54 protein-coding genes (2 of these 54 cut by a window edge) are annotated in these 56,867 nt (G+C 60.7%); 20 read left to right on the plus strand and 34 right to left on the minus strand.

Annotation, left to right across the window (positions count from 1 at the left end; translation table 11 throughout):
• The 5 genes from BHQ40_RS03470 to BHQ40_RS03490 form a co-directional block, all read right to left on the minus strand.
• Positions 1-159: the beginning of an oxidoreductase gene (locus BHQ40_RS03470; protein WP_139139166.1), read on the minus strand. 963 nt of this gene lie to the left of the window's left edge; 159 of the gene's 1,122 nt are visible here — the first part of the coding sequence; its start codon is at positions 157-159; its stop codon lies beyond the left edge, outside the window.
• Complete coding sequence (locus BHQ40_RS03475; RefSeq protein WP_070152385.1) at positions 159-1,004, minus strand: ThuA domain-containing protein; 846 nt, start codon at positions 1,002-1,004, stop codon at positions 159-161. The genes BHQ40_RS03470 and BHQ40_RS03475 overlap by 1 nt, the downstream gene beginning before the upstream one ends.
• Positions 1,005-1,015: 11 nt before the next feature.
• Positions 1,016-1,834, minus strand: a complete 819-nt coding sequence (locus BHQ40_RS03480) for an SDR family oxidoreductase (RefSeq protein WP_070152388.1) — start codon at positions 1,832-1,834, stop codon at positions 1,016-1,018.
• A complete protein-coding gene (locus BHQ40_RS03485; protein ID WP_253183243.1) occupies positions 1,834-2,646 on the minus strand; it encodes an SDR family oxidoreductase in 813 nt (270 codons plus the stop codon). Before BHQ40_RS03485 ends, BHQ40_RS03480 begins: the two co-directional genes overlap by 1 nt.
• A 105-nt stretch (positions 2,647-2,751) precedes the next feature.
• Complete coding sequence (locus tag BHQ40_RS03490) at positions 2,752-4,398, minus strand: class I adenylate-forming enzyme family protein (protein WP_070152391.1); 1,647 nt, start codon at positions 4,396-4,398, stop codon at positions 2,752-2,754.
• Between the two features lie 206 nt (positions 4,399-4,604).
• Between BHQ40_RS03490 and BHQ40_RS03495 the strand changes: the two genes are divergently transcribed.
• Entirely contained in the window at positions 4,605-5,402 is a 798-nt protein-coding gene (locus BHQ40_RS03495) for an SDR family oxidoreductase (protein WP_070152394.1), read from the plus strand.
• A 587-nt stretch (positions 5,403-5,989) separates the two neighbouring features.
• On the opposite strand, the gene BHQ40_RS03500 is transcribed toward BHQ40_RS03495, so the two are convergent.
• Positions 5,990-6,802, minus strand: coding sequence for a sugar phosphate isomerase/epimerase family protein (locus tag BHQ40_RS03500; RefSeq protein ID WP_070152397.1), 813 nt, complete (start codon positions 6,800-6,802; stop codon positions 5,990-5,992).
• 80 nt (positions 6,803-6,882) lie between these two features.
• Here BHQ40_RS03500 and BHQ40_RS03505 point away from each other — a divergent pair, with 80 nt between their 5' ends.
• The 3 genes from BHQ40_RS03505 (at position 6,883) to BHQ40_RS03515 (ending at position 9,603) form a co-directional block, all read left to right on the plus strand.
• Positions 6,883-8,103: an aromatic ring-hydroxylating oxygenase subunit alpha gene (locus tag BHQ40_RS03505; RefSeq protein WP_070152400.1), complete on the plus strand. Its 1,221-nt coding sequence runs from the start codon at positions 6,883-6,885 to the stop codon at positions 8,101-8,103.
• Positions 8,104-8,165: 62 nt separating this feature from the next.
• Positions 8,166-9,068, plus strand: a complete 903-nt coding sequence (locus BHQ40_RS03510; RefSeq protein WP_083276674.1) for an acyl-CoA thioesterase — start codon at positions 8,166-8,168, stop codon at positions 9,066-9,068.
• A 22-nt stretch (positions 9,069-9,090) separates the two neighbouring features.
• Positions 9,091-9,603, plus strand: a complete 513-nt coding sequence (locus BHQ40_RS03515) for a MaoC/PaaZ C-terminal domain-containing protein (protein ID WP_070152404.1) — start codon at positions 9,091-9,093, stop codon at positions 9,601-9,603.
• Here BHQ40_RS03515 and BHQ40_RS03520 read toward each other — a convergent pair.
• The 8 genes from BHQ40_RS03520 to BHQ40_RS03555 are packed head-to-tail and all read right to left on the minus strand — an operon-like array spanning position 9,549 to position 17,767.
• Entirely contained in the window at positions 9,549-10,190 is a 642-nt protein-coding gene (locus BHQ40_RS03520; RefSeq protein ID WP_070152407.1) for an FMN-dependent NADH-azoreductase, read from the minus strand. The two genes, BHQ40_RS03515 and BHQ40_RS03520, sit on opposite strands and share 55 nt — an antisense overlap.
• Before the next feature lies 1 nt (position 10,191).
• Complete coding sequence (locus BHQ40_RS03525; protein WP_070152410.1) at positions 10,192-11,352, minus strand: acyl-CoA dehydrogenase family protein; 1,161 nt, start codon at positions 11,350-11,352, stop codon at positions 10,192-10,194.
• Positions 11,353-11,403: 51 nt separating this feature from the next.
• Positions 11,404-12,825, minus strand: a complete 1,422-nt coding sequence (locus tag BHQ40_RS03530) for a dihydrolipoamide acetyltransferase family protein (protein WP_070152413.1) — start codon at positions 12,823-12,825, stop codon at positions 11,404-11,406.
• Between the two features lie 11 nt (positions 12,826-12,836).
• The gene (locus BHQ40_RS03535) at positions 12,837-13,847 is read right to left on the minus strand and encodes an alpha-ketoacid dehydrogenase subunit beta (RefSeq protein ID WP_070152416.1); all 1,011 of its coding nucleotides are present in this window, start codon (positions 13,845-13,847) and stop codon (positions 12,837-12,839) included.
• Between the two features lie 14 nt (positions 13,848-13,861).
• Entirely contained in the window at positions 13,862-14,833 is a 972-nt protein-coding gene (locus BHQ40_RS03540) for a thiamine pyrophosphate-dependent dehydrogenase E1 component subunit alpha (protein WP_070152419.1), read from the minus strand.
• A 41-nt stretch (positions 14,834-14,874) separates the two neighbouring features.
• Positions 14,875-16,206: an aromatic ring-hydroxylating oxygenase subunit alpha gene (locus BHQ40_RS03545; protein WP_070152422.1), complete on the minus strand. Its 1,332-nt coding sequence runs from the start codon at positions 16,204-16,206 to the stop codon at positions 14,875-14,877.
• Positions 16,207-16,243: 37 nt separating this feature from the next.
• The gene (locus tag BHQ40_RS03550) at positions 16,244-17,005 is read right to left on the minus strand and encodes an SDR family NAD(P)-dependent oxidoreductase (protein WP_070152425.1); all 762 of its coding nucleotides are present in this window, start codon (positions 17,003-17,005) and stop codon (positions 16,244-16,246) included.
• Between the two features lie 18 nt (positions 17,006-17,023).
• Positions 17,024-17,767 (minus strand): SDR family NAD(P)-dependent oxidoreductase, encoded by a 744-nt coding sequence (locus BHQ40_RS03555; RefSeq protein ID WP_070152709.1) that lies wholly within the window; start codon positions 17,765-17,767, stop codon positions 17,024-17,026.
• Between the two features lie 289 nt (positions 17,768-18,056).
• Here BHQ40_RS03555 and BHQ40_RS03560 point away from each other — a divergent pair, with 289 nt between their 5' ends.
• The gene (locus BHQ40_RS03560; RefSeq protein WP_290438416.1) at positions 18,057-18,614 is read left to right on the plus strand and encodes a TetR/AcrR family transcriptional regulator; all 558 of its coding nucleotides are present in this window, start codon (positions 18,057-18,059) and stop codon (positions 18,612-18,614) included.
• On the opposite strand, the gene BHQ40_RS03565 is transcribed toward BHQ40_RS03560, so the two are convergent.
• Positions 18,602-19,333 (minus strand): ThuA domain-containing protein, encoded by a 732-nt coding sequence (locus BHQ40_RS03565; protein ID WP_070152431.1) that lies wholly within the window; start codon positions 19,331-19,333, stop codon positions 18,602-18,604. The two genes, BHQ40_RS03560 and BHQ40_RS03565, sit on opposite strands and share 13 nt — an antisense overlap.
• A 74-nt stretch (positions 19,334-19,407) precedes the next feature.
• Here BHQ40_RS03565 and BHQ40_RS03570 point away from each other — a divergent pair, with 74 nt between their 5' ends.
• The 3 genes from BHQ40_RS03570 to BHQ40_RS03580 are packed head-to-tail and all read left to right on the plus strand — an operon-like array spanning position 19,408 to position 22,167.
• Positions 19,408-20,622, plus strand: coding sequence for a CaiB/BaiF CoA transferase family protein (locus BHQ40_RS03570; protein ID WP_070152434.1), 1,215 nt, complete (start codon positions 19,408-19,410; stop codon positions 20,620-20,622).
• A gap of 8 nt (positions 20,623-20,630) precedes the next feature.
• A complete protein-coding gene (locus BHQ40_RS03575) occupies positions 20,631-21,014 on the plus strand; it encodes a Zn-ribbon domain-containing OB-fold protein (RefSeq protein ID WP_253183244.1) in 384 nt (127 codons plus the stop codon).
• A gap of 1 nt (position 21,015) precedes the next feature.
• Positions 21,016-22,167 (plus strand): thiolase family protein, encoded by a 1,152-nt coding sequence (locus BHQ40_RS03580; protein ID WP_070152437.1) that lies wholly within the window; start codon positions 21,016-21,018, stop codon positions 22,165-22,167.
• Positions 22,168-22,170: 3 nt separating this feature from the next.
• Here the strand turns inward: BHQ40_RS03580 and BHQ40_RS03585 are convergent, their stop codons facing one another.
• A complete protein-coding gene (locus tag BHQ40_RS03585; RefSeq protein ID WP_171905745.1) occupies positions 22,171-22,923 on the minus strand; it encodes an SDR family NAD(P)-dependent oxidoreductase in 753 nt (250 codons plus the stop codon).
• 217 nt (positions 22,924-23,140) lie between these two features.
• On the opposite strand from BHQ40_RS03585, the gene BHQ40_RS03590 reads away from it, so the two are divergent.
• A complete protein-coding gene (locus BHQ40_RS03590; RefSeq protein WP_070152443.1) occupies positions 23,141-24,046 on the plus strand; it encodes an SDR family oxidoreductase in 906 nt (301 codons plus the stop codon).
• A 48-nt stretch (positions 24,047-24,094) separates the two neighbouring features.
• On the opposite strand, the gene BHQ40_RS03595 is transcribed toward BHQ40_RS03590, so the two are convergent.
• Positions 24,095-24,565, minus strand: a complete 471-nt coding sequence (locus BHQ40_RS03595; RefSeq protein WP_070152445.1) for a VOC family protein — start codon at positions 24,563-24,565, stop codon at positions 24,095-24,097.
• A 193-nt stretch (positions 24,566-24,758) separates the two neighbouring features.
• Between BHQ40_RS03595 and BHQ40_RS03600 the strand changes: the two genes are divergently transcribed.
• Genes BHQ40_RS03600 through BHQ40_RS03610 form a run of 3 tightly spaced genes read left to right on the plus strand, consistent with a single transcriptional unit; the run spans position 24,759 to position 27,524 of the window.
• Positions 24,759-26,159 (plus strand): FAD-dependent oxidoreductase, encoded by a 1,401-nt coding sequence (locus BHQ40_RS03600; RefSeq protein ID WP_070152448.1) that lies wholly within the window; start codon positions 24,759-24,761, stop codon positions 26,157-26,159.
• A 34-nt stretch (positions 26,160-26,193) separates the two neighbouring features.
• A complete protein-coding gene (locus BHQ40_RS03605) occupies positions 26,194-26,751 on the plus strand; it encodes a nuclear transport factor 2 family protein (RefSeq protein WP_070152451.1) in 558 nt (185 codons plus the stop codon).
• Positions 26,748-27,524: an enoyl-CoA hydratase/isomerase family protein gene (locus BHQ40_RS03610; protein ID WP_070152454.1), complete on the plus strand. Its 777-nt coding sequence runs from the start codon at positions 26,748-26,750 to the stop codon at positions 27,522-27,524. The genes BHQ40_RS03605 and BHQ40_RS03610 overlap by 4 nt, the downstream gene beginning before the upstream one ends.
• 33 nt (positions 27,525-27,557) lie before the next feature.
• Here the strand turns inward: BHQ40_RS03610 and BHQ40_RS03615 are convergent, their stop codons facing one another.
• The 5 genes from BHQ40_RS03615 to BHQ40_RS03635 form a co-directional block, all read right to left on the minus strand.
• Positions 27,558-28,511 carry an alpha/beta hydrolase gene (locus tag BHQ40_RS03615; RefSeq protein WP_070152456.1) on the minus strand — a complete coding sequence of 318 codons (954 nt, stop codon included), beginning with the start codon at positions 28,509-28,511 and terminating at the stop codon, positions 27,558-27,560.
• A 16-nt stretch (positions 28,512-28,527) separates the two neighbouring features.
• Entirely contained in the window at positions 28,528-29,274 is a 747-nt protein-coding gene (locus BHQ40_RS03620; protein ID WP_070152459.1) for an SDR family NAD(P)-dependent oxidoreductase, read from the minus strand.
• 37 nt (positions 29,275-29,311) lie between these two features.
• A complete protein-coding gene (locus BHQ40_RS03625) occupies positions 29,312-31,243 on the minus strand; it encodes a flavin-containing monooxygenase (protein ID WP_139139167.1) in 1,932 nt (643 codons plus the stop codon).
• Positions 31,244-31,504: 261 nt separating this feature from the next.
• Complete coding sequence (locus tag BHQ40_RS03630; RefSeq protein ID WP_070152466.1) at positions 31,505-33,439, minus strand: outer membrane protein assembly factor BamB family protein; 1,935 nt, start codon at positions 33,437-33,439, stop codon at positions 31,505-31,507.
• Between the two features lie 82 nt (positions 33,440-33,521).
• Positions 33,522-34,805 (minus strand): M24 family metallopeptidase, encoded by a 1,284-nt coding sequence (locus tag BHQ40_RS03635; protein WP_070152469.1) that lies wholly within the window; start codon positions 34,803-34,805, stop codon positions 33,522-33,524.
• A gap of 276 nt (positions 34,806-35,081) precedes the next feature.
• On the opposite strand from BHQ40_RS03635, the gene BHQ40_RS03640 reads away from it, so the two are divergent.
• Positions 35,082-35,789, plus strand: coding sequence for a TetR/AcrR family transcriptional regulator (locus tag BHQ40_RS03640; protein ID WP_070152472.1), 708 nt, complete (start codon positions 35,082-35,084; stop codon positions 35,787-35,789).
• 5 nt (positions 35,790-35,794) lie between these two features.
• Here the strand turns inward: BHQ40_RS03640 and BHQ40_RS03645 are convergent, their stop codons facing one another.
• The gene (locus BHQ40_RS03645) at positions 35,795-36,283 is read right to left on the minus strand and encodes a nuclear transport factor 2 family protein (RefSeq protein WP_070152475.1); all 489 of its coding nucleotides are present in this window, start codon (positions 36,281-36,283) and stop codon (positions 35,795-35,797) included.
• Positions 36,284-36,363: 80 nt separating this feature from the next.
• Here BHQ40_RS03645 and BHQ40_RS03650 point away from each other — a divergent pair, with 80 nt between their 5' ends.
• Both BHQ40_RS03650 and BHQ40_RS03655 read left to right on the plus strand, forming a co-directional pair.
• Positions 36,364-36,909 carry a nuclear transport factor 2 family protein gene (locus BHQ40_RS03650; RefSeq protein ID WP_070152478.1) on the plus strand — a complete coding sequence of 182 codons (546 nt, stop codon included), beginning with the start codon at positions 36,364-36,366 and terminating at the stop codon, positions 36,907-36,909.
• Positions 36,910-37,089: 180 nt separating this feature from the next.
• Positions 37,090-38,628, plus strand: a complete 1,539-nt coding sequence (locus BHQ40_RS03655) for a tetratricopeptide repeat protein (protein WP_070152481.1) — start codon at positions 37,090-37,092, stop codon at positions 38,626-38,628.
• On the opposite strand, the gene BHQ40_RS03660 is transcribed toward BHQ40_RS03655, so the two are convergent.
• The 9 genes from BHQ40_RS03660 to BHQ40_RS03700 form a co-directional block, all read right to left on the minus strand.
• Positions 38,601-40,634 carry a pyrroloquinoline quinone-dependent dehydrogenase gene (locus tag BHQ40_RS03660; RefSeq protein WP_253183245.1) on the minus strand — a complete coding sequence of 678 codons (2,034 nt, stop codon included), beginning with the start codon at positions 40,632-40,634 and terminating at the stop codon, positions 38,601-38,603. The two genes, BHQ40_RS03655 and BHQ40_RS03660, sit on opposite strands and share 28 nt — an antisense overlap.
• Positions 40,635-40,677: 43 nt before the next feature.
• Entirely contained in the window at positions 40,678-40,920 is a 243-nt protein-coding gene (locus BHQ40_RS03665) for a biotin/lipoyl-containing protein (protein WP_253183246.1), read from the minus strand.
• A 12-nt stretch (positions 40,921-40,932) separates the two neighbouring features.
• Positions 40,933-41,919 (minus strand): alpha-ketoacid dehydrogenase subunit beta, encoded by a 987-nt coding sequence (locus tag BHQ40_RS03670; RefSeq protein WP_070152488.1) that lies wholly within the window; start codon positions 41,917-41,919, stop codon positions 40,933-40,935.
• A gap of 22 nt (positions 41,920-41,941) precedes the next feature.
• A complete protein-coding gene (locus BHQ40_RS03675) occupies positions 41,942-42,937 on the minus strand; it encodes a thiamine pyrophosphate-dependent dehydrogenase E1 component subunit alpha (protein ID WP_070152490.1) in 996 nt (331 codons plus the stop codon).
• A 21-nt stretch (positions 42,938-42,958) separates the two neighbouring features.
• Positions 42,959-45,271, minus strand: a complete 2,313-nt coding sequence (locus BHQ40_RS03680) for a TonB-dependent receptor (RefSeq protein ID WP_083276677.1) — start codon at positions 45,269-45,271, stop codon at positions 42,959-42,961.
• A gap of 232 nt (positions 45,272-45,503) precedes the next feature.
• Positions 45,504-46,109 (minus strand): nuclear transport factor 2 family protein, encoded by a 606-nt coding sequence (locus BHQ40_RS03685; protein ID WP_070152493.1) that lies wholly within the window; start codon positions 46,107-46,109, stop codon positions 45,504-45,506.
• On the minus strand, positions 46,106-46,687 hold the full coding sequence (locus BHQ40_RS03690; RefSeq protein WP_070152496.1) for a nuclear transport factor 2 family protein: 582 nt from the start codon (positions 46,685-46,687) through the stop codon (positions 46,106-46,108). Before BHQ40_RS03690 ends, BHQ40_RS03685 begins: the two co-directional genes overlap by 4 nt.
• 15 nt (positions 46,688-46,702) lie before the next feature.
• Entirely contained in the window at positions 46,703-46,999 is a 297-nt protein-coding gene (locus tag BHQ40_RS03695; protein ID WP_070152499.1) for a putative quinol monooxygenase, read from the minus strand.
• Complete coding sequence (locus BHQ40_RS03700) at positions 46,999-47,307, minus strand: putative quinol monooxygenase (RefSeq protein WP_070152502.1); 309 nt, start codon at positions 47,305-47,307, stop codon at positions 46,999-47,001. Before BHQ40_RS03700 ends, BHQ40_RS03695 begins: the two co-directional genes overlap by 1 nt.
• Positions 47,308-47,555: 248 nt before the next feature.
• Between BHQ40_RS03700 and BHQ40_RS03705 the strand changes: the two genes are divergently transcribed.
• Positions 47,556-50,039 carry a TonB-dependent receptor gene (locus BHQ40_RS03705; RefSeq protein ID WP_070152504.1) on the plus strand — a complete coding sequence of 828 codons (2,484 nt, stop codon included), beginning with the start codon at positions 47,556-47,558 and terminating at the stop codon, positions 50,037-50,039.
• A gap of 62 nt (positions 50,040-50,101) precedes the next feature.
• Here BHQ40_RS03705 and BHQ40_RS03710 read toward each other — a convergent pair whose 3' ends face one another.
• Positions 50,102-50,668 (minus strand): carboxymuconolactone decarboxylase family protein, encoded by a 567-nt coding sequence (locus BHQ40_RS03710; RefSeq protein ID WP_070152508.1) that lies wholly within the window; start codon positions 50,666-50,668, stop codon positions 50,102-50,104.
• Between the two features lie 266 nt (positions 50,669-50,934).
• On the opposite strand from BHQ40_RS03710, the gene BHQ40_RS03715 reads away from it, so the two are divergent.
• Together BHQ40_RS03715 and BHQ40_RS03720 are read left to right on the plus strand one after the other, a co-directional pair.
• Positions 50,935-52,161 carry an aromatic ring-hydroxylating dioxygenase subunit alpha gene (locus BHQ40_RS03715; protein WP_171905746.1) on the plus strand — a complete coding sequence of 409 codons (1,227 nt, stop codon included), beginning with the start codon at positions 50,935-50,937 and terminating at the stop codon, positions 52,159-52,161.
• Between the two features lie 28 nt (positions 52,162-52,189).
• Positions 52,190-54,310, plus strand: coding sequence for a PQQ-dependent dehydrogenase, methanol/ethanol family (locus tag BHQ40_RS03720; protein WP_070152516.1), 2,121 nt, complete (start codon positions 52,190-52,192; stop codon positions 54,308-54,310).
• A 207-nt stretch (positions 54,311-54,517) separates the two neighbouring features.
• Here BHQ40_RS03720 and BHQ40_RS03725 read toward each other — a convergent pair whose 3' ends face one another.
• Complete coding sequence (locus BHQ40_RS03725; protein ID WP_070152519.1) at positions 54,518-55,051, minus strand: VOC family protein; 534 nt, start codon at positions 55,049-55,051, stop codon at positions 54,518-54,520.
• Between the two features lie 154 nt (positions 55,052-55,205).
• On the opposite strand from BHQ40_RS03725, the gene BHQ40_RS03730 reads away from it, so the two are divergent.
• Both BHQ40_RS03730 and BHQ40_RS03735 read left to right on the plus strand, forming a co-directional pair.
• Positions 55,206-56,564, plus strand: coding sequence for an aromatic ring-hydroxylating oxygenase subunit alpha (locus tag BHQ40_RS03730; protein ID WP_070152522.1), 1,359 nt, complete (start codon positions 55,206-55,208; stop codon positions 56,562-56,564).
• On the plus strand, positions 56,561-56,867 hold the 5' portion of the coding sequence (locus tag BHQ40_RS03735) for an aromatic ring-hydroxylating oxygenase subunit alpha (RefSeq protein ID WP_070152525.1). 1,046 nt of this gene lie beyond the right edge of the window; the window shows 307 of its 1,353 coding nt (coding positions 1-307); the start codon lies at positions 56,561-56,563; its stop codon lies off the right edge, out of view. The genes BHQ40_RS03730 and BHQ40_RS03735 overlap by 4 nt, the downstream gene beginning before the upstream one ends.

The following is a 56,867-nucleotide window of genomic DNA, read 5'->3' on the forward strand; positions in this document are numbered from 1 at the left end:
CAGGCCGGTGCCACCTTCCGCGCGCTTGCGATAATAGTCGACCACATCGCCGCCCGGAACGCCTTCAGGCGAAAATTCGCGTGTCATGGGCGCCATGGCGATGCGGTTTGGCACCTCCATCGATCCGATACGTACAGGCTGAAACAATATATCGGACATCAGGCAACCCTTTCTGAAACTTTGGCTCTCGCCCATTGCGCGCCCTCCGGTGACGCCACCCAGCGCAGCGCATTGCCGAGCAGCAGGCGGTAAGTGGCGTCCGCATAGGTCGCCGCGCTGTCGCCGGGCTGCAGGTAGACGAGCGGACTGTTGCCCGCCGCCTTCGCCCAGCCGAGCAGCGGATTAAGCGCAGGCCGCACCCAGGGCGCCTCCGCCTCTCCAACCCCACGCACTGCATGCAGGGCGGAATTGAACCGCGCCGGATCAATGGGCGTGTCCAGATAGAGCAGCGGCTCAACACCCGGCTGGTCATGGATTTCGCCCAGATACAGCTCATCGGTCAGGTCAAACCGCTCCGGCACTCCGGCCAGTACGGGGTGATCGCTTTCCGCCCTGCGCGCCGTGTAGCTGACATCGCCCAGATAGCCGGACTCAGGCCGGTCGCGCCCCATGATCTGCGTCGGTTTGTAGAGGAATATGCCGCCCAGCATCTCGTTATAGAGCGGCCAGGCAGGCCAGCCCGCAATCGCATGATGCATCATCACCATGCCCTTGCCCTGCTCCAGCAGCGCCTGGAATCCCGCCTTGAACGCCGGTTCCGGCTCCATGAAATGCGGCCGCTCGGCGGCCGGCGCGCGAAAGTCCAGTCCCGGCATGTCATAGAAAAGGATGGCGTCGTACCGCGCCATCGCATCGGGGTTCAGCAACGCGGCGGCGGCGGGCTGGTCGACCATCGTCGGCTCCATGCCCATGCCAACGACCATTGCTTCAAATGCGTTGCGGTCGAAGGGATGCCCCTTCACCACGACGAAAATCTCCAGGCGTTTCTTCTTTCCTTCGGCCATCGGCTGGGTCCTTATCTGCTGCCTGATTTCGCGCTTGGCCCGGCTTCGTCCACATAGTCGGACGCCTTCGCATAATAGCTGGCGTCGAGGCGGCAGGCGCTGAGGCCCGCATCCAGCGTCAGCACCTGCCCCGTGATGTTGCGCCCGTCTGCGCTGGCTAGATAGGCGAAGGCGCCCGCCACCTCGTCCGCCTCCATCACGCGGCGCAAGGGATTGCGCGCGGCGCTCGCCTTGCGCATCTCCTCCTCGCCGCCATAGGCCAGCGCGGTCATCTTGCTCGGCGCATTGCCCGGCGCGATGGCGTTCACACGGATGCCGAAGCTGGCAAGCTCCGACGCCACCGATGTCGTCAGGCCGATCACGCCATGCTTTGCCGCCGTATAGGCATGCGGCCCCAGCGGCGCGATCCCGGCAACGCTTGATGTAGACAGGATGCACCCATCGCCCTGCCCCTTCATCACCCGCCCGGCATGCTTCATGCCGTAGAAGACGCTGCTCATCAGGATCGCGATAGTGCGGTTCCACGCATCGGCGGAAATCTCCGTAATGCTGCCGATCGCGCCCAACTGCCCCGCATTGTTGATCATGCAGTCGAGGCGGCCATGCCGGTCCACGGCCAGATCGACCAGAGCGGCAACGTCCGCTTCATCGGTGACGTCGCAGCGCCGGAAATCCGCGCCCAGTTCGGCGGCCAGCGCTTGCCCCTGCTCCTCCTGAATATCCCCCAGGATCAGCTTCGCTCCACCGGCCGAGAAACGCCGCGCCGTCGCTTCGCCGATTCCGCTGGCGGCTCCGGTGATGACAGTCACCAATCCCTCAACCCCCGCCATTAGCGCACCTCCACCGGCGCGGGCAATCGCGTCGATCCGCCATCCGCCAGCCAGCCGCCATCGGCCACCAGTTCCGCACCAGTCACAAAGCTCGCATCATCGCTGGCCAGAAACACCACGCACGCGGCGATTTCCTGCGCGGTGCCCATCCGCCCGACCGGCTGCAGCAGGTCCATCGACGCCCGCGCCGCGTCCCTGTCCTCCGCGCCCGACAGGCGCGGCTCATGGATCGGCGTGTCGATCGCGCCGGGATGCAGGGAGTTGCAGCGGATGCCGCGATATTCCGTCGCGCACCGGACAGCGACCGATTTGGTGAGCAGCCTGACGCCACCCTTCGTCGCATTATAGCCCGGCGCCTGCGCCATGCCGATCATGCCCGCCATCGAAGACATGTTGATGATCGACCCGGATGGGCCGCCCGGATTGTCGCGCATGGCCCGCACCCCATGCTTGCACCCCAGCATCGTGCCGGTCAGGTTGATGCCGATCATGCGGTTCCAATCCTCAAGCGAGGCGTCCTCGATAGGCTGACGAAAGGTGATCCCTGCATTATTGACCAGCACGTCCAGCCGCCCATAACGCTCCAGCGTCTTGGCGATCACCGCGGTCCAGTCATCCTCGCTGGCAACGTCATGCTGCAGGCAGAGGGCCGCGTCGGATTGCTCCTCATCCTGGGGCGCGATGTCCGTCGACACCACGAACGCGCCTTCATCCGCCATGCGCGTGACACAGGCCGCGCCGATGCCGGATGCGCCTCCGGTCACCAGGACGACCTTTCCGTTCAGCCGTCCGCCATCCAGCAATCCGCTCACGATCCACTCCTGCCACGCCGACTCTCACGGCCGGCGGGGAGGAGCCTAGCGGATCATTTTTTTAAGGCAAGTGCCTGATTAAAATTCCCGCCGGAGGACATGGCCTCATGCAGCGTCGTTGCGGTCCAGTTCCTCGATCAATTCACGCTGCAGGCGGAATTTCTGGATCTTCGACGTCGACATCGGCCATTGGGTGACCGGCCGCACATGACGGGGGATCTTGAAGCTGGCGAGCTTGCCCTTGCAATGCTGGATCAATTCATGCTCGGTCGCGCTCTGCCCGTCGACAAACTCGACGAATGCGGCCGGCACCTCGACATAGCGATTGTCGGGTATGCCGACGACCTGCGCCAGCTTCACCGCCGGGTGGCTTTGCAGCATCGCCTCGATCTCGGCCGCCGCGACATTCTCGCCACCGACCTTCAACATATCCTTGGTGCGGCCATGGAACATCACCTGCCCGTCCGCGTCGATCGACCCGATGTCGCCGGTGTGGAACCAGCCGTCGCGAATGACCTCCGCTGTCTTTTCCGGCGCATTATAATAGCCGCGCAGCATGTTGGGGCCGCGAATGACGATCTCGCCCCGTTCATCGACGCCGACATCCCTGCCCGTCTCCGTATCGACGATCCGGATTTCCCACTCGTCGAGCGCAACGCCGCAACGGCCGGTACGCTGTTCGAACGTGTTGGTAAGGCGGCTGGTGGACACCGTGCCCGCGCCTTCGGTCAGGCCATAGGTGCCGACCTGGGTGGTGTGTGGCATGGCCGCCGTCACCGCCTCCTTGATCCAGGGCGGCTGCACGGCGAAGTTGGAATTCATCACGCGCAGGCTGGACAGGTCCGTATCCTTGAACGACGGATGGGTGATGAGGTCCTGCATGATCGTCACGAAACTGGGATAGGCGATCGTCGCCTTTTCCCGGCCCAGCATCTCCAGCGCCACGCCCGCGTCAAAATGCGGCACGGTCATATAGGCGCCGCCCTTGTCCAGGATCATGGTCATCGGCAGGATGCCCGCAATGTGGAAGATCGGCAGCGGAGACCAGACCCGGTCCTGCGCGGTCACTTCATAGCGGATGCCCAGATTGCGGCTGTTGCCCACTTGCCCACGGTGGCTGATCAGCGCCCCCTTGGGATTGGCGGTGGTGCCGGACGTGTAGAGGATCATCGCGATATCCTCCTTGTCCACGGCGTCGATCCGGGCGTCGACGGCCTCATCGGCCACGTCCCGGCCCAAAGCCAGCGCCTGCGCCGCTTCCATCAGATAGGCGGGCGCTGGCGGATCGAGACAGATGATCGACCGCAGCATCGGCGCTTCGTCCAGGCTGAGCGCGGACGCATCCTTCTGGTCCTTCAGCGACGGCAGTGCAGCGACAAGGCGCTCGCCGAAATCTAGGCTGTCCGCCACCCGGCCCGTGGTGACGAGCAGGACGAGATCGGCGTCCCGCACCAGGAAATTCAGTTCGCTCGCCTGATATCGCGCATTGACCGGGACGGCGATGCCGCCAGCCATTTCGATGCCGTAGAATATCTCGATGAAATCCGGGCGAGTGGTCAGCAATATGCCCACATTCTGTCCCGGCTGAATGCCCATGGCGATGAAGGTCTTGGCCCAGGCGCGGGCCGACTCGTTGAGGTCGCGATAGCTGAGCTGACGGTCGGGGAAGATCAACGCCGGCGACTGCGCATATAGCGCGGCGGACCTCCGCAACATCGCGCCCATCGTATAAATCGGTTCCGTCACCGCCATTACTCTCTCCCGGTATGCACTGCCAAAGCCGCGCCCGATGCCGCTATTGGCCTATTATCCTCCGGCCACCGGCGCGCTTCGAGGGCGAAGCTTACCACCGGCGCTATAAAAAACAATCTTTCATGTCTTTTTTATCTCGCATCATGCGCCGCCTGCGCTATCAGGCGAGCAACAGCGCCAGCGGGCGCAGCATGAGGAGAGTCGGCATGGGCAAGCTAAATGGCAAGGTCGCCGTCGTCATCGGGGCGGCGGGTAAGGATAATATGGGCCAGACCATCGCCCGCCGGCTGGCGTCGGAAGGCGCGAAACTGGTCATCGCCGGGCGGGACACGGACTCGGTCGCCGGCTTCGCGCAGGAACTGGACGGGATCGGCGTCGCCTGCGACATCACCAATGAAGCGGACCTCGCGGCGCTCGCGCAGGCGGCGGTGGATCATTTCGGGGGTCTGGACATCGCCCTCAACGCCACTGGCTGGGGCCTGCTCAAGCCCTTCCTGGAGACGACCAAGGAAGAAATCGAGAAGATCACCGCCCTGCAATTCACCGGCGCGATCCTCTTTTATCAGGCGATGCTGCGCGCCATGCGCGACGGCGGATCGCTGATCCAGATTTCCTCGGCGACCGCTTCCATCATGCTGGAGGATCATGCCGCCTATATGGGCACCAAGGCCGGGGCGGATCATGTCATCCGCTGCGTCGCCAATGAATTCGGCCATCGCGGCATCCGCGCCAACTCGATCGCGCCGGGCTTCACCGTCACGCCGATGACCGCGAAGGCCGCGAAGAATCAGGCGATCATTGACGCTTTCTCGCGCGAATATCCCCTCGGCCGCGTGGGCACGAGCGACGATATTGCCGAGGCGGCTGTATGGCTGGCGTCCGACGAATGTTTCATGAGCGGACAGGTATTACAGGTGAATGGCGGCCTCACCCTGCGCCGCAACCCGACTAATGCGGAAATCGGCGCCGCGGTAAAGGCCGCCCGCGCCGCGCAGGCTGGCTGACAGACTGACGGGGCACACATCACCCCGATCCGCCACGCCTCCGACCCAATCCGTCACCCCGGGCTTGACCCGGGGTCCCGTTGCCTTTGGCTTCGGCCAACCACAAGAGTAAAGCGGGACACCGGCTCAAGGCCGGGGTGACGAAGGTTTGTTATGCCCCATTGGCATCCGGCAACGGCGCTTAAGCCAAATTCCTGTCCTACGCTCCGCCATCCATGCTTTGCTGCCCGCATGGAACAGCTCGCGATGCGCAACACCGACAACCCGGCGAACACCCGGCAACGGCCTGGTGCGGGCGCAGCAGCGACTTGCGGGAACTTCAACTGCGTCCTGATCGAGACTCAGATGAGACTCGACCGCGACCTACATGCGAGGCAAGTGAGACGCACATGCGACGCAGATGGGACTCAAGTGAGACGTAGGTGCGACGTAAGTGAGACGCATGTGAGACGTAAGTGCGACGCACATGAGACCAACATGAGACGCAGGTGAGACCAACATGCGACTTTTGTGCGACCTACATGCGACTTCCGGGCCAAAATGCGTCACAACCCGCAACTTCCGCAACTTCGTAGGATTTTCCTTTCCTACGCCCCGGCCATATGCGGAGCAGTCACTGCCCGCGTCGCGTCCATCGACCGGCGCGCGCGTTCGAATGCGCTTACCCCTTCCTTCTTCGCCCGATATTGGGGAATCTCCGCCTCGATGATGATCTCGCCGGACAGCGGCGAAAGGATGGCGTCCAGCGGGAAAGCCCCCTGCCCCGGCAGCGCCCGCTCCTTGATCGCCTCGCCCCACATCTGGTCGGGATCGATCTGCAGCGGCCCGTCGGAAAGCTGCACGATCGACACCAGATCGGCATTTTCCGCGATGGAATCCACATGGGCGCCGTTGCGCATCAGGTGGAGCACGTCGAGCACCAGCGTCCCGCATCCGGCGTCCCGCACGATCGCTGCGGCCGTGCGCAGGTCCTTCACTGCGGAGAAGGCATGAAACTCCAACCCCGGCACCACGCCATATTGCGCCGCCAGCGCGCAGAATCGCCGGAAGCGATCGACCGCGACATCATGATCCTCGACATTGTGCAGGTGAGTCGTCGCCCGCTTCGCCCCGATCATCTGCCCGACTTCAAGGCCATCGACCAAGTGGGCATAGTCGCCATCATCCTCCAGCCCAAAGACCTCCAGATTTCCGACAGTTACGCCCGTGTCCGCCAAAGCTTCAAGGAACGCGCCGACATCTTTACGCTCCAGCAAGGGATAAAGCCCCTTTGCTTCCTCCGGAACATAGGTGAAAATCGTGACATGACTGGCCTGAAGCTCTCCCGCGATCTTCACCAGCGCGACGGGCGGGGTCTCCAGGGCATTGAGCGGATGCAACGAAAAGCGCGGCTGGATCATCTGGCCTCTCCTCAATAAAAGACATTCATGATTGTTTTTATCTGCCGCTATGCTAATAGGCGTCAATCAGGAGTGGCACAATGGAATTGAACGCATTCTCGGTTGGGCAGGTCAATGAGACCATGGAATTTGAGCGCTCACGCAAGGCGCCGCCCGAAACTTTCCCTGCCCTGCCCGACATTCCCGGCGTGCGTTATGTCGACAAGGAATTTCTGGCGCTGGAAAAGGAGCGCATGTGGGGCCGCGCCTGGCTTTATGTCGGCCATGTCGATCAGTTGCCCAACAAGGGTAGCTGGTTCCTTACCCGCAATACCGGTTCGCCCATCCTTGTCGTGCGCGACATGCAGGGCGAGGTCCGCGCATTCTACAACACTTGCCAGCATCGCGGCGCACCGCTTGTCACGGAGGATACAGGCGAATCCCGTGGCTTCGTCTGCGGCTATCATGGCTGGAGCTACACGCTCGACGGCAAGCTGACGGCTGTGCGCGATAAGCGCGATTTCGTCGATCTGGACTTCTCCTGCCGTTCGCTCGTCTCTGTGCGCTGTGAGCTTCTGGGCAGCCTGATCTTCCTCAACGAAGACCCGGACGCGCAGCCGCTAATGGAGCATCTCGGCCCGATGGCCAGGGAGCTGGAGCAATACCGGCTTGAGGATCTGCGCATGGTGGATTCGCGCAGCTACGATGTCGGCTGCAATGTGAAGATCCTGCTCGACGCTTTCCTTGAGGTGTATCACATCAAGTCGATCCACCAGCACACGGTGGACCGCTTCCTCGATCATCGCGGCATGTTCGTGACGCTCTGGCCCAATGGCCACAGCCGCATGCTGACGCCCAACCGCCGCCCTGACTGGAAAGATCCGGGCACGCTCGGCATGCCGAAGATTCCGACGATTACGGAAGTCCCGGCGAATAATAATGTGAGCTATCACATCTATCCCAACTTCGTGATGCCCGCATCCGACAGCGGCATTCCGCTGCTGCAGTTCTGGCCGACATCGGACACGACCTGCCGCGTCGTTTCGAGCTGGATCGCCCCCGATTACGACCCTGAAGGGGACAATACATTGTGGGATACCCGCATCGGCAACTGGGAACGCATTCTCTACGAGGATTTGCAGTTCGCCCCGCAAATCCAGGAATCGTTGGAAAGCAAGGGCTTCCGAGGCATGCCGCTCAATTATCAGGAGCGCCGAATCTACCACTGGCATGAGGAGCTTGATCGCCGCATCGGCCTCAATCAGGTACCCCCCGAAGCGCGCGTGGAGCAGGTTCTTCACGATCAGGTCGTGCGTGACTGACAGGAAAGCGGTCGCTTTCCTGTCCGCTACCTGACACAGTCCGCTATCTGGCATAGGGCGTCATGGCCGACAGCGAACATTATTCAAACGACCCTGCGGTTGAGCGCGAGATGCTGTTCGCGTTCGAGGAGGTGGGAACGGACCATTTCCGTGCGGCGCCGATCCCAAGCCGCTTGCTCCGCCTCTATGGCGGCCAAGTGGTGGGGCAGGCAGTGGCGGCGATTCAAAAGACTGCTTTGCCCGATCGTGCGATCAACAGTTGCCACGCCTATTTCGTCCGGCCAGGCAGCATCGACCGGCCGATAGATTTCATCGTCAGCCGCGATCGTGACGGCCGCAGTTTCTCCGCCCGCCGCGTTGTGGTCGAACAGGATGGTCAGGTCATCTTCACCATGTCCGCCTTCCTCCACACGCAGGAGGAAGGCGCGCGGCATCAGTTCCCCATGCCCGACGTGCCCGGTCCCGACGGATTGCGGCCGATGAGTGATTATATTGCGGAAATCGGCGACGCCCTGCCGCGGAAACATTGGCCATTCTGGCGGCGTGAGCATCTGTTTGAATGGCGGTCGGTGGAGCGATTCCGGGTGTTCAACGAAGCGCCGGAATCAAGCGTCAGGCACGTCTGGTTCCGCTTCAAGGGGAAACTGGGTGACGATCCGGCAGAACATCAGCGCTTTTTTGCCTATGTGTCGGACCTGCATATTCTGCATGCGGGCCTTGTTCCCCTGGGCGTGGGATGGGCGGATGATCATTTGCAAACGGCCAGTCTCGATCATGCAATCTGGTTTCATGACTCGTTTCGCGTCGACGAATGGCTGCTCTATGCTTTGGACAGCCCGGCCGCGGCGGGCGCCCGCACCCTGGGCCGTGGCGCGGTCTACACGGCGGACGGCCGTCTGGTCGCTTCGGTTGCGCAGGAAGGGTTGATCCGTATTCTGGCAACGCCGCGCGGCGACATATTGTAACGCATGGAAAAGAGAACAGCTTTTGACTGAGGCAGCCCCTTTCGTTCCCGTAAAACCCTACCGGACTTTTGAGGACCTGACGGTCGGCGAATATCGCAAGTCGCGTGAGAGGCTGGTTACGCAGGAGCAGATTCTCGCCTTCGCCCGCGATTATGATCCGCAATGGTTCCACAGCGATCCGGAACTCGCCAAAGGATCCGTATTCGGCGAACTGGTCGCCAGCGGCATCCATGTGCTCGCCATGTGGCGGCAGCTCGATCATGAGATAAATTCGGACATCGATTTCGTCTGCGGGATCGGCTGGGACGAACTCCGCCTGCGCCGTGCAATCCGCGCCGGAGACGTCATCCATGTGACGTCGGAGATTATAGAGCTTCGTCCGTCGGAAACCCGGACAGACCGGGGCACGGCGCTGACCCGCTATGCAGTGGTAATCCAAACTGGCGAGGAGGCCGTGACCTTCACCAGCATCAACCTGGTCTACACCCGCTCCGGCCGGGAGAGGGCTGCGGCCAACGCATCGGCTTCCTCATAAGCGCGCTGCATCGCGGCCTCGACTTCCTCCGCCGTCCCGTAAGTCGGCCGGATATCGACAGTTCTTATATCGGTCACGCCGATGAAGTTCAGCCAGGTCCGCATGAAAGCCATCTGGTGATCCAATGCCGCCATCGGTCCGTCCGGCCGAATGTCCAGCGCGCCGGACCCGACCAGGATTGCCATGCGCCCGGAAGCAAGGCCCGTCACGCCCGTCTGATCAACCGTAAAAGTCATGCCAGGATGGGTTATCAGATCGACATACTGTTTCAGCGGATAGGGAATACCGAAATTCCACATCGGCACGCTGAACAGCCAGGCGTCGAACGAGAGAAAATGGTCGATCCGCGCACGGATCGCTTCCCACTGCGCAGCAACCTCCGGAGAAACCGCCTCCCCGGCGATCAGCGCATAACGCCCTTCCATAACCGCCCCGTCAAAGGGCGGCAGATCCGCATCGAACAGGTTCAGCGTCTCGACCGTATCTGGCGCGATCCGGTCGATCAGCCGCCGGGCAACGGCTGAAGACCGGGATCGCGAACCGCGCGGGCTCGCCTCGACATGCAGCAGCCGGGCGAACCCGCCCATCTTATCGCCGCTGGTCGAAGCGGCGGCCGAGCATGGCGCCGGCGATATTGACCTTCTGGATGTCGATCGCGCCGCCAGCGATTCCCCAGCCCCAGCTATCGCGCAAACGGCGCTCCATCGGGAACTCCTTGGAGTAGCCATAGGCGCCCATCAACTGCATGGCGTCGCCCGTTACCTCGCGGGAGATCGTGTTGGCGAAGCATTTGCCGGTGGAACTGTTAAGCACCGACGGCAGACCATCCTGCGCGTTGGCGGCGGCGCGCCAGATCAGCAGGCGAGCGGCTTCGCACTTCATGTGCATTTCGGCGAGTTTTATCTGCACCGCCTGGAACTCCGCAATCGGCTTGCCGAACTGCTTGCGCTCCTGGACATAGGCAGAGACATCTTCCAGCGCGCCGGACGCCTGCCCCAGCGACATGGTGGCGTTGCCGCACCGCTCCAGATCGAACGCTTCCATCAGCTTTTTGAAGCCACCCGCAGGCACGATGATATTGTCGACCGGCACTTCACAATCGTCGAAGTTGAGATCCGACGATGGCACGCCGCGGAAACCCATAAGCTGTTCATTGGGACCAAAGCTAAGGCCCGGCCGATCCTTTTCGACCAGCACCGCGCCGATCGCCTTCGCGCCCGGATCGTCGGACAGGCGGCAATAAACCACATAGGCGTCCGCATGGCCGCCGCCCGAACACCAGCGCTTGGTGCCGTTGATGACGACCTTGTCGCCCTTGATAACGCCCTTGGTCTTGAGGTCGGTGAGCGCGCTGCCGGCATCCGGTTCGGACATCGACACGGCCACGACCATATCGCCGCTGCAAACTGCTGGGACGATCCGCTTCTTCAGGCTGTCCGAAGCGAAATATTCGATGGCGCGCACAGGCCCGACAGAGGATTCGAAGATCGGAAACGCCACGGCCGAGGAAATCTTGGCGAATTCCTCCAGCACGATCAGCGCCTCGATATTACCCAGCCCAAGGCCGCCGAGGTCGGACGACACGTTGATGCCAAGGAAGCCCATTTCGGCATAGCGCTTCACCAGTTCATGGCTTGGCGGCTTGTTGTCGCGCTCAAGTTCGGCGGCGATGGCGGGCAGTTCGGCGCGAGCAAAGTCGCGGGCCGCGGCGCGCAATTCTTCCTGATCCGGGGTCAACGAGAAATTCACTTCTTCCTCCCTTTTGGCGCATTCCTGTGGGTGTAAGGCGCCACGATAAGTCTAGAGCAGTTCGGGGTGCTCGATCAGATTGGCCAGCGCCGCCATGAAACGTCCGCCATCGGCGCCGTCGATGGCGCGATGATCGCAGGACAGTGACAGATGGAACACGGGCACAATGCGAAACGCGCCTTCATCGTCGATCGGTTCCGGCCGCGCCGTGCCGACCGCGAGGATCGCGCCCTGTGGCGGATTGATGATCGCGTCGAACTGCTCCACGCCGAACCCACCCAGATTGGACAGCGAGAAACTGCCGCCAGTGAATTCCTCCGGCTTCAGCTTGCCCGACTTTGCCCGCTGGGCAAGGCCAGCCATGACGGCGGAAATATCGGCGACGCTCCGGTTGTCAGCACCGGTCACGATCGGCGTGACTAGACCCTTTTCCGTTGCGACAGCGACGGCGATGTCCGCGCCATCGAACTCATGGATGTCGTTCCCATGCACCTGAATATTGACCTGCGGCACTTCCATCAGGGCAAGCGCGCACGCCTTGATCAGATAGTCGTTGACGCTCGACCGCTGTCCCTGAACCGCGGAGCGCAGTGCAAGCAGGCGATCGGCGCGGACCCTGCGCCGCACATAGAAATGCGGAATGGTGCTCTTCGCCTCAGTCAGACGTCGCGCAATCGTGCGGCGCATGGATGACATCGGCTTTATCGTCACGCCAGCAGCGGGAACTGCCGCAGGCGTTGCAACCGGCGCAGGCTGAGGCGCTGGCGTCGCTGGGGCTGGGGCTGGCGCGGAGGGCGCAACGCGCGCCAGCACATCAACCTTGCGAATACGGCCGCGAGGACCGGAACCTTCGACTCCCGCCAGTGGCACATTGTGCATAACGGACAACCGCTTCGCCATCGGCGTGGCATAAGCGCCCAAATCAGGCGTCAGCGCGTAGGCGCCGACCAGCCCGGCAGAGGCTTCGGGCCTCGCTGCCTGATCAACATCCTGCGCCGTGATGCGTCCGCCCCTGCCCGATCCGACGAGGTTCGCGACGTCCACGCCCGCTTCAAGCGCGCGACTACGCGCCACCGGGCTGATCAGCATATCGTCCGGAATCGACACTGGAGCGGGTGGAGCAACCGGCGCGGGGGCAGATGCGGGCGTATCTTCCTTATCGCCAAAACTGGTATCGGCCTGCTTGAAGGTGCCGATGATTGCATCGATTTCAGCCGCGCTGGCCTCACCGCCATCACTGAGCACAGCAAGCAGAGCGCCGACTGCATATGTCCCGCCCGCTTCCGCCAAGATGCGCACAAAACGTCCGGCAGCCTCCGCCTCCACTTCATTGGTGATCTTGTCGGTCTCGATCAGCGCAAGCACCGTCCCCTTCTCGAATGGCGCATTCTCTGCAACCATCCATTCAGCGATCGTGCCTTCGCTCATCTCAATGCCCCATTTGGGCATGGTGAACAGTTTCAGACTGGCCATCGCGCTACCCCTCAGCGAAATGCGAGGACTTGGCGAACCGCGTCCTCGATCTTCTGGGGAGAAGGGACCCACGCCCGCTCCAGTTCGCGCGCGAACGGGATCGGCGAGTGCGGACCGGTGATCATTGCGGGAGGAGCCTTCAGGCTAGTGAAGGCCTTCGACGCGACGATAGCGGAAATGTCGGCAGCCAGGCTGCAGCGCGGCGGGCTTTCGTCCACTACCACCAGACGGCCTGTCGCCTCGACGGAATCCAATATGGCTTCCTCATCCAACGGGCTGGTCGTGCGCAAGTCGATAAGGTCGACACCGATGCCATCTGCAGCCAGCTTGTCGGCCGCCTTCTCGCCAAAGCCGACCATGCGGCCGCAGGTGACGACCGTGACGTCACCGCCCTCACGCACCATGCGCGCCTCGCCGAAACGCTGGCGATATTCGCCGTCGGGCACCTCGCCCTTCACGCCGTAGAGCGCCTTATGCTCGAAGAACATCACCGGATCGTCGCCACGCAACGCTTCGGTCAGCAGTCCCTTGGCATCTGCAGGCGTCGCGGGAAGCACAACCTTCAGGCCCGGCATCGATGTCAGCATCGCATAGACCGACTGGCTGTGCTGTGCCGCCGCGTTCATGCCGGCGCCGTAGATCAGGCGCACGACCGCCGGGCATTTCGTCTTGCCGCCGAACATGTAGCGGAACTTCGCCATCTGGTTCCAAAGCTGGTCCAGGCTGACGCCCACGAAATCCGCGAACATCAGTTCCGCGACCGGGCGCTTGCCCGCCAGCGCCGCGCCCGCCGCCGCGCCAATGATGGCGCTTTCGGAAATGGGCGTGTCGATCACGCGATCCGCGCCAAACTTGGCGTACAGCCCCGGCGTCGTGCCCCAGATGCCGCCAATGGCTTCCTGCCCGCCAGCCGTTCCCGCGCCGCCGACCACATCTTCTCCAAGCACGATAATATTGGAATCGCGCTCCATCTCATCCATCAGCGTCTTGTTGATCGCCTCGCGGATATTCATGACTGCCATGTGTCCGCTTCCTCTCAATAATCGACGTAAACATCTTCGGCGACATGCGCCGGATCGGGTGCCGGCGCAGCGCGCGCTTCGCTAACCGCTTCCTCGATAAGCTGCGCCACTTCGGCATCGACTTCGTCGAGCAGCTTCAGGTCCAGCAGCTTCGCTTCGCTCACCTTCGCGCGGAACGCCTTCAGGCAGTCGCGCTCCTCCCAGAGCCGGTCGAGTTCGCCCTTGCCCCGATACCGCTGCGGATCGCCCTCGAAATGGCCGTAGAAACGCTCGGTATCCAGCTCGATCGCCGCCGGGCCATTGCCCGCCCGTACATAGTCCAGCAGCTCGCGCATCGTCTCATAGGTGTCGAAATAATCGCAGCCATTGGCGCGCCACGCCTTCATGCCGAAGGCTTCGGCACGGCTGGCGATGTCCTTGTTCGTGCCCACGGCGTAGTCAACGCCGGTATGCTCGGAATAATGGTTATTCTCGAACACGAAGATCGCCGGAGCCTTCACCACAACGGCCAGATTCATCGCCTCAAACGTCGTGCCCTGATTGCAGGCGCCGTCACCGGAGAAAGCGATGGCGACCTTGCCCTTCCCGTCCAGCTTCGCCGCGATCGCCGCGCCCACTGCCTGCGGCGCACCCGCGCCGACAATGCCGTTCGCGCCCAGCATGCCGACCGACAGATCAGCGATATGCATGGAGCCGCCGCGCCCCTTGCAAAGGCCGTCGCGACGTCCGTAAATCTCCTTCATCATCCCCTTCACATCGCATCCTTTGGCGATGCAATGGCCATGGCCGCGATGGGTGGAAACGATCAGATCTTCGGTGTCCAGATGGTCACACACGCCGACCGCGGCCGCTTCCTGGCCGCAATAGAGATGGGTGAAGCCGGCAATCTCACCGGTCTTGATCTCATCGTGCAAACGCTCCTCAAACTTACGGATGATCGCCATCCGCCGGTAAGCGCCCACAAGATCGTCTCTGGAAAGCTGCATGAATCCGCCTCTCCTCAAAAATTCTCATTCGCCGCCGACATTCAGATGTCGTCCGGCCCCTTGCCATCCGGCCCATAGATGAAATCGTCGATCACCTTGTGGAAATGCCGGATGCGCAATTCCTGATCACCGATCCACAAGCCAGGAAAGGCGTCCGAATGCATGCCCTTCTGCACCGTCGGCAGGTTGAAGGCGTCCTGATCAAGCACTTGGCCGATGCTCTTGTCGCCATGCTTGAAGCGCTTGTGCTTCGGCCGTTCCGGCCATTCCTCGCCCTCCGGCACCAGTTCGAACATCCAGATGTCGTAGAACATCTTGTTGGGGTCGGTCGGATGCGGCCGCTGCCGGAACATCATGATGTCGTCGGCATGGACGTTCATCGAGACGTTCGGGAAGATCGAATAATGATAATCATCGGTCAGTTGATCGTCATTCAGCGCCGAATAGTCCTTGCCCTGCGCCTTGCCATGCTTGCGCTTGAATATCTGGACGTCGCGCCGGATGTCGCTGACGCGGCCCTCATATTCGGCGGGGTCCATGCCCGCCTTGACCATGATCTCATAAATGGCTGGCGGAATGGCCGAAGGCATCGCCACGCGCGCGCTGATCGTCGCGAATGGAACGAGATACCGGCTGTGCCGCTCATAGACGTCGATCTGGGCGTTGGTGTCGTCCAGATACCATTGGAGCTGCGGGTGGATGCCCTGCACATGATAGACTTCGCTGAAGGCGTCGACGCTGGCCTTCCAGTTGCAGTCCCACTCCACCGTGATATCCCGCGTCCAGGCCATCCGGTCCATATTATAGGGACCCAGATGCTCCTGCATCGGTGAAAGATAGTCGGCGAGCGGCCCGACATCCTTGTTGAGCGAGAACCAGACAAAACTGCCCCATTCCTCGCATGGATAACTTGGCAGCGCCGCGCCCGGCGGGCAGCCCTGCGGAAAGGTATCGAGGTCCGGAATACGGGTGATCGAACCCTGCAGATCATAGGTCCAGTGATGATACATGCACTGGAAATGCTCCGCATTGCCCAGTCCTTCCGGGCGCAGCTTGTTGCCGCGATGCAGGCAGACGTTCGGGAAGGCGCGGACAGACCCGTCCAACTGGCGGACGATCAGCACGGATTCCTTGCCGATCTCCGTGCAGATATAATCGCCCGGCTCCTGGATATCGTCAGACCGGCCGCCAAGCAGCCAGACTTTCGACCAGATCCGGTCCCACTCCAGCTTCATGAACGCTTCGCCATAATAGCGTTCGGCCGGAATGACGTCATAGCCCAGATCCGGGTCCTCCTCCTTGTGGGTGGGGGTCCCGTTCGGCCAATCCTGCGGATTGACCCGGATGATGTCGACCTTGCGTTTTACGTCCATCGCCGTTTTCCGCTTCGTGCGGACCTCTCGCTAGAAATCAGAAATGGGTGCGGTTGGTGAAGCCGCCGTCGACGACCAGATGCGAACCATTGCACCAGCTTGCCGCCGGACTGGCGAGGAACACGATGCAGCGGGCCACTTCTTCCGGCGTGCCAAGGCGGCCGGTCGGCTGCTGGCGCAATTGGGAATTGTAGAATTTCTCCATCGTGCCCTTGATCATGTCCCAGTTGCCGCCCTCGAACTCGATGGGGCCTGGCGACACGACATTGACGCGAATGCCGTTCTTTCCGTGGAACAGGGCGAGCTGCTTGCCATAGGTCAGGAGGGAGGCTTTCATGGCGTTGTAGGCCTGCGGGCCGCCCATCGCCTCACCCGTGGATGTGGTGGCGATAAGGATGATTGATCCGGACTGCTTTTCGGTCATGGTCGGGATCACCGCCTCAACCGCGCGCACCGGCCCCATCACGTCCACTTCGAAAGCGTTGGACCAATATTTCTCGCTGCCCATGCCGCCGCCGGCCGAGGTGATCGGGATCATGATGTCGCATCCGCCCAGATCCTCGACGGCCCATTCCAGCCACGCCTTGTAGTCGTCGGCCTTCTTGACGTTGACCGGCTTGCCGATGATGCGAGTGCCATATTTGGAAAGTTCCGCCACGGCGTCCTTCACGCTGTCCTCGGACCGCGCGGTGATCGCGAGGTCACAGCCTTCGCGCGCTAAGATTTCCGCAACCGCCATGCCAATACCGCGCGCCGCGCCGACCAGAATAGCTTTCTTGCCCTGTAGTCCGAGATCCACCTGTCCGCTCCTTAAGTTTCAGGCTTGAAGTTCTTCGGCGCGCGGGAGGCGCAGCAATTGCGCCCCGCCACTCACCTGGATGATTTCGCCGGTCGTGTAGCAATCCGGCGCAGCGAGATAGGACACGGCAGCAGCCACTTCATGCGGCTCCGTCAGCTTCCCCATGGCCGTCTCGCGACTGTAAAGTTCCTGGAAGCGCCCGTCGCTCAGGAACACCTCGGTCATCGGCGTGCGCGAAAAACCGGGCGCAACCGCATTCACCCGGATACCCATTGGGCCGAATTCCAGCGCAGCGACCCGCACGACGTGATCAAGAGCAGCCTTTGCGGCGGAATAGGCGACAAGGCCGAAACCCGGCACTTTTGCCACGACCGATGAAAAGAAGATGATGCTGCCGCCCTTGGGCATGATCGCGCCGAAATGCTTCATCAGCAGGATATTCGCCGTGACATGCATATTGAGCTGCGGCTCGATCTCCTCGCGCGTAATCTTTAGAATACGCCGCCCCTGCGTCGTACCGGCCGCATTCACCAGAATATCCACCGGGCCAACAGCCCGAACGAGGTCGATGATCGATTGCTCGTCCAGCAGGTCGCAGGTGTAGGCGGCCGCCCCCATTTCTGCGGCCAGGGCATCCAGCCGCTGCCGGTTGCGCCCCGCCAGAAACACGGCGCAACCATCGGCGGCGAGCCGGCGCGCCGTCGCTTCACCCAAGCCGCCTTCGCTGGACGCGCCAATGACAAGAGCCGTTCTTTGAACCATGCGCATTCTTTGAACGAGCTTTGGCCCGATCGCAAGTAAGAAACAAGCATGACTGTTTTTTTATGGCGAAGCGATTAAAAACCCATCGCGAATAGGGAAATTTTCACCCCGCCACGCTTGACTTTTGCCACAAAAAACAGTCATGCTTGTTTTTTCATCGGTTCTGTTTGGAGATTTTATGGCCCTCGCGTCGGCGCGTTCCGCTTCAGCCACCCGTAGCGCGAAGACGCCATCCGCCAATGGCCCGACTCAGCAATCGCTGAAAAGCGCGCAAACCAGAGCCCGCCTAATCGATGCGACGATTCGATGCATCGTAAAATTCGGCTACGCTAATACAACGACGCCGCAAGTGGCTGCCGAAGCGGGCCTTTCCCGTGGCGCCATGCTGCATCATTTCGAAAACGGCTCCGCGCTCATCAAGGCGACGATTGTCGAGTTACATGAAAAGCGCCTCCGGGCGTTCCGCCGCGCAGCGGAAGTGACCGAGCATGAGCCTGCAACCATGGTGAACACCTATTGGCGGCAGTTGCAAAAACCCGCCTTCGTGGCCTTCCATGAACTGGCTCTCGCCGCGCGGACCAATGCGGACCTCGCACGCATATTGCAGCCGCTGCAGATCGAGTTCCGTCAGAAGTTCAACGCGCAGGCCGTCCAGCTTTTCCCTGAATGGCAGGATGATCCGGTCAGCTTCGAACTCGCCATGACCCTGTCGCAGACCATGATCGAGGGCATGGCCATCAATCTTCTGACCAGCGCCATTGACGAGTCGATGGTTGAACCGATGCTGCGCCTGCTTGAGCAGCAGATACGCCTGATGAAACCTACAAACCGGGATCAGTCCCGGTGAGTGGCTCCCCAGCGAATGCCGCGGCGCAGCAGTTCGTAGAATATGGGGTAGTTCCAGGCGCAGCGCTGCGGATGCGGCCAGAAGTCCGCAACCGGGCGCAAGTCGTAATGCCCGCGGCAATGACCGAGGGTGAGGTAAAGGATACCGCCCTTCCCCACCTTGCGTTCATAAAGGACCGGCATTTCCGGCGCGTCCCACTCCGCCTCGCGAAATTCGTCGCAACGGCCCGTGAAGCTGGTGTGCATCAACACATCGATGTCGGCAGTGCGGTGGGTCAGGTACAGTTCGTCCTCGACCCGGAAATCGCGCAGGCCGCTCGTCATCTCATGGTCGCTGCGCGTCACAAATACCTTGTACGGCGCAATCGGCGGGTGACCCGCAAAACGCGTGCCCAGCAGTCCGGTAAACTCCGGCGCTTCGTCCGGCGTGTCGACGACACCGTCATCGCCGAAGCGCAGGATCGCATTGGTGCCGTGCAAAGCTAACCAGCGGCCGCCCTGTTCCAGCCAGCCCTTCAGGACTTCGGTCTGCTCAGGCGTGGGGATGAGGTCGCAAGTGTAGGTAATCAATAATCCGGCCGCCGCGATGCTGCCGGTATCGGCATAGTCCGAGGAGACGGAGGTACGGATTTCAGGATGTTCAGCCAGCAATTTCAGCAGTTCGAGCCGTGCGAAGTCAATGTCGTGGAATTTCCCCGCGGCCACCAGATGCGCCTTCATGATCGTCCCTCTCTCACGTGTGTACGCGCAAGGGTAAGCGGGAGCTTCGTCTTGGCAAGCCAGGAGAATGAGGCATGAGCGGCCGGGGACAAGGCCCGCTTGCGGGCGTGCGCGTGCTTGACCTGACGAGCGTTCTCATGGGGCCCTATGCGACCCAGATATTCGCCGATCTTGGCGCGGACGTGATCAAGGTGGAGAGCCCGGACGGCGACACCACCCGCTACCTGCCGCCTGGTAACGATCCTGCGCGGGGCGGGATGTTCATGAACGTGAATCGCGGCAAGCGCAGCATCGTACTTGACCTGAAGCAACCCTCCGCCAAGGAGGCTTTGCTGAAGCTCGCTGAAACCGCGGACGTGTTCATCCATTCGATGCGCGCGCAGGCGATCGGACGGCTTGGCCTGGACTATCCAGCGCTTCAGGCGGTCAATCCGCGCATCCTTTACGCCAATCTCTACGGCTTCGCCCGGTCCGGTCCCTATCGCGATTACCCCGCCTATGACGATATCGTTCAGGCGGCCTCCGGCATCGTTGACCTGCAGGCGCGCCTGTCCAAGGGGGAGCCGACCTACCTTGCCACGGTCGTCGCGGATAAGGTCGCGGGCCTGACCGGCGCCTATGCGGTGATGGCTGCGCTCTACGCTCGCGAGCGCACCGGACTCGGCCAGGAAATCGAAGTGCCCATGTTCGAGACGCTGGTATCCTTCGCGACCGTCGAACATCTGTGCGGATCGCTGTTCGTGCCGCCGCTCGGCCCGCCCGAATATCCCCGCGCCACGTCGGAGGCGCGGCGGCCCTACAAGACGGCGGACGGCTATATCGGCGTGATGATCTACAACGACAAACATTGGCGCGCCTTCTTCCACGCCATCGGCGACCCGGACTGGTCGAAGGACCCGATGTTCGCTTCCATGCGCACCCGCACCCAGAATATCGGGAAGGTGCTTGCGCAGGTCGCTGCGGTGATGGAACAGCGGACCACAGACGAATGGATGGCCTTGCTGCGCGAGGCCCAGATTCCCGCGATGGCCATCGCAAGCCTCACCGACCTGCTGCATGATCCCCATCTGGTGGAAACCGGCTTTTGGCAGGAGCGCGAAACGGAAGAAGGCGTACTGCGCTTCCCCGGCATTCCAACCGGCTTTTCGGCAACGCCCGGCGCGATCGGGGAACCCGGACCAGCGCTGGGCGCTGACAGCCGCGCAATATTGGACGAGGCGGGTTTCGGCAGCGCGGAAATCGATGCGCTGATCGGCACGGGGGCGGTGCGGCTGGCCGAACCGGCCTGAAGGAGAGGATGATGGACGGGATGACGGGCGGGCCGGAAGCGCAATGGCGCGCGGCCCTGGCGGACGGCAGGTTCCTGCTGCAACGCGCTATATCTTCGGGAACCGTGTTTTTCCCGCCGCGCGTCATGGAACCGGGCACCGGAGAGACCGATCTGGAATGGGTCGAAGCGACAGGTCTTGGCCACATCTATTCGCTGACCTGGGTGTCGCAAAAGCCGCCCGTTCCTCCCTATAATGTGGCGATCGTCCGGCTCGACGAAGGAGCGCAACTCATGAGCCGGATCGAGGGCGCAAACCCCGAAACCCTCCGCATCGGTCAGCGCGTCCGGGCAAAGATCGGCACGCAGGATGATGGCGCGCCTATCCTTCTGTTTGAGCCGACGGGACACTGAGATGGGCGGAGATTTCCCTCGCGGAAAATCGGCGATTGCCGGCCTTGCGACCTTCGGCGTTGGCGAAGCGCCCGGCTTTTCGTCCATGGAGCTGACGGCGCGCGCAGCGCTGCTGGCTGTGGAGGATGCGGGCCTGCGCATCGACGCCATCGACGCGCTCTTTATCTGCCAGCCCGATGATTTCTTCGCGGGCTTGAGCTTCGCCGAATATCTGGGCCTCAGTCCGCGCTTCACCGACAATAACCGCACTGGTGGATCGGCCTTCATGAGCCACATCATCACTGCGGTCATGATGCTGGAGGCCGGCTATATCGACACCGCCCTTATCGCCTATGGGTCGAACCAGCGCACCAATGGCGGCAAGCTTGCGACATCGATCAAGCCCAACAGTTGGGATGCGCCGTACCGGCCACTATTTCCTCTCTCCTCCTATGCGCTGGCCGCGGCGCGCCACATGCATGAATATGGCACCACGCGCGAACAACTGGCGGAGGTGGCGGTCGCGGCCCGCCAGTGGGCGAACACCAACCCGGAGGCCTTTGCCAAAGGCCCTCTCAGCATAGAGGAGTGCCTGGCATCCCGGATCATCAGTTCGCCAATCTCCGTACGCGACTGCTGCCTGGTGACCGATGGCGCAGCGGCGATCGTGCTCACCCGCACGGATCGCGCCCGTGACTTGCCCCGTCCCGTCGTACCGGTGCTTGGCGCGGCGGCGGCGACATGGTGGAACTCGATTGCCCAAGCATCGGACGTCACGACCACCGCAGCAGCGGAGTCCGGCCCGCGCGCCTATCATGCTGCAGGCATCGGTCCTGCCGATGTGCAGACGGTGCAGCTCTATGATGCGTTCACGATCAACACCGTTCTTTTCCTTGAGGATCTCGGCTTCTGTCCGAAGGGAGAAGGCGGCCGCTTCGTATCGGGCGGCACGATAGCGCCGGGGGGAACGCTGCCGGTAAATACGAATGGCGGCGGCATGTCCTACTGCCATCCCGGTATGTACGGGCTGTTTGCGATTGTTGAGGCGGCGCGGCAGATCCGTGGCGAGGCGGCGAACCAGTTGGGGAAGATTGACGTTGCGCTTGCTCATGGCAATGGCGGAACTCTGTCCAGTCAGGCAACGGTGATCCTGGGAAGCGCCGACACCCTCTGATCGTCAGGTCATGTAAAACCCGCCATTGATGTCCAGCACTGTGCCAGTGACAAAACCCGCGCCGTCGGACACCAGATATTCCACGCCCGCCGCTATATCGGCGGCCTCACCAAACCGCCCGACAGGGAGTTGCTTGAGGTAGGTATCGGTATCGCCGAAACTACGGCTCTGCTCCGTATCGATTCGCCCCGGCGCGATGCAGTTGGCGGTGATGCCATGCCCGCCAACCTGCCCCGCCAAAACGCGGGTAAAGCCGATCAGCCCAGCCTTGGTCGCAGCATAATGCGCGCCAGAAAGCAGCGAACGCATCCGCCCGCCCTGCGACGAGAAATTGACGATGCGCCCCCACTTCCCCGCTTTCATCAGCGGCAGGGCATAGCGGCACATGTAGAATGTGCCGGTCAAATTCACCGCGAGAACGCGGTCCCATTCCTCCAGAGGCACATCTTCGACAAGCTGCGAATAGCCGCCATGACTGGGGCTGATCCCTGCATTGTTGATAAGGATATCCAGCCGCCCGAAGCGCTTTTCGACCAAGGCAATGGCCTCTTTCACAGAAGCATCGGATGCGACATCGCCCTCCAGCGCAGACACGTCCAACCCCTCACCGCGCAATGTCTGCTCGGCTTGAGTCAGCAGCGCAGTGTCGCGATCGAACAGCGCAACATGATGGCCCAGAGCGCCCAGACGCTGCGCCACGCCATAACCTATGCCCTGCGCCGCTCCAGTCACCAACGCCACGCGCTGTCCCGTCATCTGCATTCTCTCCCATTCAAAAGCGATTTCTATCGTCCTCCCAAGCCTAAAGACGATTATTTTTCAGTCAATCGACTTATTTAATGATCGCGATGCTGTTGCAAATAAAGACATTCTTGTTTGTTTTTTATTTTGGCCTTGCTACTCCTCTTTACAGATAGAAGAAGGAGCGGATTCGCGGGCAGCCGCGACGATCGCCCATGAGAGGACGAAGAGTATGACGGCACCCAAAATCTTCCGGCCGGACCTTAACGATCCGACCAGGCCAAAGCGTGGCCTGACGGAACAGGATCTCGCGGAAAAAGCCACGGTGTACCGCCCCGATCTGCTCGATGGGCAGACTTTGCTCATCACCGGCGGTGGCAGTGGGATGGGCAAGGCCGCCGCTTTTCTGGCCGTACGCCTTGGCGCCAATGTCGCTATCTGCGGCCGCGATGTCGAGAAACTGGAACGTACGCGCGATGTGATCGCCAAGGAGACTGGCAAGGAAATTTTCATCCAGACCACGACCATCCGGGACCCGGACGCGGTCGAGGAACTGATTGGCGCGGTGCATGACAAGTTCGGTGGCATCGATACTGTCGTGAACAATGCCGGCGGGCAGTTTCCCCAGGATGCCATCGATTTCACGCGCAAGGGCTGGCTGGCCGTTATAGACACCAATCTCAACGGCACCTGGTGGATGATGCAGGAAGCCGCCAAGCGCTGGCGCGCCGATGGCAAACCGGGCAACATCATCAACATCGTCGCCAATGTCGAACGCGGCATGCCGCAAGCCGCGCACACATGCGCGGCGCGAGCAGGCGTCATCTATCTGTCGAAAACGCTCGCGACCGAATGGGCGCCATTCAACATCCGCATCAACTGCATCGGCCCCGGCGTCATAGAGACGGAAGGGTTCGCCATGTATCCCGAAGAAGCCCTCGCCCGCTTCCATCAGGCGAACCCAATGAAGATGCGCGGCGACGCCTGGGACGTGGCCGAAGCCATCGCTTATTTTGCTTCCCCCGCCGCCCGCTTCATCAATGGCGACCTGATGATATTGGATGGCGGTCAGGCGCAGTGGGGCGTCATCTGGCCGGGCGGCATGCCCGATTATTTCAACGAAGGCGGCGCGGCGTAATCCAACGCCCGGCGTCCGGCAGAGATTCTGCCGTAGGGCCGGGCTTTATCAGGCGGACTGTCGCGCGCCCAGATATGGAAAGGGGTGATCCTGCGCGATCACTTCCAGAAGCTCCACGACATTCCCGTCGCAATCACGTCCATAGGTTGCGAGCATCGTGCCCGCCCCGCCCGGCTCGCAATGGAATTCCATACCCAGCGCGGAAAGCCGCTCATATTCCGCCCATGCGTCATCCACATACAGGCAGATATGGATCAAGCCGGGATCGCACATTCTGCGTTCGAACCGTTCACCTTTCGGTTCAAGATATTGAAAAACCTCAATATAGAAATCATTCAGGCGGATCATGGCATAGCGCGCCGCTGAACCGGGCAGTTGCACCATCCGCCCTACCCGCTCATTGTCGCTCTGCCATCCGCCATCCGCGACACGCTGGAAGCCGTACCAGCGTTCATAATGGTCGATGAACCGGTCAATATCCGGTGTGGATATGGCCACATGGTGCATGCCCAGAATCATCGTCTCTCCTTTCGCGGCGCGCAGGGGACCCCGTTCGCCGCATATTTTCAGTCAATAACAAAACAAACTTGACTGTTTTTTTCAACCCTCCTTTGATGGCCATGTCAGGAGTGGCCAAAAAGAGCGCGAACCGAACGCGCGATGCGAGCACAGGCAATGAGCGGAATGCCGCTATGGACGGAGAGCGAATGGCATGACCGACTATGACGTCATCATAGTAGGCGCGGGCGGCGCGGGCCTCGCCGCGGCTTCAGCCGCTTCCGAAAATGGTGCGAGCGTATTGATTGTGGAGGCGGCCGCGCGCACCGGTGGATCGACCGCGCTGTCCGGTGGGGTATTTTACGCCGCCGGAACTTCTCTCCAGCGCGAGGCCGGGATCGAAGGAGACGCCCCGGACGCTGTCTTTCAATATTATATGACGCTCAACCAATATAAGCTGGAAGCCTCGCTGGTCCGCAAACTTTGCGATGACTCGCCTGCGGCCTTCGAATGGCTGCGATCGATTGGCGTCGAATTCCGGGCGGAAGACCTATACATGTCCGGGGTCGACAAGGTTCGCCGCGGACATAGGGCTGCGGGAGGCGGGGCCGCCATTGCGGAGGCACTGGAAGGCTCCTTCGCGGGAAGATCCGTGGATGTCGCCCTGGAAACCCGTGTGGAAACGCTTCTGATCGAAGAAGGCCGGGTATGCGGCGTAATCGTTGACGGGCAACCGGTCCGCAGCAGCGCCACGATAATCACGACGGGTGGCTTCGGCGCCAATCCGGCGATGCTGGCGCAATTATATCCTGACGCCGCCATCCATGGGGACCAGCATTGGTATATCGGCGCCCCGACCTGCCGCGGGGACGGCATTCTCATGGCGCAGACTGCAGGCGGCCAGATCAGCGCGGCCAATCGGGGATTGCTCCTTTTGACGCCCGGTTTTGCGAAAGAGTTGGAAAGCTATGTTCCCGGCTGGCTGATGATGGTCAATCGCCAGGGTAGGCGCTTTGTCGATGAAAGCATCGAATATTCGGTGATGGCGGCCGTCCTTGGCGAACAGGCGGATCGCATCGCCTTCGGCATTTTCGATGAGGCGTCGCGGATGGCCTCCAAGACGACATCTTACCGGCCGGCTCCCAACTGGACAGCAGACCGGCTCGACGAATTTGTCGCTGCCGGAACTTTGGAAAAGGCCGACAGCATCGCAGGACTGGCCGAACGTATCGGCATATCCCCGGATGTGCTGCACACCACCGTCAATCGCTATAACGACCATGTGTCCGCCAAAGCGGATGGCGGCTTCTTCAAGCCTGCATCGTTCCTGCGCCCGATTACCTCGCCTCCCTTTTATGCTGCACGAATTTGCGCAGCAATCATCTGCTGGACGGGGACAGGATTGCGGATCGACACACGGGCGCAGGTATTGGATGCGGCGGACAGGCCGATCCCCGGTCTCTATGCAGCGGGCGAGACAACGGGCGGCATGTTCGGCGAATGCTATGCATCGGGTGGAGCATCCATCGGCAATGCGATCATATTCGGACTGACTGCCGGGCGAGAGGCGGCTGCGCTGGCGCGGCTGCATGCGCCCCTGGCCGCCACATCATAAATCACCGACAACAGCATTTGCAGGAGACAGGATCATGAGCAGCTTGGAAGACCGCATCGCACGCCTGGAAGCGGAATCGCAGATCCGTCAGCTTGTCGCGCGATACTGCTTCTATCTGGACGACCGGCTGATCGATGAAGCCTATACGCTTTTCGCCGACGATGCCGTGCTGCGCTCGGCGGACGGCGTTATGAACGCTACCGGCGTGGAAGCGATCATCCAGCAATTTCATGGCCGCTTCGACGTGCTTGGCCCCGGCCATCATTTCATGCACGATATCCAGATCGATTTCGTAGGCGATGGAAAAGAGGAGGCGACCGGACGGGTTATCGGGCACGCCGAACTATGGCGGAATGGCAAGATGATGGTGACGGCTATTCGCTATGATGATGTTTATCGCAATACCGACAAGGGCTGGCGCTTCGCCCGGAGGACCATCAACTTCCTCTATTATGTCCCCGTGTCGGAATATCCCGACATCCTGAGCGGCCCAAATCGCAATCACGCTTATGCAGAACCGAAGCCGGCCGATTTCCCGGAACGGCTGCCAAGCTGGATTGCGTATGAAAAATCCAGGGGCCGGGAAGCATGAGCGGCCTGATTGTCGAGAGGCACGGCCCGGTGCTTCTGCTGATCATAGACCGGGAGGAGCGCCGTAACGCCATCGACGCCGAAACATCCGCCGCGATAGACAGCCATATCGGATTGGCCGAAAGCAACGACAGCATAGGCGCGATCATTATCACCGGCAGTGGGGAGCGCGCCTTCTGCGCCGGTATGGACATGAAGGAAGCTGCGGAAATCGGGGTCGGCCATGGCCTGATCCCCGGACGCGGCTTTGCTGGTATTACCGAGCGCAGGCGTACGAAGCCGCTTATTGCGGCCGTCAACGGCATGGCGGTTGCGGGTGGGTTTGAGATCGCCTTGGCTTGCGACATCGTGATCGCCGCCGATCACGCGATGTTCGGCTTGAGCGAGGTGAAACGCGGCCTTTTTGCCTTTGCGGGTGGCGTGCAACGCTTAGCGCGACAGGTTCCGCGCTCGACGGCGCTGTCCCTGATTTTGACGGGCGAACCGCTTTCCGCCACCCGGATGTATGGGCTTGGCGTCATCAGCGAAATCGTACCCTCTGCCCAGTTACGTCAGCGCGCGCTCGATGTCGCGCACGCCATGCTGCAAAATAGCTGGGAGGCCATCCGCAACGGCAAACTGCTTTACGAGATGGCGGCCGATATCCCGATAGATCAGAGTCTGCGTTTCGGCCGCGCATTTGGGGAGGCCACGCTGAAATCGGCTGACAGCCAGGAAGGCGTTGCCGCATTCAGCGAAGGCCGGGACGCCACCTTCGGCCGCTTTCAGAGCTGATCTTTCCGCGCAGCGAGGCGCGCGAAAAAGCCATCAGCGCCGGGCCATCGCCCGGCGCAGCGCATCGTCGCTGTTCCATTTGAACGCTTTGGACACTGCGGCATCGGCCGCCATGTCAAACCCGTGAAAGGCGCCGGGATAGACATGCAGTTCCACTGGGACGCCCGCCCGCGTCAAACGCCGCGCAAACTCCAGATTTTCTTCCATGAAAAGGTCGATTGCGCCCACCGCGATGAATGCAGGAGGCAGTCCGCTCAAATCATCTGAGCGGGCCGCTGCGGCATAGGGCTTGGCTTCAGCTCCCGGCGCATGCCCCAAATAAGCGCTCCAGCCGAAGCGGTTCTGGTCCGGCGTCCAGATAAATTCGCCGCAATGGGGATGCGGCTCGGCCATGGTGCAGGTGCGGTCGTCGAGCATCGGATAGATCAGGTGCTGAAAGGCGATGGGGAATTCGCCCTTGTCCCGCGCCATCACCGCCAGGGCGGCGGCAAGCCCGCCCCCTGCGCTTTCACCGGTAACGCCGATCCGCTTGCTGTCCACGTTCAGCGCACCCGCATTCCCGTGGAGATAGCGCAGCGCCGCATAGCAATCCTCGATTAGACCGGGATGGGCCGTTTCAGGCGCCAAACGATAGTCCACTGAGACAATAACGCATCCCATCTCCGCCGACCGCGCGCGATTTGCAGCTTCGGTCATGGCCGCCGATCCAATCACATAGCCGCCGCCATGAATGTGCAGCAGCGCCGGGAACGGCGCCTCGCCAGCCGTCGGCGTGTAGATCATGATGCCGACATCCGGCGCGCCATTTTCACCAGGCACGCTCTTACGCTCCACCGATACCGGCAGACCTTCCGGCATCGGCATGTCCGCGAACATCTGGTCCATAGCCGCGCGAAGCGGCGGAAGATCCACGGTGGCAAAATCGATGACGGGCAATGCCTCCAGCGTCGCGATCAAGTCTGTTTCGATCAGATGTCTGCTGCTCATATCTCTCTCCGGAATCTCAGAAGCTGGCCATTGCGCCGCCGCAGATGCGGATACCCGCACCCGTTATGAATCGCGCTTCGTCGGTGGCCAGGAACAGTGCGGGCGCCGCCACTTCCTCCGGCTCGCCAAGCCTGCCAACCGGCGTCTTGGTGTTCCAGTAATCGAGGAAAGACTGATCCTCCATGAAGGGCCTGGACATGCCGGTCCAGATTGATCCGGGCTGCAGATAGTTGGCGGTGATCCCATATTTGCCAAGGTCGACTGCCAGCGATTTGGTGAAGCCCGCCATCGCATGTTTGGACATGCCATAGGCGCAAAGGGACGGTCCGCCGAAATCCGACATGATCGATCCCAGATTGATGATCCTGCCCCAGCCTTTCCCCTTCATATGGGGCAGCGCAGCCTGGGTCAGCCGGAAAGGCGCGGTGACATTGATAGCCAGCGTCTTTTCCCAGCTTGCAAGGCTCTGGTCCTCGATCGATCCGGGAAGGCATATGCCGGCATTGTTGACGAGAATGTCGAGACCGCCAAAAGCCTCTATCGCTGCTTTCACAATTTTGTCCGGCGCGTCCTCCGCGGTAACGTCGGCAACCAGGGTCACGATCCGGTCGCTGCCGGCAAGTTCGGGAAATTCGGGCAGGTTGAGATCCGCCGCCAGAATCCTGGCTCCGGCTCCGTGATAGGCTTCCACAATCGCCTTGCCGATGCCGCTGGCGGCTCCGGTGACGATCGCGATCCTGTTGGCGAGTGCGCCTTCGCTCATATCTTCCTCATCCTTTTTCGATTATCGCGCCAGCCGCTCAACGCAGGTCGAAATCCGCAAGATCGGGCTGCTTGATCCAGTGATAATATTGGTCGGGCTTCCACGGCATATTGGCGCTCGTCCGGCCGAACCTATTGAGATAATAGGATTTCTGACCCGGAATGTCCCAGATGCACTGCGTCATCGCCTCGTCCATCCTGGCGTTATATTCGTCAAAGACGGACTGGCGGCATTCCATCACATGCGCGCCCGCTTCGATCATATGCACAATAGAATGGACGGCGTACCGCACCCATATCTCGATCCAGGGAAACAGGCCGCCCGCGCGCGCCTGGCCGTTCGGACCATATACGACGAACAGGTTTGGAAACTGCGGCATCGTCATGCCCAGATAGGACCGCGCGCCATCTTTCGCCCATGCCTGTTCCAGCGTCACGCCATTCACACCCGAATAGCGCACGGGCCAGAGATAATCCTCCGTCTTAAACCCAGCGCTCAGCACCAGCAGGTCGACCGGATGCTTGGTCCCGTCCACCGTCACTACGGCGTCGGACGTGATATGGTCGATGCCATCGGTCACCAGATCGACATTGCTCCGGCGCAGCGCGTCGAACCATCCATTGTCGATGACCGTGCGCTTGGTGAAGGGCGGGAAATCGGGAACGAGCTTGGCGATCAGGTCAGGTCTGTCCGCCAGCTTGCTCCTGATATTCTCCGTCAGATAGGCGCGCAGATTGTCGTTGCGTTCGCTTATGATGCCGCCTTTGGCCTGCCATGCCGGGTCAGCGTTTTGCAGCCCCTCCACATCCCCGAACATCGCGTGAAACAGGGCGAAACAATACCAGTTCCAATAATTGGGTACGGTGTCGAACAGCCATTGGGTTTCGACCGACACCTCGGACTTGTACCCGTCCACGGTGGCTACCCATTGCGGCGACCGTTGAAACACGGACACATGCGCCGCATCCTGGGCAACGCGCGGCATGATCTGGGCGCCGGTTGATCCGACGCCGACGATACCGACACGCTTGCCGCGATAATCGACGCCATGGTCCCATTCCGTCGAGTGGAACCACGGCCCCTCAAAATTCTCCAGGCCGGCAATGTCCGGTTTGTTCGGGCGGTTGAACAGACCCGCGGCGCTTATGATCGCGCTGGTCCGCAATTCGGGCGCGCCCTCCCCTTCCAGCGTCAGCCGCCACTGCCCGCGACCCTCGTCCCATTCCGCATCGGTCAATTTGGTATTCAGGCGGATATTGGGGATCAGGTCGTGGTCGCGCGCAGCCTGCTCAATATATTTCTGCACCTCGCCCGCAGGGGCGAAATTATGCTTCCACGGATAGTTCCGCATGAAGGAATATTGGAAATGATGGCTGGCGATATCGACACGGGCATCAGGATAGTCATTCTTCCACCATGTGCCGCCAATGCCATCATTCTCGTCGATGATGGTGAAGGGAATGCCCAGGCGCTTCAGTTGGATTCCAGCGGCCACGCCTCCAATCCCCGCGCCGATCACAGTGACGTGATAATCGCGCTTCACTTCCTCCGATGGCTCACGGGTCCATTCGACCCCGCGCGGATAGGGATCGAAGGACAGTTCCTCCCGTCCCATTTCCACCATGAAGTCAGAAACCGGCCCACCGGAAAAGGTCTCGATCAGATTGCGCAATTCCTGATTAGACGGGGTATGAGGCTGGCTTGCGCTTTCTGCATTCGAGGCCAGAAACGCGCGGGCCTTCTCCTTGACCTTCTCGCTATCCTGTTCGGACAGAACCGCAACCTGGAATACGCCGCCCCACCAGGGCACTGACCCGACATCCATGCCGGCCAGTTCTTCGTCGCCGGTCGCCTGATAGAGCGCCAGCCGCAGAGCGTTCAGATTTGCCTGGTCCAATGCGCGGGCGACAAAGGCGGAGTCGACCGGGCTTTCCTTCATATCCACCGCTGACTGCCTGTTCACCGTCACGATCCTCTCCTCATCTCTCCATCGGGCGGTCACGGCGTGCGCGCGTGCCGCTCAATGTATCGGGGCATGGAATGGGAGGATCGGAAGGGCTGAAGGCGGGCATGCGCCTCGCAGAAACTTCCCTATCCTCTCCCGAAACTCCGCCCCGGAATTGCCGCTACGAATCTTCTGACGAGACCCCGAACAGCATATTTTGAACATGCATGTTCATTTTATAAAAGCAAATGCTTTATCCTTTTTGAATAGGGAAAATGCGGGCTGTCATGGTGCGAAAACCATCAACAGATTGCCTGCCATGTGGCTGTACATGCCATAGCCGGAATTCACGATGACATGGCCATGCGCCACGGCCGCGCCTGGGCCGCTCATCGCCCCGCCCTTCCCTTCGACGCCGGTGATCGTCTTTACCGGTTTTGTCGTATCGACTTCCCAGATGATCTTTCCGCTATCGCTGTCATAGGCGCGGAAACGGCCATCCAGATGTCCGGCGAACACTACGCCAGGCATAGCGGTGATCGCAGCGGACACGCCCGGATCGCAGAACTTCGCGCCGCCACACAAATCCGACGCACGCGCGTTCCAGACAACCTTGCCGGTGGCGGCATCAATCGCATGTAGACCCGACCCCCGGATGCTGGCGTCATAGATGCGGGCGTCACCGGTGTCCGCCATATCGTTGATCGGCACAAAGACGCGCGCGCCCTCTGCCGCCATGCCGAAATGGACGCCGCCCTGCGTGCCGCCATGGCCGAGACGGCGGGTCCAGAGGATTTTGCCGGTGTCCGGATCAAGACCCCAGGCTTCACCGGATTTCTGCCCGGCGACCAGCATCTGCTTTCCATCGGCAAGAGGAATCAACAGGGTGGATGCGGCCACGTCATGGTCGGGACCTTTTTCCTTCGGGCAACTGTCGCTGCCCAGCATACAGCCGACATTCCAGGCGTCGCCCTTGGTCAATTGCGCGTGCCAGATGCGTTTACCGGTTTCTGCATCAACGGCGAAAACGGCATCGGAATTGTCGTCGGCGGGGGAGGAATAATTTTCCCCGGAGCCGAAATAGATCCGCTTGCGTGCGGCATCATAGGTGGGGCTGTTCCAGACCGGCGCGCCAGACGGGCCAAGCAGCATCGTCCCCTCCGCATTTTTGCCCTGTGGCGCAGGCTCGTCCTGCACAGTGTAGGCACGCCAGCGCACCTCGCCCGTCGCCGGGTCAAGCGCGGCCACCGATCCCCGGAAGGAACAACAGGGATATTTGGGATCGGCCGCCTGTCCAACCTCCAATGATGATACTGGTACGAACAGCGATCCGCCCGCCAGCGCAGGCGTGCCGGTGATCGTGGCATCCGCATGATCGTCCATCTTTGTGGACCATAATTCCTTGCCCGTCATGGCGTCGACGGCATGGGCACGGCCAAGCAGATCACCGAAATACAGACGTTTCGTCGCGGCGTCGGGAACAATGGCCGTGCGGACTTCAGCCGACACTCTCTGCTTCCATTTGACGCAGCCCGTGTCGAGATCGAAAGCATAGACGGTGCCGTCCTGGCTGCCGACGAACAGCGCGCCCCACGCCACTGTGGGCTGTGACCTCGCGCGCAGCGCATCGGGAAATGCGAAGGCCCATTTCAGCTTCAGCTTGGGAACCTGGGTCTTTTCCAGTCCGGCCAGCGCGGAAGGCACGAAACGGCGATTGTCCAAGCCCCAGCCAACCGGCTGTGGCTCGTCCTGCATATCGAAGGCCAGCTTCGCTCCCGTGCACATGGGCGGTGGCGAAGCGGGCTTATAGGAACTCAACTTGCGCCGTGTCAGATATTCGGCAAGCTCGCTGCGTTCTTCCGCCTTCAGCGCCGATCCCTGTATCTTCATCACGCCGTCCGTCAGCGCCCCGATAATCGCGTCCGGCGACATCATGCCCAGAAATGCCGGAGAAGGCGCCTTGGGCACGCCGCCCTCATGGCACATGGCGCAATGGGTCGCGAACAGCGCCTTGCCTGGATGCGTTTTCGGATCGATGCGGAAGCCATCATCGGCCTGAAAATCGTCAGTCGAGCGGATGCGCGACAAGCCTTGCGAACCCGGCTGAGACTGATCCAACCCGGTTGGCGCATCGGCCGCCAGACGCCCCGCACCGAACATCGCCGTGCCCAGAACCAACAGGCTGGCCGCCAGAAATGCGCCTCTAAAATCCTTCATCATCACCCTCTCACCGGCGTCATCGACACGCCTGCTCTTATTTTCTTATGCCCTGCCCCCGGGCTGTGGCTCTGCCATCCATGCTTCATGCGCCCGCCAGCTCCGGTGCTTCTGCAACGAACAACTCCAGCGGCGCATGATACATTGGCTCCGGCGCGCCGGATGTGATCGCATAGACATTTTCCATGTGGCAGGGCCCCGGCGTCCCGCCGAAATAGAGGCAGTCCAGGCTGATCAGCATGTCCTCCGCCATTTCGAAACCCGCAACGCCGGCCAAACCATGCGACGGGAAAGGAACGGGAATTTCCAGCGGCATATAACCAATGCCATGGGCCACCAGTAACAGCTTGTCCGGAGCGGCGACGCCATTCTGCACCAGATGATCGCGCGCGATTTTGGCCAGTTCTCCGGTGTGCACGCCCGGCCGCAGATGATCGACCGTCTTTAGAAACGCATCGCGCAGAATATCGTGCAGGCGGAGATACTCCGCGGAAGGCGGGCCGACGACCGCCGTTCTGTTGATGTCGATCCAGAAACCGTCATGGACACCCTGCGTTTCCAGGATGATGATGTCCCCGGATTGCAAGGGCCGGTCGACGGGCGTCCTGAACAGATCCGGTATAAAATCGCCATCATATCCGCCGCCAAAGAGCACCGCGCCTTCATCCACCGGGACGACCTCGTTCCTCACCATGAACTCGGCGATGCGCGCCTGCACTTCGCTCCAGCTACGGCCATGGACAACTTCGCGCCCGGCCTGCGCGATCACGGCATCGGCTAGTTTTCCAACTTTGCGATATCGCGCAATCTCGCCCGGCGTTTTCACGACCCGCACGCGCATGAGGAAATCCAGCGCGTCAAACAGGTCGACCTGCATTCCCTGCGTGACGCGATGTCCGACGCGCCAGTCGTCGCAGCCGATCCGGCCCCTATCCAAACCGTTCGCCTTCAATCCTTGGGACAGGGCCGCCAACAGGTCCGGCTGGCACTCGCCCCTTATCTTCTCGCTGGCGATGCCCAGCGCAGCCCTCGCCAGTCCCGAACGCCGCGCGCCGGGGTCGTCCGCCCGCGCCACCTGACAGAAATTCAGCATGTCGATCGTGCGGATCTCGTCGCAGAAAATGCGCTGTTCCCGTTCATTGCCGACCGCGATGACGCCGATGCTTGCTTCGGGGATCAGCAGCGTCACCGGCTTGCCGGGATCGCGCGGAACAATCGCCCCGCAAAGCGGCTCCTGCTGGGTCCAGCGCTCAAGCACGCTGTGATATCCCGTCGCATAACGCACATCATGCGGATGAGAGAGGATGACGGCGTCGATATCTTCCTGCGCCATCATCGCGCGGAGCCGGGCAATGGTCTCGGCTGACATCTCTAGGACGCCAATTCCGTTCGATGCGCCTTTTGACATGCCTTGCCAGCCGGTATCGTCATCGCAATCCTCCTCCGTTCAGCCATGACGGCAGGCAGTTTTCACACTGCTTCTGCGCCTCCCTTCTTCTGTTTTGGGAAAGCGCCCGTCAGAACCCGAGGCAAGAATAAAACATACATGTTTGTTTTTGACAAGCCGTTCCGCATGCCATTTTCCGACACGCGCTATTGGGAAATCTATCGTTCCATTGCCGGTTGCTTCTGTTAGGAAGGCTATATGGCGATCGAACCTGATGAGGATGAGGACGACGAGGATCGGCATGGCCGGTCCTATTCCAGTCCCATCATGATCGGGCGGCGCAAGCGCATTACGCAGGAGGCACGCGCCATTCTCGCCGACGGTGGCGTCAAGGCGCTGACGATCAACCGATTGTGCGAACAGGCCGACGTCGCGGTCCGCACCATATACCGCGCGTTCGGCGACAAGGATGGCGTCATCCTCGCCGCGATCAACGAGCATATGGATTCGATCCGGGATTTTCTCGCGATCAATCCGGGGCGCGGGGACGTCGATTCCGTGTTCAGGGAACTGGACTGGCTGGTGGCGGAGCTTTTTCGCTCAGCGGCGTTCGGCCTCGTCGCAATCGGCTTCTATTTCTCCCAGACGCCTCGGGTAGAAGCCGTAACGGCGTTGCGATCCGTCCCCAACGACCGCGCCTGGCGCTGGCTCGATCTCTGCCGGCGGCAGGGCTTTTTGATCAGCGGGCTGGATCAGGAACGGGTGGCCCGGCATTTTGCCGACGCCGAATACCTCATGTATCATCGCTGGGCAGTGGGAGAAATTCCCAACGATATGTTGGCCGACGAGTTGAAGGCCAACTTCCTGCTCAACGCTATTGGCGTCGTGAGTGAGCCGGAACGCGGACGGCTGATCGACATGCTGACCTCCATCTACGCCCGGCTCGGCGCGGTGAAAAAGGACTGACCGGATCAGCGCCCCGATGGATGGGCAAGGGCTTCAAATTTCCGCTCCGGCCACAAGAAATGGAGGCGGGTTCGAGCAATCCGCCATTTGCCTGCCTCGCGCCGGTAATCATCCTCGTAGATGCCCAGATATAGTAGCGGATTGTTATGCCCGCCCTGCGTGTGAAGGCCGGTCACGGGCATTTGCCTCGTCAAGCAATCAAGCAGATACCAGCGTCCATGCGCCGTGTCCGGCCCGGTCAGGGTTATCCAGGGATTGGTGACGACATGGATCGCATCGAACGCGCCGCCCGCCGACAGCATCACCTCCTCATAGCGTTCCCGGATTTGCGCGCGCCCCACCCAATCGCCGCCATATTCAGGCCCGAACTCGCACACCGCATCTTCGGTAAACAAGTCCATGAAGGAATCATAATCGCGCGCATCGAGATGCGCTGCATAACCAAGCCGCAAATCCATGATTTCATGTTTTGCCAGCAACGTCTCGATATCCATGCTTTTACTCCACTGTAATTGTGATACGGATGTTCATATTACCCCTCGCTTCAGAAGGGGTCGGAAGGAGAGGCAGGACGATGGACAAGGCGCTCGAAAACCGTCTCACGCGGCTGGAAGATATTGAAATCATTCGCGAACAACTCGAACGCTACGGGCATGCGCTCGATTGGCACGACGGCGATCTCCTTGACAGCGTGATCTTTGACGACGCGGACGTCGACTATGGCATCTTCAAACTCGATGGCCGTGGCGCCAAGGACAGGCTCATGGAAATCGAGGCGGCCTTCCCGCGGCGTTGGCATTTCACAGCCTCTCCCACCATCGCATTCCTCGACGCATTTACAGCGGAGACGGTGAGTTATCAGATCGCTATATCCTCGACGGAGGCCGACCCCGGCAACGGTCTCACCCAATATTTCGGCTGGTATCTGGACCGTTTCGAGAAGCGGGACGGCCATTGGGGCATCGCCGCGCGCAAGCACGTCCTGCTCGGCTTTGGCGACATTGCGGAACAGCCGCTGCCCGAAATCATGCAGGGGCTGAACCGGCTCACCAACGCAAGTCCGGCGCATCCCGATTATCGCAAGCCCGGCCAAAGCCGTATCGCCATGAGTCAGCAATGACCCGGCGACACCAGAAAAGCGCGCGGCCGGGCGCACCTCAATGGACGTTGTAATCGCCATCGACCACAAGCGTTGGCGGGTGCATGAGTCCGGTCGCCTGCGCATTGCGGCCGGGAAGATCGGCAATCATCATCCTACTCCTTCTGATTGCAACGGATCGAAAAGAGGGAACTGCGTGTGATGCCCGCCGGGCAGACAGAGATTTCCGCGCTTCTCGCCAGGGCGGCGGAGGCGGCGCAGGGGCCAACGCCGGGCGCGGCGCGAACAATATTGGACGCCCTGTTCGCCAAAGCTCCGGGACATCCGGATGGCTTCACCGTCCTTGGCATTGTCGAACAGCGTAGCGGCCATAATGAAGCCGCCTGTGACGCCTTTGCCCGTGCTGTTGCGGCCGATCCGGACGCGCCGGCCAAGCTTGCCAACTATGGAGCCGCGCTCAAAAATACGGGACGCCTCGATGAAGCCATCACAGTCCTCGAACGTGCCGTGGCAATCCAACCGGACGCCCCCGGCGCGCGCAACAATCTGGGCTCCGCCCTGCTCGCCGCCGACCGCCCTGACGAAGCGATCCTGCACCTCCGCCATGCCGTCGCGATCCGCACCGCCTATCCGGAGGCTTGGAACAATCTGGGCGTCGCCTTCTCCCGCATGGCCCGGAATGACGAGGCGATCCGGGCGTATGACGCCGCCCTGACGCATCGCCCCCAATATGCAGAAGCTGGCGTAAGCCGCGCCCTCGCGCTGGAGGCTGCGGGCAACCCAGCCGCAGCTCTCCACCAACTGGATCAAACGCTGGCATCGCGCCCCACGCATTGGCCAGCCTTCGCCAACAAGGCTTTGCTTTTGGAAAAGCTTGGCCGCCACGATGAGGCCGCCGCCAGCCATCGGCAGGCAATCATTCTCGCGCCAGATCAGCAGATGCTGTATGTAAATTTCGCCACAATGCTGCTGAAAGCTGGCGATCCGCAGGCAGCGCTCGCCATATGCGAGGATGCGGGGCGCAGGCCCAATCCGGGCACCAGCGCTCTTGCGCTCAGGACGCTTGCGCTGGGCCAATTGGACCGGGTGGCGCAACGCGACCGGTTGCTGGGCATCAATCGTTTCGTTCGTATCCTGGATCATGAAGCCGCCCCAGGCGGGGGGGATTTGGTTCATTTCGGACAGGCGCTTTGTGACGCCCTGCGCCATCACGCCTCGCTGACCTTCGAACCGGAAGGGCTGGTCACGCGGGCCGGACATCAGAGCAGCGAACTTGCCGGAGAAAGCGGTCCGCTCGGTCAGCTTACCCAGATGGCCCGGACCGCGGTCATGGCCTATATGGCCGATCTCCCGGCCGGGGATCATCCCTTTATCGCCGCGCAACCAAAGGATTGGACGCTTACCCTGTGGGGTACGGTTCTGCAGCCGGGCGGCGAAGTCGGTCCCCACATTCATGCGCCGAACTGGCTGTCCGGCGTCTATTATCCCGATGACGATGCAATCAATCCGGCCGAAGCGCCTGCGGGCTGGTTCGAGATCGGAAAAGCCCCGGATGCCCATGGACCGAGCGATGGACTTCACCGGATCGCCCCGGCGGCCGGACGGATGATCCTGTTCCCATCCTACTATTATCACCGCACCCTGCCCTTTGGCGGAACACGCCCGCGCATCAGCTTCGCGTTCGATGTGGTGCCGGCCGGGCACGGCCGCCCTCACCGCTTGGCCGTGGGCAAGGCATAGGCGATGAGTGAATCTCCGGCAGGGGTCTGGAACCACATATGCTGGCCGGTCGCCATCACCACGAACTGGCGCCCGCCCGCCATATAGGTCATCGGCGTGGACTGGCTGCCCGCGGGCAGCTTCGCCTTCCACAGTTCCGCGCCCGTCTTCATGTCAAAGGCGCGCAGATAGCGATCCATCGTCGCTGCGACGAACAGCACCCCGCCGCGCGTGACGATGGTCCCACCGATATTGGGCGTACCAAGCTTCCAGTTCAACGCGGGCTTGAATGGCAGCTTATCGTCGATCGTACCCAGCGGCACATCCCACAGGGTCTTGCCACTTTTTAGGTCGATAGCGGTAAGCCCACCCCAGGGAGGAGGCGTGCAGGGTGCCCCCCAGGGCGAGAGCAGAAATTCGCGCTTAACTTCATAGGGCGTGCCGTCCATTGGCGACACGTCCGCCGTCGCGCTCAACTCGACCGAACTGCCCGCCGACTTGCGGCGCGGAATAAGCGTGATCAACGACGCTACCCGGCTTGAATTGACAAACATGATCTGATTGCCAGGGTCGACCGAGGCGGAACCCCAGTTCGCGCCGCCCGACGCCGCCGGATAGGTGATCGTGCCCTGCGTACTGGGGGGCGTGAACAGCCCTTCGTAACGATGCTTGGCAATCAGGTCGCGGCACTTGCCACGATCCCAGAAGGTAAAGCCATAGGCGTCCTCTGGGCGAAGCCGGGTGCTGAACAGCGGCTTGGGCAAACGGGGCACTGGCTGCGTCCTGGAAAGCCACTCGCCCTCCACCGCGCCCTGCGGCACCGGAACTTCGTCGATGGGGAACAGCGGCGTGCCGTTACGCCGGTCAAAGACGAAGATGAAACCCTGCTTGGTCGGCTGGATGACGGCGGGCACGCTCGCCCCGTTCCGCGTCACATCCACCAGCACCGGCTGTGACGGCGTGTCATAATCCCAGATGTCATGATGCACGAGTTGCTGGTGCCACACGACCTTTCCGGTCTTGCCATCCAGCGCGACGATGGAATTGGCGTAGCGATTGTCGCCTGGACGCAGACCGCCATAATAGTCCGGCGAGGCGCTGGATGTCGGCACGAACACCAGATTACGCGCGCTGTCCACGGACATCACCGACCACATGTTGGCCGCGCCCGCATGATGCCGGGCATCGCCTATCCAATCCTTATCGGTTGGCCCCTTATCCTGCGGGATCGGCTCGAACGACCATAGCAGCGCGCCGGTCCGCACGTCATAGCCGTTGATGGTCCCGCGCGGCGCGGCAGCCCGCACATTGTCGAGCACCATCGATCCGACAACGGCCACATCGCCGACAATCGCAGGCGGCGACGCGAGCTTGAGTTCCCCCAGATGGCGTGGCGGCACGGCCTCCACCACCTTGATCGCCCCATCCTTGCCGAACCCGGCGCAGCTTTTCCCATTCGTGGCGTCGATGGCGATCATGCGCAAATCCACTGTCGCAGCGATGATGCGGTGTCGGCAAGGCGCGCCGGCGGGAACGGCATTATCGATCCATTGCGACACGCCGCGGCAGATATACTGGTTGGGAATGACGAAGTTCGGATCGACCTTGCTGTCATGCACCCATTTCTCGCGCCCGGTCGTGGGGTCAAGCGCGACTATCCGGCCGAAAGGCGTGCAGGTTATCAGCGATCCTGCCGCCAGGATCGGCGTCGTCTCGACCGTGCTGTTGGTCAGCATCGCGGCGCTGCGCCGCTTCATCTCGCCGCTGCTATAGGTCCAGGCGACCTGCAGATGCATGACGTTGCCGGGCCGGATCTGGCCGATGGGCGCATAACGATCACCGCCGCGCGACCCGCCCCAATCATCCCAACTGGAACTTTGCGGCTCTCCCGATGGAATGACCAGCGGCGGCAGGGGACGCGGCATCCACAGGTAGAGCGCAAGCAGGGCCAGGATCAGCACAAAGACCGCCGGGATCAGGAACCGCTTCCTGCGGAACCATCTGCGGGATTGGGCCGGCGCGCGCATTTGCATCTCTTATCCTCAATAGCCTGTACCGCAGCGGGGCGGATCAGTTCTCCAGCCGTGCGATCACAGCGCGTACATCCACTGTCTCGCCTTCCTGCGCGACGATCTCGACCAGCTTCCCACCGGCCGGGGACGGGACTTCCACAGTGGTCTTCGCCGCCTCCACCTCGACCAGCAACTCACCGGCTTCGACCATGTCGCCCACCGACTTCAGCCATCGGATGATCTCACCATCCTGCATGCCCATCCCAAACTGGGGCAGCAGCACATCCACCGTCGCCATCATATTCTCCTTGCTTCAGGCAGGCACCGGCAAGCCGACGACCTTGCGCACAGCCGCCAAGATCCGTTCCTTGTTGGGATAAAGTGCTTTCTCGATCACTGGACTGAACGGCATATGCGTGTCCGGCGTGGTCACGCGCACGATCGGCGCGCGCAACGTATCGAAGGCGTCCTCCACCACGATGGCGGAAATCTCGCTCGCGGCGCTGCAGGTCAGATGAGCCGGGTCGACCGCAACGACGCGCCCGGTTTTGCGCGCGGACTTCAGGATCGCCTCCCGGTCCAGCGGCGACAAAGTGCGGGGGTCAACAACCTCCGCCGATATGCCGTCGTCCGCCAGTATCTTCGCCGCAGCCATCGCCATGGGAACCGCGCCACCAATGGCGAAGATACTGACGTCCGTTCCTTCGCGCTTCACCTCGGCCTTGCCGATCGGCACGATGAAGTCTGGGTCGTCCGGCACCTCTTCCTTACCGGACCAAAGGGTCGCATCCTCAAAACAGAAGACGGGATCATTGTCGCGGATCGCCGCCTTCAGCATGCCCTTCATATCGCGTGGGCCGGACGGCACAATGATCTTCAGCCCCGGCACACCCATCAGCATGGGATAGGGCCGGTCGGAATGCTGTGCGGCGTTGGAATTGCCGTAGAACATGCAACTGCGCACTACCAGCGGCAGGCTGGCCTGCCCGCCATAGATATAGCGCGATTTTGCGATGATGCTGACGATCTGGTCCATCGCCGGATAGAGGAAGGAGGACAGCGTGACATCGATGATCGGGCGCATGCCGACCATCGCCGCGCCCGCTCCCGCGCCGACAAAACCATTTTCGGAAATGGGAGTGTCACGCACCCGCTCCAGCCCGAAATTCTCGACAAAATCCGTCGTGGTGCCGAACACGTTGCAGACGATGTCCTCACCCATGATGAAGACCTTGTCATCGCGCTGCATCTCTTCGAGCTGGGCTGCGCGGATCGCCTCCAGAAATGTTATTCGTGCCATCGGGTCTCTCCTCTCAATGGCGTCAGGCGGTCAGGAAGGCAGGAATGGGCAGGCGCTCTGACAAGACATCGTCGAACGCTTCCTCCTGTGTCGGATAGGGGCTTTCGCGGCCAAACGTGATTGCGTCCTCGACCTCGGCAACCACCTCCGTCTCGATCGTATCGAGCGTCGCTTCGGCAACGCCACCCTCAACCAGGCGTTTGCGATATTTCGTGATGGGGTCGCGGGAACGCCATTCGTCCACCTCGCCACCCCGGTCCAGCAAGACACGGCCCATATTTACGGCATGCTCTGCATAGCGATATGTCTTTGTCTCGATGAAGGTCGGGCCGCCGCCGGTCCGTGCGCGCGTCACCGCCTCAGTCACGGCTTCGAACACCGCTTCGACATCCTGCCCATCAACGATGGCGGATGGCATGGAATAGGCCTTGGCGCGTTCGGCCACATCCTTGACTGACACCATCGCCGACGCCGGAGTGGACACGGCATAACCATTATTCTCGCATAGGAAGATCACGGGCAGCGTCCACACCGCGGCGAGGTTGCACGCCTCATGGAAAGCGCCTTCGTTCGACGCGCCATCACCGAAGAAGCAGAGCGAGACCCGGTCATTGCCCTGCAGCTTCGAACCCAGCGCTGCGCCGACGGCGACGGGCAGGCCCGACCCTACGATGCTCGTCTCGCCCAGGCTGCCGACCTTGAAGTCGGACAGGTGCATGGACCCACCCTTCCCCTTGCAGATGCCGGTGGCCTTGGCCAGCAGCTCCGCCATCAAAGGACGAAGCGCCGCCCCCTTGGCTATCGGATGCCCGTGGGAGCGATGCGTCCCGACCATATAGTCGTCGTCGCGCAGCGCCATGCAGGCGCCGACGCCCGACGCTTCTTGACCGGCATAGGTATGCAGCGAACCGGGAATTTCCCCGGCCGCATGCATCGCCTCCGCGCGGTCTTCAAAGTGGCGGATGCGCAGCATCCGCCTGTAGGATTCCAGCGACCTGTCATTGGTCTTGTCAGGCATAGAGGGCTCCTTGCTTGACCATCAGAACTTCACCCCCAACTCCACGCCAAAGGAACGCGGCGGCGCATAGTTGGTGAAGTTGAAAAGACCGGCGACAGAGTTGCCGTTGACGCGGTAAATCTCATTGAGAAGGTTCGCGCCATAGAGCGAGACGCGATACCGTTCGCTCTCGTCAGACCAGTTGATGCTTGCGCCGACCAGCGTGCGCGCCTCGCCCTGCGTGAACTCGGCGTTCAGCGTCGTCGCTTCATATTCGGCCTGGTAATTTACGGTGCCAGTGAACGACACCTTTCCGATCGGCACGAACACGTCATAGGTCGCCGTAGCATTCAGCGTCCATTTCGGCAGGTTGCGCAGCTTCAGATATGAGGCATCATCATTGACGCCATCCCCGTTCACGTCGGTGATGAACTCATTATATTTGCCGTCCTGCCAGCCTGCGCTGAGCGATACGGTCAGGTTCTCGACCGGAACGGCGCTGGCCTCTGCCTCGATGCCCCAAACTTCTGCGGCGCCGGCATTTGTCGTCCGCGTTTCCTGACCAGGCAGCCCCGTGATGGGATCGGTGAACGGCACCACGGCGTCACGCTGAAGATTGTCATACTTCACATAGAAGCCAGCTATATTGAAGCGCACGCGCTTGTCTGACGTCTCCGTCTTGAAGCCGAGTTCGAAGGAGTCCGCCGTCTCCTCCTTGAATGGCAGGGCGGACGTTGCGGACATCGCCTGTTCATTGAAGCCGCCCGATTTATAGCCCTGGCTGTAGGTGAAATAATTGTTGATGTTGTCGTTGATTTCCCACCGATAACCAGCGCGGAAAGTGGGACGGGAGAAGCTGGCGCTGGAGGCGTATTCCGGCCAGAAACCGGTCGCGATGGTCGAGCGGCGAACCTGCGGCCTTACCCGGAAGCTCTTGTCCTCCTTGGTGTAGCGTCCGCCCAGGATCAGGGCGAGCTTGTCCACCACCTTGAACTCGCCTTCACCAAAGACCGAATAGCTGTTGACGGTGTAATACATGTCCGACTGGTTCGGATCGGTCGTCGCTGTTGGATCGCCCAGGAAGCGAAGGAAACCGAGGAAGGAGGTGGCGTTCGCCGCCAGCCTCTGGCCCCAATACATACCGCCGACAGTGAATTTCAGCCGGTCGCTGAAGTCAGAGGTGAAGCGTCCTTCAACACTATATTGCTTACGGGTGTCATCGCGGGTCGAATAGAATATCTTCGCGTCTTCGCCCGAATATTCGCTCGGCAGGATCGCCTTCGTCCGGCGGTATCCGCCAACGACGATGAAGCTGCCGACATCGGGCAGGTCTTTCTGCGCGCGCAGATAGACGCCGTCGACATCCAGTTGATGGCCGTTGAGCGTGCCGATGCAATTGGGATCGGTGGCGTTGCCCTCGCACAGCGTTAGGCTGGTGTTGAGCGGCTTCTTGCCGGTAACCTGGATGCCGGGATAGCCGACCTGCGCGAGCAGGAAGGATGCCGGCGTCTCGTTCACCGAAGGCGGGCTGTCGCTACGGTCACGCATGATTTCATAGGTGAGCATGATGTCGGTGGTCGAATCCGGCGTCCAACGCAGCTTCGCGCGGGCATTGAACACATCCGAACCGCCGATGCGCCCGCCGCCATGGCTGGTGTCGTGATAATAGCCGCCGCTCTTGTGATAGGCACCCGCGACGCGCAGGGCTAACGTCTCGTCGACCAGCGGGATGTTGATCGCGGCCTTCACGTCCTTGGTGTTGAAGCTGGAATATCCCAGGCGCAATTCGCCACCCAGTTCATTTTCCGGCCGCTTCGTGATGATGTTCACGACGCCGCCAACCGTGTTCTTGCCGAACAACGTACCCTGCGGGCCGCGCAGCACCTCGATCCGTTGCGTGTCGAACAGATCAAATAATTGGCTCTGTACGTTCGCGAGCACGAAATCGTCGACGATCACGCCAACTGCCGGCTCGAACGTCAGGATGATGTCCGCCGTGGACTGACCGCGAATACCGATGGCGGCGGCATTGAAGCCCGGCACATTCGTAATGACGACGTTCGGGATTTGACCGGCAAGGCCGCGAATATCCGTTACGAACTGACGATCAATCGCCGCTGCAGAAAAGGACGAAACGGCGATAGGCGCATCCTGCAGCGATTCCTCGCGCCGGCGGGCCGTCACCACGATTTCTTCAAGGGAAGTGATGCGCCCCTGTTCTGCATCGGTGCTCGTGGCTTGTTCAGGACTCGACTGCGCCAGCGCCGTACCGCTGACAGTGCTGAGCAGAAGCGCGGGAAGGCCGCATAGCGCCAGCCTTTGAAGACGCGCACTGTCCTTGGAAAAAATAAACATTATCTGTCTCCTCTCCTAAAACGTCACAATTTCTGCAATCGTCTTGATTATTATTGGAATAATTTAGATAATAATAAAATAATTTTGACTATAATAATCCAATATTGAAAACTAATGTTTTCAATATTGATCGATATTATTTAAACTGATTCGGGTTATATTATAAAATATACTGTAATATCTGGAATTCATACATCAATAGGAAAATTGATGTTCATTTTAATGCCATATTTCATGCGGCGACGATCTCAACGGACTCCGGCAGAATATTGCCGTAAACTGGGTCGCCATGCCCCCACTCCCCCTTGGGCCGCATGGTCTTGAACAAGCCTTCATCCAGGATTTGATTGGATGGATTGCTATCGTTCCAATCCATCACCACCTGGCGCTTTGCGATCCGCCATTCCCCGTTCCGGCGCTCAAGCCGGTCCAGATAACGTCCCGCCATCACAAACTGCTCATTACCGGCGTCAAGGCCGCGCCCGCCACGCATCTGGAAATAGCGCGATCCAAACATGGCCTCGGTCATGTTTTCCCGAACCCGGCAGGCGGAGTAGAGATAGCTTTCCGAACATGCGACATCGCCATCAACCTTGATGTCGACATTAAGCAGGCAATGGGTGCCCATTTCGAAATATTGGGTAATTTCGCTGATGATGAATTCGACAAATTCTGCGGCATTGCCGCTATAAATGCCGTGAATATCGACCCCGTCAGGCCAATAAACGGTGCGCATCAACTCTACATCGGCCCGATCCAGCGCCCGGCAATAGCGGGTCAGCACGGCATAAACATCCCGCCGCGCCACCAGATTCTCCAGTTCCGCGCGCCGGCTCATGGCACATTAGCAAAGACGAGATCGCCCTGCCCTCTTTCTCCGCGCGGCTCCAGCGTAGCGAACATACCCTGATCAAGGATTTCGCCGGACGGACGATTGTCATTCCAGTCCATCACTACTTGGCGCTTCAGGATACGCCATTCACCATTGCGCCGCTCGAACCTGTCAAGATAACGGCCGCCGAAATAGAAATGATGGTGATTGGGATCGAGGCCCTTGCCATCGAACATCGCCATGTAGCGCGATCCGAAAATCTCATGCGCCTTGTCCTGCCGGACCTTGTGATAGGCGAACAGATAGGTTTCCGTGGAGGCGAAGTCGCCAGCAACTTCCATATGCACGTTCATCAGACCGTGCATCGTCACCTCGAACCAATTCTGGATCTCGCGAACGATAAATTCGGCAAACTCCGCTGCATTGCCGTTGAACACGCCGTGATTGTCGATGCCATCCGGCCAATAGACCGTCTTCATCAGTTCCACATCGGCGCGATCCAGCGCGCGGGAATAGCGGGTGAGGACATCATATATGTCTCGCCGCGCAATCAGGTCCTCAATATCCTCGTCCGTCACGGCCACTATGTCTCTCCTCTTTTATGTCAGCGAGCGGTAGAAAATGATCTTCATCTCCTCGGCCAGGCATTCGACGATTGGCGGCACGAGCCGGTCGTGAAAATCGATATGCATGTGATGTTCAAAGGCGGCATCGTCGCGGAAAGTGGCGACGATCTGGAACAGGTCAGCGTCGTCGTCGGACTGGAAAAGTTCGTAGACGAGCGCGTCCGGCTCCTGCGCATGCACTAGACCGCGCAACTCTTTCTGCAGATCGATCAGCTCCTGCCGCTTTTCAGGCTTGGTCCTGAGCTGGGCGATAAAGCTCTTGCCGCTCATTACGCAGGAACTCCGCCATCCGGCACAAGATCGAACAGAAGTTCGCGCTCATAACCGCCAGCCATGCAGCCAATCATCTTTTCGATCAGCGGCTTGCCATGCTCGGTTTCCATATGCGCCTTGTCGGCGGCCTCATCGACGAAGGATTCAAACACGGCGAACATGCCCGGTTCGCCCAGGCGGAAAAACTGGAATTGCAAAGTGCCCGGCTCCCTGTCCACGAGGGACTCCATCTGCTTTGCAAGGCGGACAAATTCCTCCTCCTGCTCAGACTTCACGCGGAATCGAGAAAGAAAGCTGTAGGCCACAGGCGCTCCTCATCCTGATGTCAGGGATTTTTCCCTTTGGCTTATTAAAAACAATCATGAATGCTTTTTCAAGTCCATAAGCAAGCAGAAATCGCTTTTGCTGCATTGCAAAATCAAACTCTGTGGCATTTTCGCCAGTCTCTAAAAAAAACATTCATGCATGATTGCATTTTATATTCGGCGAATTAGGATCGCGGCATCTGGAGAACGAGGTCACTGAAACTTCGACGCAGGAGAGGAGACTAGGAATGATCAGAAGACCCCAATTGATTGGCGTAGCTTGCGGCGCACTCGCGGTAAGCATGGCAGTAGCTCCCGTATCAGCGCAGACCGCCGCGGATCAGACGTCGCCACAGGCCGATCCACAGGAAAGCGTCGGCCTTCAGGACATTGTGGTCACGGCAACCCGCCGCGCCAGCAATCTGCAGGACACGCCGATCGCCGTCAGCGCGATCGATTCCAGCCTCATCGAGCAGGCAAGTCCCCGTGACATCGGTGAACTGGCGGCTTTTGTTCCCAACTTCTCCGCAGCAACCATTGCCAACTTCAACGCGGCGTCCTTTGCGATGCGCGGCGTCGGCCAGAACACCATCATCGTCTATTTCGAGCCGCCGGTCGCGGTGCTCGTGGACGACTTCGTGGTGCCGTCGGTCCAGACACAGTTGCTTGACACTTTCGACATCTCACAGGTCGAAGTCCTTCGCGGCCCGCAAGGCACTCTGTTTGGCAAGAACACCACCGGTGGCGCCGTCACTGTGCGCACGAAGCGCCCGGAAATGAACGTGATCGGCGTCGAAGCGCGCGCGCAATATGGCAGCTACGGCACAAAGCGCACTCAGGCCGCCATGAACGTCCCCCTGATCGAGGACGTACTGGCCCTCCGCCTTGTCGGCGGTTATGAAAAAAGCGACGGCTATTACCGCAACGGCGCCTGCTATGGCCCGGTTACCGGATTTGCCCCCAGCAAATTCGAAGGCGTTCAGGGCTGTCTCGACAACCGCCGCCTTGGCGGCAAGGATGTGTGGCAGGCCCGCGCCAAGCTGCTGTTCGAACCGACCGACAAGATCAGCGCTCTGCTCCAATATGAATGGATCCGCGACAAGTCGGACGCCGTTCCTTCGGTTAACGAGAACGGCCTTTTTGAGGGGCCGGGCGGCGCTAATTCTTTCCTGACGTCGATCCTTGGCACGATCGTTCCCAACCCCAACAGCAATGATCCGTTGAAGAATGCGGCGACGACCAATCGCTACGCCGGATTCATCAGCATGCCGCTCGGCCAGCGGATCAATGTCGATGGCGTCTATCTGAACGTCGATTTTGACCTTGGCTTCGGCACTCTGACATCCGTTTCGGGCTATCGTTTCCAGCGGTCACGTCTGCCCAACAGCTATGCTGGTGCGGTGGCTATCGCGCCCGATGGCGAGCCGCTGTCGTTCTTCGACGCCAATCGTGACGACAATCGCAAGACCTATCAGCAGGAAATTCGCTTTGCGTCCGACTTTGGCGGCGCGTTCGACGTTGTCGCAGGCGGCTTCTATCAGAAGGACAAGACCGAATTCTGCGTTGCCCAGCTCCTTGGCTTCCTCGACCTGACAGGTGGTACCACCCCCTACGGCCCGTGGAATACAACACCCTACACGCTCTGCAACGCGCAGCATGCGACGTCCAAGGCGCTGTTTGCGGAAGGCACGTTCAAGTTCACCGAGGAACTGAAGCTAACCGCAGGCGCCCGTTATAGCTGGGACGACAAGACCTGGTGGGGCCGGCAGCAGACCTTCGTCCCCGATCTCGGCACGCCGGTTCGTCCGATCACCATCGAAGATCCGTTGGACATGAGCGTGTTCAACTTCCCGGACAATGTCGTCAGCGTCGAAGCGCATGACCGTAAGCTTACCTACCGCGGCAGCCTCGGCTGGCAGGCGACGCCGACCCTGTTCGTCTATGCAACGGTGTCGCGCGGCTACAAGGGGGGCGGCTTCAACGACCAGACTGGCAACTTCGCCCTGTTCGGGACCGACCTCAACGCTTTCCGCATCGCTGCGGCGGCGACCCGGCCAGAAGTGGCCGACAGCTATGAAGCCGGTTTCAAGAGCGAGTTCCTGAACCGCCGGGTCCGCCTGAACGTCACTGGCTTCCATGTGAAGTACAAGGATCTTCAGAAGAACATCAACGTGCCCATCGTCGTGAATGGTCAGTCGAACCAGTTCACTCAGTTCCAGAACGCCGCGAGCGCGACGGTCAACGGCGTTGAGGCGGAAGCGTCGGCTATCCTTTTCCAGGGCTTCACGCTTCGCGGCGTGCTTGGCTATCAGGACGCCAAATATGGCGATTATGACGCGCCGGGTTCGGGATATGATCTGTCGACCGCGCCTTTGGACCGCGCGCCCAAGTGGCAGTGGACGGCTGATGCGACCTACGAGGTTCCTATCGGCTCAGACTGGAAGATCGTGGCGAACGGCAATGCCGCCTATACCGGCCGCAACCTGTCCACGCAGGCGATCGATACGCCCTTCGGTAACACTTATCTGAACGCGCGGACGCTGCTCAACGCCTCGATCACACTCTCGGAAGCTGAGGACAAATATTATATCCGTCTGATCGGACGTAACCTCAGCGACAAGCGCTACCGGATCGCATCCCAGAATGTCGCCGGTCTGTGGCTCAACACCCAGTTCGGCCCGCCCCGCTTCTATGGCGTGGAGATCGGGGCGAAGTTCGGCAACAAGCGGTGACGCCGCCTGCCGACGGGCAGGCAGGTGTGGCGGCGGGGCCCCCCTTCCCCGCCGCCTCCAACTTACGCTGCGGGCTGCAGCATGTCAGTCATGCAGACCGAATCCAGACCAAGCGCATGGGTGAAGCGGCCCATCGCCATCCAACAACCGATGGCCAGGGTCAGTTCGGTGATCTCGGAATCGCTGAACGCCTCACGCATTTCGCTCCAGAAATCGGCATCGTAAGACAGATCGCGGGGATTCTCCGCGAGGCGCTCGGAATAATCCATCGCCAGCCGCTCCTGCGTATTGAACAGGCTGGAATTTTTCCAGTCGCTCACCGCCTGGTAAAAGGCTTCATCCGGCTTCTGTCCGCCGCGCGCGACCAGCGAGGACGCCGTGTCACCGCCAATCGACTCCAGATAACCGTCGAGATGGTCGCCAGCGCGAAAATCCTGACAAACCAGGCATCCGTTGATCTGCGCCGTACGATATCGGGCCGCCTCTGCAACACGGAGCGGCAAGCGAAGCGACTGATATACGGAGCGGACGAAATTGCCCGCGGCCGACCCGATTTCCGGGGCGTATTGCCCCAGCACGAAGCCCAGCGGGTCAGCACCATTTTGAGGCGGAACGTCTACATTCGGCATATCCATTCTCCTGTCATTAATTATGGAATCGAAAAACGAGCCCCAATTGCATGATATCACAAATATAAATTCCAACAAATGTGATTCTTTTTGTAATATTATTTCACTTCTGGAGAGTAATTATGTCAGATATACTTGACCGAGATTGCAGAAATACGTGGATTATAAATCCAGATGCTCCAGAGGATAGCTTTGAAGCCAAGGCTCCTTACGTCGATAATGGCACGTCTCCCATTTCTCCCGAGAGATATTACAGCCTCGACTATATGGAGAAGGAGCGGACCCATCTCTGGGCCAGGGTGTGGAACTGGGCTGCACGCGAGGAGGATATTCCCGATGCCGGCGATTATGTCGTGTTCGAGCTTGGCCGCGAAAGCTTCATCATTACTCGTGATGACGATGATCGTATCCGCGCCTATTTCAACGTCTGCCCGCATCGCGGGAACCGGCTCGTGTCGGACGAGGGCGGGTCGCGCCCCGGCGGTTTCACCTGCCCGTTCCACAATTGGCGTTTCGACCTGGACGGCAAGATCGATCATGTGACCGACCGAGAAACCTTCCGCCCCGAAGCACTGTGCCGCGACATGGACCTGACGGAAGTCCGCTGCGAAAGCTGGGAAGGTTTCGTATTCATTAACATGGATAAGGACGCCAAGCCGCTCACCGAGCATCTCGGCCCCCTCCCCGCCCATGCAGTGCCCTATCGCCTTAAGGACATGCGGATCATGCGCCGTGTACGGGCGGTATGGGAATCCAATTGGAAGGTCGCGGTAGATGGCTTCAACGAAGCGTATCACGTCCACGCCATCCACCCGCAAATCCTGCCGGTATTCAACGACTATCATGCGCAGGTGGACCTCTATCCCAATGGGATGAGCCGTATGGTGACGAAGTTCGCCTATGAAAGCCCACGCATGGATGTCGACGGCCTTAATCCCGGACTGCGCGCCACCATGAAGGAGGTGGGTATCGATCCCGATAGTTTCGAAGGACCCAAGGATACAGTGCGCCCCGCCGTTCAGGCCGCCAAGCGCGAACGGGCGGACCGTCTCGGCCTCGACTATTCCGGTTTCCTGGACAACCAGCTTACGGACGATTGGAACTATGACATCTTCCCGAACATTCAGGTGGGCATCCATCCTGAGGGTGTAAGCATGCTCTACTTCCGCCCGCACGCCACCGACCCGCGCAAGTTTGTGTTCGATGTGATCGTGATGATGCACCCGCAGGAAAATCCCGAAATCCTGCCGCCTGCCTATATGGGCTTGCCCGAAGGCTGGGACATCAGCGGAAAGGAACCTGCCGAGGTTCAGTATATTGACTGGCGGGAAGGCGGCCTTGGCGAAGTATTCGATCAGGACAGCAGCCTGTTCGCCGAAGTCCAGCGCGGCATTGAAAGCCTGGGGTTCCGGGGGTCGATCCTCTCCGAACAGGAACAGCGCATCGGCCACTTCCACGCGGAGCTGGATCGCTACATCAACGCCGCCCGATAATATTGCTCTGTTGCTGGATGTCTGACTGATGCTTCTCCTTTCCCGCCGTGCCGCGCTCACGGCTGTTTCAATCGTGGCGCTGTCGCTTGCCGGCTGCACATCCGGTCCAGCGCCGGAAAACAAGATGGAGGCGACCGATACCGGCCCGGCGGGATGGCTCGCGCAATTGGCGGACGGCAGCGACGGAAGGGACTGGCCAGCTTTCGGACGAACCTATGGAGAGCAACATTATAGTCCGTTGGATCAGGTCAATGCAGACACGGTGAAACGGCTCGGCCTTGCCTGGTCCTTCGATCTTCCTGCCAGGAATCCGGCGACGGGACCGATCGAGATTGATGGCGTTATCTATTTCGCTTCGGGATATAGCGTTGCCCATGCACTCGACGTGCGCACAGGCAAACTATTATGGTCCTACGATCCTAAGGCGCCTGAAGCCGCCGGGCACAAGCTGCGTCAGGGTTGGGGCAGCCGTGGCATCGCCTATTGGAATGGCAAGGTCTATATCGGCACGCAGGACGGCCGCCTGATCGCCATCGATGCCAAGACAGGCAAACCCGTATGGTCGACGATGACGATGGGCAAGGATGATCTACGCTTCATCAGTGGACCGCCTCGCGCCTTTGACGGCATGGTCATCATTGGCAATGGCGGCGCGGATGAAGCCGCCATCCGGGGCTATGCCACCGCCTATGATGCGGAAACGGGTCAGCAGAAATGGCGTTTCTATACTGTTCCCGGTAATCCGGCCGACGGTTTCGAAAACAAGGCCATGGAGATGGCGGCCAAGACCTGGTCGGGCGATTGGTGGAAATATGGCGGTGGCGGCACGGTCTGGAACGCAATCACCTACGACAAGGAAAGCGACACCATCTATCTCGGCACTGGCAACGGGTCGCCTTGGAACCGCAAGATCAGGAGCGAGGGCAAGGGCGACAATCTGTTCCTTTGCTCTATCGTCGCGGTGAACGCCAAGACCGGGGCGTATAAGTGGCATTACCAGATCAATCCTGGCGAGAGCTGGGACTATAACGCAGCCATGGACATGCAATTGGCGGACCTGTCCATCGACGGCAAGCAGCGCAAGGTGCTAATGACTGCACCGAAGAACGGCTTTTTCTACGTTATTGACCGCACGAACGGAAAGCTGATCTCCGCAAAGCCGTTCGTCACGACGACCTGGGCGAAAAGCATCGACCTTAAGACCGGCCGCCCGGTTGAGGAGCCGAATGTCCGCTATGAGGACGGCCCGGTAACCTTCAAACCCAGCCCGGCCGGAGCGCATAGCTGGACGCCGATGGCCTTCAGCCCGAAGCATGGCTTGGTCTATATTCCGGCCATCGACCTTCAGGTCACTTATGACGATACCGGCATCACGCGGGAGAATTGGAAGCGGAAGCCGGGCATGGCGCTGGATTATGGCGTGAATGCCAATGTGCAGCCTTCGCCGGGCGCGAAGGTGCTGAGCTATCTGGTCGCATGGGATCCGGTAACGCAAAAAGAGGCATGGCGCCTGCCTACGCCGGGCCATTTCAACGGCGGTGTGATGGCCACGGGAGGCGGCCTTGTGTTCCAGGGCCATCCCGATTCCAGCTTCACAGCCTATGACGCAAAAACGGGCGGCACATTGTGGAGCTTCGACGCGAAAGCGCCTGTGGTTGCGCCGCCGATCACCTATTCAGTCGATGGCAAGCAGTATGTGACGGTCATCGCCGGCATGGGGACCAGCGCTGGACTATTCGGCCCGCTGCTCCAGCAATTCGGCATCGATTACCGTGCACAGTCCCGTCGCGTCCTGACCTTCGTGCTGGATGGGAAGGCAACGCTCCCGGCGAAGGTCCCCTACAAACCACAGGCGGTCGACGACCCCGATTTCAAGCCCAATGCTGCGGCGGCAAAAGCGGGTGAGGATATCTTCAACGTCCGCTGCGCCGTCTGCCATGGCGGCGGAGCGATCGCGGGCGGTACAGCGCCGGATCTGCGCACGTCGGGTGCGATCGTCTCACCGGAAGCGATCACGTCGATCGTACAGGACGGCGCACTGGTGCCCAACGGCATGCCCCGGTTCGAGGAATTGAGCGCGGAGGACCGGGAAAATATCCGGCAGTATCTGCGCACCCGTTCCGATGACCTCCGCAAAGGGAGGCCGTAAAGAGCGCCCCACCCTCACTTGTTTAGTGAGAGTGGGGTTCAGGAATTACGCCATGTTTCGTTCACCCTGGGCTTATCGAAGCCTATCATGAACACCTGACTTGCAGGCGGTCAAAGAGAGCCGCCGCTCTTTACCGAAAGAGAGTGCAAGACTTCGATAGGTTCAGCCCAAACGGCTTGAGAGATTTCGCGTTCAAAATCACGCCTCTCACATCCACCGCACCGGATCCTTGCCGTCCCAGTTGCGCGCCGTTTCCTTGATGCCGTCGAACAGCTCTTTCATCGCCGGGGTCATCTCGATCAGTTCGACCATCGTACCGGGGAACAGCACATCGGTATCGAGGTAGGAAAAGCGCGAAATCGGCAGCACGCCTTCTGCGGCAACGCCGATTCCTGCCGCTCGCGCTGCCGCCATCTGCGCATCATAGTCGCTGGCGACAGTGCCCAGATGATGCACGCCCTTCCTCCCGGAATCCAAAAACTCGCGGTAAGTGGACGGGTCTTTACCGGGCTGGATGATCTCGATCATCGTGTCGCCGCTGTAGGACAGAGCGGCCGCTCCCAGAAAATCATAATCCGGCGCGACCCGTTCGCCGCGCACCTCCAGCCACTCCGCCTGCAACGGCACAGGGAACATGAAGAAGGGGCCAACCCCCATCGTCTTCACCATATGGTCGATCGCCGACTCCACGTCCTCGACCACATAAGCGATCTGGAAAACCGGTCCGAATAGCTGACTCATTGCCTGATCCTCTCCTGCAGACCTGTTTTTCGCGCTGTCCACGGCGGATCGTGCGAATCTGCTTGCAAAACAATCATGCATGTTTTTTTATTGGTGTCGATCCGCGCAAAGACGGAATTTTTCATCCGAAGGATGAGCATCAGGAGAGCTGGAGATGAAGTTCGACTTCAACCTGTGGGATATCCACATCGGCACGCCGCACCCGTTCAACGATCGCGCGCCTGTCATCGACAATGGCACTGCCCGCCCCACCGGGGCGCGATATCATGACAAGGCCTTTGCCGCCGCCGAGTGGGAGAAGGTGTTCGCGCGTAGCTGGCTGGTTGCCTGTCCCGTATCCGACGTGCGCGAGCCGGGCGACTTCGCCAAGTTCGACATCGGCCCGGAGAGCTTCATCATCGTCCACGGCGACGATGGCCAGATCCATGCCCATTACAATGTCTGCCCCCATCGCGGCAGCCAGCTTATCCTGTCTGATACCGGCTGCATCGGCCAGTTCACCTGCCCTTTCCATAGCTGGCAGTTCAGCCTGGAGGGTGAGAACCTTGCCGTCACGGACCCGGAAACTTTCCGGCCCGAAGTGCTGTGCCATGACCATAATATGACCTCCGTCCGTTGCGAGGTCGCCGCGGGTCTGGTGTTCATCTCGATGGACCCGCATATTGAGCCGCTGAAACAGTGGCTGGCGCCCATTCTTCCCCATCTCGAACTGTACGACATCGACAAGATGCATGTGGTGCAGCACCGCAAGTCCGACTGGGGCGCGAACTGGAAAGGCGGCGTCGACGCCTTCGCGGAAATCTACCACCTTCACGCCGTGCATCCCCAGACCCAGTGCCTGATGGACGATCGCACGCAGATCGACCTCTACCCCGGCGGTCTTAGCCGGCAGTTTGTGCCGTTCGCCCAACCGAGCCGGCGTTTCGAGGATCAGGAAAGCGTCAATCCCGGCATCGCCATGATGCTGCAGGATGCGGGCATCGATCCGGCAAGCTATAACGGCACGGCCCATGAGACACGCGCCGCCGTCCAACAGGCCAAGCGCAAGCGGTCCGAACAATTCGGCCTGGGTTACGAGAAATTCAGCGACACACAGCTCAGCGACTCCACAGTCTACGGCCTGTTCCCCAACGCCCAGATCGGATGTCATCCAGAGGCTGTGTTCCTGCACCGGTTCATCCCGCATGCGACCGATCCCAACCAGTTCACCTACGACACCTGTATCCTTTACCGGCATATCGATGCGCCCGGTTATTGCGCGCCCGCGTGGATGGGACTTGGCGACGACATCGACATGACCGGGGCCACCCGGCCGGAAATCGTGCATACCGGCCTTGGCGAGCCTCCGGGCCTGGGCGAGGTGCTGGATCAAGACAGCGACTTGCTGCCTATCGTGCAGGCCGGCGCGCGGTCGCGCGGTTTCCGCGGTCCGCTCTGGAGCGAGCAGGAGGCGCGCCTGCGGCATTTCCATGTCGAGTTGGACAAGCGGATGAAGCAGGGGAACGACGCATGAACTATGATCCGCGAAGCTGGGCTGTTCACAAGGACAGCAAGCATCCGTTCGATGAGCCGGCCCCTTATATCGACAACGGATCTGCCCGTCCCGATCCCGCCCGCTATGTCGACCCCGGTTTCGCCGAAGCGGAATGGGAGAAGGTTTTCACCAAGACCTGGCTGCTCGCCGGTCCTTCCAGTGATGTCCGGGAGGCCGGGGACTGGATGCGCTTCGACATCGGCGTCGAATCCTTCATCATCGTGCGGAAGGATGATGGGCAGCTTGCCGCCCACTATAATGTCTGCCCCCATCGCGGCAGCC

The organism is Sphingobium phenoxybenzoativorans, assembly GCF_001757355.1.
GTDB lineage: Bacteria > Pseudomonadota > Alphaproteobacteria > Sphingomonadales > Sphingomonadaceae > Sphingobium > Sphingobium phenoxybenzoativorans.

What these genes read in the sequence shown, in the direction of transcription:
- BHQ40_RS03475 (WP_070152385.1), bottom strand. Translation starts at nt 1,004, where the DNA reads ATGGCCGAAGGAAAGAAGAAACGCCTGGAGATTTTCGTCGTGGTGAAG.
- BHQ40_RS03480 (WP_070152388.1), bottom strand. Translation starts at nt 1,834, where the DNA reads ATGGCGGGGGTTGAGGGATTGGTGACTGTCATCACCGGAGCCGCCAGC.
- BHQ40_RS03490 (WP_070152391.1), bottom strand. Translation starts at nt 4,398, where the DNA reads ATGGCGGTGACGGAACCGATTTATACGATGGGCGCGATGTTGCGGAGG.
- BHQ40_RS03495 (WP_070152394.1), top strand. Translation starts at nt 4,605, where the DNA reads ATGGGCAAGCTAAATGGCAAGGTCGCCGTCGTCATCGGGGCGGCGGGT.
- BHQ40_RS03500 (WP_070152397.1), bottom strand. Translation starts at nt 6,802, where the DNA reads ATGATCCAGCCGCGCTTTTCGTTGCATCCGCTCAATGCCCTGGAGACC.
- BHQ40_RS03505 (WP_070152400.1), top strand. Translation starts at nt 6,883, where the DNA reads ATGGAATTGAACGCATTCTCGGTTGGGCAGGTCAATGAGACCATGGAA.
- BHQ40_RS03510 (WP_083276674.1), top strand. Translation starts at nt 8,166, where the DNA reads ATGGCCGACAGCGAACATTATTCAAACGACCCTGCGGTTGAGCGCGAG.
- BHQ40_RS03520 (WP_070152407.1), bottom strand. Translation starts at nt 10,190, where the DNA reads ATGGGCGGGTTCGCCCGGCTGCTGCATGTCGAGGCGAGCCCGCGCGGT.
- BHQ40_RS03530 (WP_070152413.1), bottom strand. Translation starts at nt 12,825, where the DNA reads ATGGCCAGTCTGAAACTGTTCACCATGCCCAAATGGGGCATTGAGATG.
- BHQ40_RS03535 (WP_070152416.1), bottom strand. Translation starts at nt 13,847, where the DNA reads ATGGCAGTCATGAATATCCGCGAGGCGATCAACAAGACGCTGATGGAT.
- BHQ40_RS03540 (WP_070152419.1), bottom strand. Translation starts at nt 14,833, where the DNA reads ATGCAGCTTTCCAGAGACGATCTTGTGGGCGCTTACCGGCGGATGGCG.
- BHQ40_RS03545 (WP_070152422.1), bottom strand. Translation starts at nt 16,206, where the DNA reads ATGGACGTAAAACGCAAGGTCGACATCATCCGGGTCAATCCGCAGGAT.
- BHQ40_RS03555 (WP_070152709.1), bottom strand. Translation starts at nt 17,767, where the DNA reads ATGGTTCAAAGAACGGCTCTTGTCATTGGCGCGTCCAGCGAAGGCGGC.
- BHQ40_RS03565 (WP_070152431.1), bottom strand. Translation starts at nt 19,333, where the DNA reads ATGAAGGCGCATCTGGTGGCCGCGGGGAAATTCCACGACATTGACTTC.
- BHQ40_RS03570 (WP_070152434.1), top strand. Translation starts at nt 19,408, where the DNA reads ATGAGCGGCCGGGGACAAGGCCCGCTTGCGGGCGTGCGCGTGCTTGAC.
- BHQ40_RS03575 (WP_253183244.1), top strand. Translation starts at nt 20,631, where the DNA reads ATGATGGACGGGATGACGGGCGGGCCGGAAGCGCAATGGCGCGCGGCC.
- BHQ40_RS03580 (WP_070152437.1), top strand. Translation starts at nt 21,016, where the DNA reads ATGGGCGGAGATTTCCCTCGCGGAAAATCGGCGATTGCCGGCCTTGCG.
- BHQ40_RS03585 (WP_171905745.1), bottom strand. Translation starts at nt 22,923, where the DNA reads ATGACGGGACAGCGCGTGGCGTTGGTGACTGGAGCGGCGCAGGGCATA.
- BHQ40_RS03590 (WP_070152443.1), top strand. Translation starts at nt 23,141, where the DNA reads ATGACGGCACCCAAAATCTTCCGGCCGGACCTTAACGATCCGACCAGG.
- BHQ40_RS03595 (WP_070152445.1), bottom strand. Translation starts at nt 24,565, where the DNA reads ATGATTCTGGGCATGCACCATGTGGCCATATCCACACCGGATATTGAC.
- BHQ40_RS03600 (WP_070152448.1), top strand. Translation starts at nt 24,759, where the DNA reads ATGACCGACTATGACGTCATCATAGTAGGCGCGGGCGGCGCGGGCCTC.
- BHQ40_RS03605 (WP_070152451.1), top strand. Translation starts at nt 26,194, where the DNA reads ATGAGCAGCTTGGAAGACCGCATCGCACGCCTGGAAGCGGAATCGCAG.
- BHQ40_RS03610 (WP_070152454.1), top strand. Translation starts at nt 26,748, where the DNA reads ATGAGCGGCCTGATTGTCGAGAGGCACGGCCCGGTGCTTCTGCTGATC.
- BHQ40_RS03615 (WP_070152456.1), bottom strand. Translation starts at nt 28,511, where the DNA reads ATGAGCAGCAGACATCTGATCGAAACAGACTTGATCGCGACGCTGGAG.
- BHQ40_RS03620 (WP_070152459.1), bottom strand. Translation starts at nt 29,274, where the DNA reads ATGAGCGAAGGCGCACTCGCCAACAGGATCGCGATCGTCACCGGAGCC.
- BHQ40_RS03630 (WP_070152466.1), bottom strand. Translation starts at nt 33,439, where the DNA reads ATGATGAAGGATTTTAGAGGCGCATTTCTGGCGGCCAGCCTGTTGGTT.
- BHQ40_RS03635 (WP_070152469.1), bottom strand. Translation starts at nt 34,805, where the DNA reads ATGTCAGCCGAGACCATTGCCCGGCTCCGCGCGATGATGGCGCAGGAA.
- BHQ40_RS03640 (WP_070152472.1), top strand. Translation starts at nt 35,082, where the DNA reads ATGGCGATCGAACCTGATGAGGATGAGGACGACGAGGATCGGCATGGC.
- BHQ40_RS03645 (WP_070152475.1), bottom strand. Translation starts at nt 36,283, where the DNA reads ATGGATATCGAGACGTTGCTGGCAAAACATGAAATCATGGATTTGCGG.
- BHQ40_RS03650 (WP_070152478.1), top strand. Translation starts at nt 36,364, where the DNA reads ATGGACAAGGCGCTCGAAAACCGTCTCACGCGGCTGGAAGATATTGAA.
- BHQ40_RS03655 (WP_070152481.1), top strand. Translation starts at nt 37,090, where the DNA reads ATGCCCGCCGGGCAGACAGAGATTTCCGCGCTTCTCGCCAGGGCGGCG.
- BHQ40_RS03660 (WP_253183245.1), bottom strand. Translation starts at nt 40,634, where the DNA reads ATGCGCGCGCCGGCCCAATCCCGCAGATGGTTCCGCAGGAAGCGGTTC.
- BHQ40_RS03665 (WP_253183246.1), bottom strand. Translation starts at nt 40,920, where the DNA reads ATGATGGCGACGGTGGATGTGCTGCTGCCCCAGTTTGGGATGGGCATG.
- BHQ40_RS03670 (WP_070152488.1), bottom strand. Translation starts at nt 41,919, where the DNA reads ATGGCACGAATAACATTTCTGGAGGCGATCCGCGCAGCCCAGCTCGAA.
- BHQ40_RS03675 (WP_070152490.1), bottom strand. Translation starts at nt 42,937, where the DNA reads ATGCCTGACAAGACCAATGACAGGTCGCTGGAATCCTACAGGCGGATG.
- BHQ40_RS03680 (WP_083276677.1), bottom strand. Translation starts at nt 45,271, where the DNA reads ATGTTTATTTTTTCCAAGGACAGTGCGCGTCTTCAAAGGCTGGCGCTA.
- BHQ40_RS03685 (WP_070152493.1), bottom strand. Translation starts at nt 46,109, where the DNA reads ATGAGCCGGCGCGCGGAACTGGAGAATCTGGTGGCGCGGCGGGATGTT.
- BHQ40_RS03695 (WP_070152499.1), bottom strand. Translation starts at nt 46,999, where the DNA reads ATGAGCGGCAAGAGCTTTATCGCCCAGCTCAGGACCAAGCCTGAAAAG.
- BHQ40_RS03705 (WP_070152504.1), top strand. Translation starts at nt 47,556, where the DNA reads ATGATCAGAAGACCCCAATTGATTGGCGTAGCTTGCGGCGCACTCGCG.
- BHQ40_RS03710 (WP_070152508.1), bottom strand. Translation starts at nt 50,668, where the DNA reads ATGCCGAATGTAGACGTTCCGCCTCAAAATGGTGCTGACCCGCTGGGC.
- BHQ40_RS03715 (WP_171905746.1), top strand. Translation starts at nt 50,935, where the DNA reads ATGGAGAAGGAGCGGACCCATCTCTGGGCCAGGGTGTGGAACTGGGCT.
- BHQ40_RS03720 (WP_070152516.1), top strand. Translation starts at nt 52,190, where the DNA reads ATGCTTCTCCTTTCCCGCCGTGCCGCGCTCACGGCTGTTTCAATCGTG.
- BHQ40_RS03725 (WP_070152519.1), bottom strand. Translation starts at nt 55,051, where the DNA reads ATGAGTCAGCTATTCGGACCGGTTTTCCAGATCGCTTATGTGGTCGAG.
- BHQ40_RS03730 (WP_070152522.1), top strand. Translation starts at nt 55,206, where the DNA reads ATGAAGTTCGACTTCAACCTGTGGGATATCCACATCGGCACGCCGCAC.